At 66.6% G+C, this 55440-nt stretch carries 58 protein-coding genes, 1 pseudogene, 2 CRISPR repeat arrays and 1 riboswitch (2 of these 62 only partly in view); of the genes and pseudogenes, 35 read left to right on the top strand and 24 right to left on the bottom strand.

The window, feature by feature from the left end; genetic code table 11:
• Together AC0Z36_RS04155 and AC0Z36_RS04150 are read left to right on the top strand one after the other, a co-directional pair.
• Window positions 1-308, top strand: the 3' portion of a protein-coding gene (locus AC0Z36_RS04155; RefSeq protein ID WP_485461277.1) for a DoxX family protein. Its footprint begins 136 nt before the window's first position; the window shows 308 of its 444 coding nt (coding positions 137-444); its start codon lies beyond the left edge, outside the window; the stop codon is at window positions 306-308.
• 82 nt (window positions 309-390) lie between these two features.
• Window positions 391-804: a GNAT family N-acetyltransferase gene (locus tag AC0Z36_RS04150; RefSeq protein ID WP_485461276.1), complete on the top strand. Its 414-nt coding sequence runs from the start codon at window positions 391-393 to the stop codon at window positions 802-804.
• A gap of 10 nt (window positions 805-814) precedes the next feature.
• Here the strand turns inward: AC0Z36_RS04150 and AC0Z36_RS04145 are convergent, their stop codons facing one another.
• On the bottom strand, window positions 815-1174 hold the full coding sequence (locus AC0Z36_RS04145; RefSeq protein ID WP_485461275.1) for an FCD domain-containing protein: 360 nt from the start codon (window positions 1172-1174) through the stop codon (window positions 815-817).
• Here AC0Z36_RS04145 and AC0Z36_RS04140 point away from each other — a divergent pair.
• Together AC0Z36_RS04140 and AC0Z36_RS04135 are read left to right on the top strand one after the other, a co-directional pair.
• A complete protein-coding gene (locus tag AC0Z36_RS04140; protein WP_485461274.1) occupies window positions 1061-1594 on the top strand; it encodes a hypothetical protein in 534 nt (177 codons plus the stop codon). The two genes, AC0Z36_RS04145 and AC0Z36_RS04140, sit on opposite strands and share 114 nt — an antisense overlap.
• Before the next feature lie 8 nt (window positions 1595-1602).
• Entirely contained in the window at window positions 1603-2223 is a 621-nt protein-coding gene (locus AC0Z36_RS04135; RefSeq protein ID WP_485461273.1) for a GyrI-like domain-containing protein, read from the top strand.
• Between the two features lie 696 nt (window positions 2224-2919).
• On the opposite strand, the pseudogene AC0Z36_RS04130 reads toward AC0Z36_RS04135, so the two are convergent.
• The 6 genes and pseudogenes from AC0Z36_RS04130 to AC0Z36_RS04105 form a co-directional block, all read right to left on the bottom strand.
• Window positions 2920-3476, bottom strand: a pseudogene (locus AC0Z36_RS04130) (alpha/beta fold hydrolase); the annotation flags it as partial.
• Window positions 3477-3886: 410 nt separating this feature from the next.
• Entirely contained in the window at window positions 3887-5017 is a 1131-nt protein-coding gene (locus tag AC0Z36_RS04125; RefSeq protein WP_485461327.1) for an amidohydrolase, read from the bottom strand.
• Window positions 5018-5171: 154 nt separating this feature from the next.
• Window positions 5172-5600 carry an LppU/SCO3897 family protein gene (locus AC0Z36_RS04120; RefSeq protein ID WP_485461272.1) on the bottom strand — a complete coding sequence of 143 codons (429 nt, stop codon included), beginning with the start codon at window positions 5598-5600 and terminating at the stop codon, window positions 5172-5174.
• Between the two features lie 692 nt (window positions 5601-6292).
• The gene (locus AC0Z36_RS04115) at window positions 6293-6949 is read right to left on the bottom strand and encodes a DUF6518 family protein (protein ID WP_485461271.1); all 657 of its coding nucleotides are present in this window, start codon (window positions 6947-6949) and stop codon (window positions 6293-6295) included.
• A gap of 282 nt (window positions 6950-7231) precedes the next feature.
• Window positions 7232-7657 (bottom strand): lactococcin 972 family bacteriocin, encoded by a 426-nt coding sequence (locus AC0Z36_RS04110; RefSeq protein WP_485461270.1) that lies wholly within the window; start codon window positions 7655-7657, stop codon window positions 7232-7234.
• Between the two features lie 479 nt (window positions 7658-8136).
• Window positions 8137-8451, bottom strand: coding sequence for a dihydrofolate reductase family protein (locus tag AC0Z36_RS04105; protein ID WP_485461269.1), 315 nt, complete (start codon window positions 8449-8451; stop codon window positions 8137-8139).
• 645 nt (window positions 8452-9096) lie between these two features.
• On the opposite strand from AC0Z36_RS04105, the gene AC0Z36_RS04100 reads away from it, so the two are divergent.
• Window positions 9097-9972, top strand: a complete 876-nt coding sequence (locus tag AC0Z36_RS04100) for an esterase/lipase family protein (protein ID WP_485461268.1) — start codon at window positions 9097-9099, stop codon at window positions 9970-9972.
• A gap of 691 nt (window positions 9973-10663) precedes the next feature.
• Here AC0Z36_RS04100 and AC0Z36_RS04095 read toward each other — a convergent pair.
• Window positions 10664-10933 carry an aldo/keto reductase gene (locus AC0Z36_RS04095; protein ID WP_485461267.1) on the bottom strand — a complete coding sequence of 90 codons (270 nt, stop codon included), beginning with the start codon at window positions 10931-10933 and terminating at the stop codon, window positions 10664-10666.
• A 178-nt stretch (window positions 10934-11111) separates the two neighbouring features.
• On the opposite strand from AC0Z36_RS04095, the gene AC0Z36_RS04090 reads away from it, so the two are divergent.
• Together AC0Z36_RS04090 and AC0Z36_RS04085 are read left to right on the top strand one after the other, a co-directional pair.
• Window positions 11112-11561, top strand: a complete 450-nt coding sequence (locus AC0Z36_RS04090) for a pyridoxamine 5'-phosphate oxidase family protein (RefSeq protein ID WP_485461266.1) — start codon at window positions 11112-11114, stop codon at window positions 11559-11561.
• Window positions 11562-11723: 162 nt separating this feature from the next.
• On the top strand, window positions 11724-12326 hold the full coding sequence (locus AC0Z36_RS04085) for a CatB-related O-acetyltransferase (RefSeq protein WP_485461326.1): 603 nt from the start codon (window positions 11724-11726) through the stop codon (window positions 12324-12326).
• A gap of 102 nt (window positions 12327-12428) precedes the next feature.
• Here the strand turns inward: AC0Z36_RS04085 and AC0Z36_RS04080 are convergent, their stop codons facing one another.
• Window positions 12429-13382: a hypothetical protein gene (locus AC0Z36_RS04080; protein WP_485461265.1), complete on the bottom strand. Its 954-nt coding sequence runs from the start codon at window positions 13380-13382 to the stop codon at window positions 12429-12431.
• 287 nt (window positions 13383-13669) lie between these two features.
• Here AC0Z36_RS04080 and AC0Z36_RS04075 point away from each other — a divergent pair, with 287 nt between their 5' ends.
• The 9 genes from AC0Z36_RS04075 to AC0Z36_RS04035 all read left to right on the top strand — a co-directional run bounded on the left by AC0Z36_RS04075 (window position 13670) and on the right by AC0Z36_RS04035 (window position 20039).
• A complete protein-coding gene (locus AC0Z36_RS04075; protein WP_485461264.1) occupies window positions 13670-14377 on the top strand; it encodes an APA family fibronectin-binding glycoprotein in 708 nt (235 codons plus the stop codon).
• A gap of 247 nt (window positions 14378-14624) precedes the next feature.
• Window positions 14625-14849, top strand: a complete 225-nt coding sequence (locus AC0Z36_RS04070) for a hypothetical protein (RefSeq protein WP_485461263.1) — start codon at window positions 14625-14627, stop codon at window positions 14847-14849.
• Window positions 14818-15396, top strand: coding sequence for a hypothetical protein (locus AC0Z36_RS04065; RefSeq protein WP_485461262.1), 579 nt, complete (start codon window positions 14818-14820; stop codon window positions 15394-15396). Before AC0Z36_RS04070 ends, AC0Z36_RS04065 begins: the two co-directional genes overlap by 32 nt.
• Complete coding sequence (locus AC0Z36_RS04060; RefSeq protein WP_485461261.1) at window positions 15368-15955, top strand: hypothetical protein; 588 nt, start codon at window positions 15368-15370, stop codon at window positions 15953-15955. The genes AC0Z36_RS04065 and AC0Z36_RS04060 overlap by 29 nt, the downstream gene beginning before the upstream one ends.
• A gap of 403 nt (window positions 15956-16358) precedes the next feature.
• On the top strand, window positions 16359-17324 hold the full coding sequence (locus AC0Z36_RS04055; RefSeq protein ID WP_485461260.1) for an anti-sigma factor RsbA family regulatory protein: 966 nt from the start codon (window positions 16359-16361) through the stop codon (window positions 17322-17324).
• 157 nt (window positions 17325-17481) lie between these two features.
• Window positions 17482-17793, top strand: coding sequence for a DUF7134 domain-containing protein (locus AC0Z36_RS04050; RefSeq protein ID WP_485461259.1), 312 nt, complete (start codon window positions 17482-17484; stop codon window positions 17791-17793).
• A 105-nt stretch (window positions 17794-17898) separates the two neighbouring features.
• The gene (locus AC0Z36_RS04045; RefSeq protein ID WP_485461258.1) at window positions 17899-18735 is read left to right on the top strand and encodes a sensor histidine kinase; all 837 of its coding nucleotides are present in this window, start codon (window positions 17899-17901) and stop codon (window positions 18733-18735) included.
• Window positions 18729-19403, top strand: a complete 675-nt coding sequence (locus tag AC0Z36_RS04040; RefSeq protein ID WP_485461257.1) for a response regulator — start codon at window positions 18729-18731, stop codon at window positions 19401-19403. Before AC0Z36_RS04045 ends, AC0Z36_RS04040 begins: the two co-directional genes overlap by 7 nt.
• A 114-nt stretch (window positions 19404-19517) precedes the next feature.
• The gene (locus tag AC0Z36_RS04035; protein ID WP_485461256.1) at window positions 19518-20039 is read left to right on the top strand and encodes a hypothetical protein; all 522 of its coding nucleotides are present in this window, start codon (window positions 19518-19520) and stop codon (window positions 20037-20039) included.
• A 22-nt stretch (window positions 20040-20061) separates the two neighbouring features.
• On the opposite strand, the gene AC0Z36_RS04030 is transcribed toward AC0Z36_RS04035, so the two are convergent.
• Window positions 20062-20754, bottom strand: a complete 693-nt coding sequence (locus tag AC0Z36_RS04030; protein ID WP_485461255.1) for a nucleotidyl transferase AbiEii/AbiGii toxin family protein — start codon at window positions 20752-20754, stop codon at window positions 20062-20064.
• The gene (locus AC0Z36_RS04025; protein WP_485461254.1) at window positions 20751-21089 is read right to left on the bottom strand and encodes a hypothetical protein; all 339 of its coding nucleotides are present in this window, start codon (window positions 21087-21089) and stop codon (window positions 20751-20753) included. Before AC0Z36_RS04025 ends, AC0Z36_RS04030 begins: the two co-directional genes overlap by 4 nt.
• 284 nt (window positions 21090-21373) lie before the next feature.
• On the opposite strand from AC0Z36_RS04025, the gene AC0Z36_RS04020 reads away from it, so the two are divergent.
• Together AC0Z36_RS04020 and AC0Z36_RS04015 are read left to right on the top strand one after the other, a co-directional pair.
• The gene (locus tag AC0Z36_RS04020) at window positions 21374-21925 is read left to right on the top strand and encodes a DUF1349 domain-containing protein (protein ID WP_485461253.1); all 552 of its coding nucleotides are present in this window, start codon (window positions 21374-21376) and stop codon (window positions 21923-21925) included.
• A 271-nt stretch (window positions 21926-22196) separates the two neighbouring features.
• A complete protein-coding gene (locus tag AC0Z36_RS04015; protein WP_485461252.1) occupies window positions 22197-23684 on the top strand; it encodes a DUF2079 domain-containing protein in 1488 nt (495 codons plus the stop codon).
• Window positions 23685-24106: 422 nt separating this feature from the next.
• On the opposite strand, the gene AC0Z36_RS04010 is transcribed toward AC0Z36_RS04015, so the two are convergent.
• Complete coding sequence (locus AC0Z36_RS04010; RefSeq protein WP_485461251.1) at window positions 24107-24238, bottom strand: hypothetical protein; 132 nt, start codon at window positions 24236-24238, stop codon at window positions 24107-24109.
• 246 nt (window positions 24239-24484) lie between these two features.
• On the opposite strand from AC0Z36_RS04010, the gene AC0Z36_RS04005 reads away from it, so the two are divergent.
• Window positions 24485-25252 (top strand): alpha/beta fold hydrolase, encoded by a 768-nt coding sequence (locus AC0Z36_RS04005; protein ID WP_485461250.1) that lies wholly within the window; start codon window positions 24485-24487, stop codon window positions 25250-25252.
• Window positions 25253-25323: 71 nt separating this feature from the next.
• Here the strand turns inward: AC0Z36_RS04005 and metE are convergent, their stop codons facing one another.
• Both metE and nhaA read right to left on the bottom strand, forming a co-directional pair.
• Window positions 25324-27618: a 5-methyltetrahydropteroyltriglutamate--homocysteine S-methyltransferase gene (gene metE, locus AC0Z36_RS04000; RefSeq protein WP_485461249.1), complete on the bottom strand. Its 2295-nt coding sequence runs from the start codon at window positions 27616-27618 to the stop codon at window positions 25324-25326.
• A gap of 124 nt (window positions 27619-27742) precedes the next feature.
• A riboswitch (cobalamin riboswitch) is annotated at window positions 27743-27964 on the bottom strand.
• Window positions 27965-28114: 150 nt separating this feature from the next.
• Window positions 28115-30106, bottom strand: coding sequence for a Na+/H+ antiporter NhaA (nhaA, locus tag AC0Z36_RS03995; RefSeq protein ID WP_485461248.1), 1992 nt, complete (start codon window positions 30104-30106; stop codon window positions 28115-28117).
• Window positions 30107-30359: 253 nt separating this feature from the next.
• Here nhaA and AC0Z36_RS03990 point away from each other — a divergent pair, with 253 nt between their 5' ends.
• Together AC0Z36_RS03990 and AC0Z36_RS03985 are read left to right on the top strand one after the other, a co-directional pair.
• Entirely contained in the window at window positions 30360-30512 is a 153-nt protein-coding gene (locus tag AC0Z36_RS03990) for a transposase (RefSeq protein WP_485461325.1), read from the top strand.
• The gene (locus AC0Z36_RS03985) at window positions 30509-31285 is read left to right on the top strand and encodes an IS3 family transposase (protein WP_485461247.1); all 777 of its coding nucleotides are present in this window, start codon (window positions 30509-30511) and stop codon (window positions 31283-31285) included. Before AC0Z36_RS03990 ends, AC0Z36_RS03985 begins: the two co-directional genes overlap by 4 nt.
• 166 nt (window positions 31286-31451) lie before the next feature.
• A CRISPR array of direct repeats spans window positions 31452-32271; the repeat unit is 30 nt; unit sequence GTTGCTACCCCTCAAAGGGGCGATGACGAC.
• Window positions 32272-32381: 110 nt separating this feature from the next.
• Here AC0Z36_RS03985 and cas2 read toward each other — a convergent pair.
• Genes cas2 through AC0Z36_RS03970 form a run of 3 tightly spaced genes read right to left on the bottom strand, consistent with a single transcriptional unit; the run spans window position 32382 to window position 34145 of the window.
• A complete protein-coding gene (gene cas2 / locus AC0Z36_RS03980) occupies window positions 32382-32645 on the bottom strand; it encodes a CRISPR-associated endonuclease Cas2 (RefSeq protein ID WP_485461246.1) in 264 nt (87 codons plus the stop codon).
• Between the two features lie 4 nt (window positions 32646-32649).
• On the bottom strand, window positions 32650-33630 hold the full coding sequence (gene cas1b, locus AC0Z36_RS03975; RefSeq protein WP_485461245.1) for a type I-B CRISPR-associated endonuclease Cas1b: 981 nt from the start codon (window positions 33628-33630) through the stop codon (window positions 32650-32652).
• Complete coding sequence (locus tag AC0Z36_RS03970; RefSeq protein WP_485461244.1) at window positions 33630-34145, bottom strand: CRISPR-associated protein Cas4; 516 nt, start codon at window positions 34143-34145, stop codon at window positions 33630-33632. Before AC0Z36_RS03970 ends, cas1b begins: the two co-directional genes overlap by 1 nt.
• Before the next feature lie 386 nt (window positions 34146-34531).
• Here AC0Z36_RS03970 and AC0Z36_RS03965 point away from each other — a divergent pair, with 386 nt between their 5' ends.
• From AC0Z36_RS03965 to AC0Z36_RS03930, 8 genes are all read left to right on the top strand, one after another.
• Entirely contained in the window at window positions 34532-35260 is a 729-nt protein-coding gene (locus tag AC0Z36_RS03965) for a CRISPR-associated endoribonuclease Cas6 (RefSeq protein WP_485461243.1), read from the top strand.
• Complete coding sequence (locus AC0Z36_RS03960) at window positions 35257-36723, top strand: hypothetical protein (protein ID WP_485461242.1); 1467 nt, start codon at window positions 35257-35259, stop codon at window positions 36721-36723. Before AC0Z36_RS03965 ends, AC0Z36_RS03960 begins: the two co-directional genes overlap by 4 nt.
• Window positions 36720-37757: a type I-B CRISPR-associated protein Cas7/Cst2/DevR gene (cas7i, locus tag AC0Z36_RS03955; RefSeq protein WP_485461241.1), complete on the top strand. Its 1038-nt coding sequence runs from the start codon at window positions 36720-36722 to the stop codon at window positions 37755-37757. Before AC0Z36_RS03960 ends, cas7i begins: the two co-directional genes overlap by 4 nt.
• Window positions 37754-38410 carry a CRISPR-associated protein Cas5 gene (cas5, locus tag AC0Z36_RS03950; protein ID WP_485461240.1) on the top strand — a complete coding sequence of 219 codons (657 nt, stop codon included), beginning with the start codon at window positions 37754-37756 and terminating at the stop codon, window positions 38408-38410. Before cas7i ends, cas5 begins: the two co-directional genes overlap by 4 nt.
• A gap of 41 nt (window positions 38411-38451) precedes the next feature.
• Entirely contained in the window at window positions 38452-40836 is a 2385-nt protein-coding gene (cas3, locus tag AC0Z36_RS03945) for a CRISPR-associated helicase Cas3' (protein ID WP_485461324.1), read from the top strand.
• Between the two features lie 121 nt (window positions 40837-40957).
• A CRISPR array of direct repeats spans window positions 40958-41380; the repeat unit is 30 nt; unit sequence GTCGTCATCGCCCCTTTGAGGGGTAGCAAC.
• A 426-nt stretch (window positions 41381-41806) separates the two neighbouring features.
• A complete protein-coding gene (locus tag AC0Z36_RS03940; protein ID WP_485461239.1) occupies window positions 41807-42190 on the top strand; it encodes a transposase in 384 nt (127 codons plus the stop codon).
• 200 nt (window positions 42191-42390) lie between these two features.
• Entirely contained in the window at window positions 42391-43215 is an 825-nt protein-coding gene (locus AC0Z36_RS03935; RefSeq protein WP_485461238.1) for a transposase, read from the top strand.
• 22 nt (window positions 43216-43237) lie between these two features.
• Window positions 43238-44032 (top strand): IS5 family transposase, encoded by a 795-nt coding sequence (locus tag AC0Z36_RS03930; RefSeq protein ID WP_485461237.1) that lies wholly within the window; start codon window positions 43238-43240, stop codon window positions 44030-44032.
• Window positions 44033-44061: 29 nt separating this feature from the next.
• On the opposite strand, the gene AC0Z36_RS03925 is transcribed toward AC0Z36_RS03930, so the two are convergent.
• Entirely contained in the window at window positions 44062-45195 is a 1134-nt protein-coding gene (locus AC0Z36_RS03925) for an NAD(P)H-dependent flavin oxidoreductase (protein WP_485461236.1), read from the bottom strand.
• Between the two features lie 252 nt (window positions 45196-45447).
• Here AC0Z36_RS03925 and AC0Z36_RS03920 point away from each other — a divergent pair, with 252 nt between their 5' ends.
• Together AC0Z36_RS03920 and AC0Z36_RS03915 are read left to right on the top strand one after the other, a co-directional pair.
• Window positions 45448-46059, top strand: a complete 612-nt coding sequence (locus AC0Z36_RS03920; RefSeq protein ID WP_485461235.1) for a DUF4126 domain-containing protein — start codon at window positions 45448-45450, stop codon at window positions 46057-46059.
• A gap of 935 nt (window positions 46060-46994) precedes the next feature.
• Window positions 46995-48143, top strand: a complete 1149-nt coding sequence (locus AC0Z36_RS03915) for a PP2C family protein-serine/threonine phosphatase (RefSeq protein WP_485461234.1) — start codon at window positions 46995-46997, stop codon at window positions 48141-48143.
• A gap of 120 nt (window positions 48144-48263) precedes the next feature.
• On the opposite strand, the gene AC0Z36_RS03910 is transcribed toward AC0Z36_RS03915, so the two are convergent.
• Both AC0Z36_RS03910 and AC0Z36_RS03905 read right to left on the bottom strand, forming a co-directional pair.
• The gene (locus AC0Z36_RS03910; protein ID WP_485461233.1) at window positions 48264-48491 is read right to left on the bottom strand and encodes a hypothetical protein; all 228 of its coding nucleotides are present in this window, start codon (window positions 48489-48491) and stop codon (window positions 48264-48266) included.
• A gap of 188 nt (window positions 48492-48679) precedes the next feature.
• Window positions 48680-49123 carry a GNAT family N-acetyltransferase gene (locus AC0Z36_RS03905; protein ID WP_485461232.1) on the bottom strand — a complete coding sequence of 148 codons (444 nt, stop codon included), beginning with the start codon at window positions 49121-49123 and terminating at the stop codon, window positions 48680-48682.
• Between the two features lie 409 nt (window positions 49124-49532).
• Here AC0Z36_RS03905 and AC0Z36_RS03900 point away from each other — a divergent pair, with 409 nt between their 5' ends.
• From AC0Z36_RS03900 to AC0Z36_RS03890, 3 genes are read left to right on the top strand one after another with little or no spacing between them, the layout of a single operon-like run.
• Window positions 49533-50306 (top strand): 2OG-Fe(II) oxygenase, encoded by a 774-nt coding sequence (locus AC0Z36_RS03900; protein ID WP_485461231.1) that lies wholly within the window; start codon window positions 49533-49535, stop codon window positions 50304-50306.
• A 60-nt stretch (window positions 50307-50366) separates the two neighbouring features.
• Window positions 50367-51083, top strand: coding sequence for a hypothetical protein (locus AC0Z36_RS03895; protein ID WP_485461230.1), 717 nt, complete (start codon window positions 50367-50369; stop codon window positions 51081-51083).
• A 5-nt stretch (window positions 51084-51088) separates the two neighbouring features.
• Window positions 51089-51823: an alpha-ketoglutarate-dependent dioxygenase AlkB family protein gene (locus AC0Z36_RS03890; RefSeq protein ID WP_485461229.1), complete on the top strand. Its 735-nt coding sequence runs from the start codon at window positions 51089-51091 to the stop codon at window positions 51821-51823.
• A gap of 17 nt (window positions 51824-51840) precedes the next feature.
• Here AC0Z36_RS03890 and AC0Z36_RS03885 read toward each other — a convergent pair whose 3' ends face one another.
• The 4 genes from AC0Z36_RS03885 to AC0Z36_RS03870 form a co-directional block, all read right to left on the bottom strand.
• Complete coding sequence (locus AC0Z36_RS03885) at window positions 51841-52149, bottom strand: hypothetical protein (protein WP_485461228.1); 309 nt, start codon at window positions 52147-52149, stop codon at window positions 51841-51843.
• A 246-nt stretch (window positions 52150-52395) separates the two neighbouring features.
• A complete protein-coding gene (locus AC0Z36_RS03880; protein ID WP_485461227.1) occupies window positions 52396-53181 on the bottom strand; it encodes an N-formylglutamate amidohydrolase in 786 nt (261 codons plus the stop codon).
• Window positions 53182-53432: 251 nt separating this feature from the next.
• Complete coding sequence (locus AC0Z36_RS03875; protein WP_485461323.1) at window positions 53433-53876, bottom strand: MepB family protein; 444 nt, start codon at window positions 53874-53876, stop codon at window positions 53433-53435.
• A 260-nt stretch (window positions 53877-54136) separates the two neighbouring features.
• Window positions 54137-55099, bottom strand: a complete 963-nt coding sequence (locus AC0Z36_RS03870) for a SecDF P1 head subdomain-containing protein (protein WP_485461226.1) — start codon at window positions 55097-55099, stop codon at window positions 54137-54139.
• 101 nt (window positions 55100-55200) lie between these two features.
• Here AC0Z36_RS03870 and AC0Z36_RS03865 point away from each other — a divergent pair, with 101 nt between their 5' ends.
• A protein-coding gene (locus tag AC0Z36_RS03865; protein WP_485461225.1) for an NAD(P)/FAD-dependent oxidoreductase crosses the window boundary here: on the top strand, window positions 55201-55440 show its start. It continues 1221 nt past the right edge of the window; only the first 240 of its 1461 coding nucleotides appear in the window; the start codon lies at window positions 55201-55203; its stop codon lies off the right edge, out of view.

Raw genomic sequence — 55440 nt, 5'->3', positions numbered from 1 at the left:
CCCACCCGTCGGCCGTGGAGGTCTTCGACAAGATCGGGTACGGCGACTGGTTCATGTACTTCACCGGCGCCCTCGAACTTGCCGGTGCCATCGCGCTGTTGATCCCGCGACTCGTCGGCGTCGCCTCGGTCGCGTTCATCGGGCTGATGGTCGGTGTATTCATCACCCAGCTGGTCTTCCTCGACAGTGAGAACCTGGCCACCCCGGTGATCCTCATGGTCCCGTTCGCCCTGCTGGCATGGGCCCGTCGGGCCAGGACCGCGCAGTTCATGAGTGAGCTGCGGGCGCTGCCGCGGCGTGCTGCCTGAACGGGGGCACCTTGCGGCCGGGCACCACTCGCTCGACCACTAAGCAGCAGCTGTGTCGGAGCTGGCAGTTAGGGTGCCCGGCATGGAGCAGAACAACTACGCGGTCCGCGCGGCCATCCCGTCCGTCGACACTTACCGCCACCTGCGCGGGGCCGCCGGTCTGGGGGCCAAGCCGGTCGAGGCCGCCGCCATCGGGCTGCCGAACAGCTGGTTCGGCGTCACCGTCCACCACGGTGATGAAACGGTCGGCATGGGTCGCGTCATCGGCGACGGCGGCTGCTTCTTCCAGGTCGTGGACATCTGCGTCCTCCCGGAGCACCAGGGCCGGGGCCTCGGCAGGCGGATCATGACGGAGCTCACCGCGGAGCTTGAACGCCGGGCCCCGGCCGGCGCGTACGTCTCGCTCATCGCCGACGGTGACGCCAAGTTCCTCTACGAGAAGTTCGGATTCGTCGAGACTGCCCCGGCGTCGGTGGGGATGCACCGGCTGGTCTGACAGCGGGAGTTCACGGTTTTTGCAGTCGCACCAAGGTTCCCTTGGTTTCCGCGGTCAGGATCCGGGCCGTCGCGTCGGCGTCGCCCCGCCGCACCGCCTCCACGAGCGTCGCGTGCGACTCGTCGCCGTGCCGGGGGTCCTCCGTACGCAATCCCAGCAACTCGACCAGGTCGATGGGCCCCTGCCGCAGCACGGGCGCGAACTTGGCGAAACGATCAGCGAGTACGGGAGTGTGCGCGGCGGCGACCACGGCCCCGTGCAGGGCGATGTCCGCGTCGACGAATGCTGCGTCGTCGTTTCCGTCAGCGGCCTTACGGCGGCACTCAAGCGCGGCGTCCAGCATCGCGATGTCCGCAAGGGCCCGGCCCACCGCGCGAACCGCGCGGCTGAGTCGGGCGTACGGGATTGTGATGCGTCGTGGGCCGTCCCTTACCTGCCCATCGACCCCGCCGACCTGGGCCGCGACTGCGAGGCGGTCAGCCGCGTCAACAACCAGTCGGGCAGGGCGGGATCGCCTACCTCCTGCAGACGCAGCACGGCCTGGCCCTCACAAGAGGCCGGACGCGGGAAGCCGGGCACAAGAGGCCGGGCGCGGGAAGCCGGGCACAAGAGGCCGGGCGCGGGAAGCCGGGCACAAGAGGCCGGGCGCGGGAAGCCGGGCCGTCAGCGGTGTTCAGTTTTGGCCGGTGCACAAGACACGGCCGTCAAGGATGGGGAAGACTTGCCCGCCCGGGGCGGGTCAGCCCCGAATCCCTGCCGATGGCGGCGTGCCTTTGGCCGAGACAGCTGAGGAGCTTCATGAGCAGCCTCAAGATGGACCTCAAGAAGACCAATAAGCAACTCTTCACCGCCACGGTGGCGCCGGCCCTGGTCGAAGAGCCCGAGCTGCCGTTCCTCATGATCGACGGTACGGGAGACCCCGCCGAGGAGGCCTACCGGGAAGCGGTCGAGGCGCTGCACACCGTGGCGTACACGGTCCGTGCCACCTTGAAGAAGACCGAAATCGTGGAGTTCTCCGTACCGCCGATGCAGGGCCTCTGGTGGACGGCCGCGGACCACGGTTTCACCTACGGCACCGACCGCGCGCGGTGGAACTGGACGATGATGCTGCTCCAGCCTCCGCACGCCGACACTGGTGTGGTCGATGACGCTCTTACCACTGCGGGCAAGAAGAATCCGGGCCTGCCGGTTGACCGCGTACGGCTGGAGACCTTCGGTGAAGGACGGAGCGCCCAGATCCTGCATGTCGGACCGTGCGACACCGAACTCGCCACGATTGAAAGGTTGCGCGAATTCCTGAAGGCCGAAGGTCTCGCGGTGGCCGGTCGGCACCATGAGATTTATCTGTCGAACCCGAATCGTACGGAGCCGGAGAAGATGAAGACCATCATTCGGTATCCGGTGCAGGCGATCGGCTGAAGGGCCACACACTTTCCTTGCCGCGCGAAGATCGGTGTAGCTGGACCAGCAGCGGATTGAACCGTCGCTTGCCAGATCGCCCAGGTGCCCATCTTCGTCACCGATGGCTTCTACCAGGCACAGGTTGTGGAACCCCAGCACGGTTTTGGGGCGCATCACCTTGGTGCCACTGCCCTGTACGCGCTCAACGCGCTGGAATTGAACGGGCCGATGACCTCCGGCCAGTTGTCAGTGCGCACCGGGCTGACCACCGGATCGCCGACCTCATCCAGAGCCGCTCACCCGACGAACTCGCCGTGCTTCTGGAATACTTCGCGCAAGCCGCCACTGCTTTTGCGGAGGCCACCGAAGAGATCCGGGCCGTACGGAAGAACTAATGCGATCGTCCAGCTCCGGCGTGCCCACCACCGGCGGCCGGCTTCAGGCGTTCCTCACCGCTGATCGGGGCTGCGTTAAGTGGTTGCTACAGCAGAAGCCTGCCTGCTGAACTCCGTACATGATCGTGAAGGTGAAACGGCTGCCGATCACCGAACGGTGTTCACGGCACTTGGCCCCGATCGTTGCCTCGTGCGCTGTGGAGACCGGTCCGTGGTGAGCCTTGATGTGCCATCCGGCGCATTCGGCTGGTTCTTCGGTCATGACGCCGTGCTCTACCGCCTGAGTTCCGATGGCCGGGTTGTGGTGAAATCCTCCTTGGCTGGCAGCCAGGTGCCGACGCTGGACCTGGGCGGACATGTCACGGTCGCCGATTGTGTTGTACGGACCGGCATGTACCGCCAACCATGCCGGGGTGTACATCAATTCGAGCAGGGCCCGCCTGGCAGCGGCCGGCTCTGTCTGGGCCAGCGACCTGCGCACAGCGTTGCCACGTTCGATACCGTGCCGACCCCGGGTGAGGTGCAGCCGAGCACCAGGCCGCGAACCCGCTGCGGGTGACGGGCCGCGAGCCACTGGGCGATGCGTCCGCCCATGGATGTCCCGTAGACGTCGGTTTGGTCGATGCCGAGATCGTCCAGTACCGCGATCACATCCTCAGCGAACCCTTCAGTGCTGTACGGCTCGTCGGGTTTGTCACTCGCGCCGAGGCCCCGGTAGTCGAGCGTGATGGTGCGGTGGGAGACGTGGAAGTCCTTGCGGACGTGATCCCACCAGTGGTGATTGTTCGCCTGACCCGCGAGCAGGATGAGCGGGGCACCGTCGCCCTGCGTCTGGTAGGCGATATGGACTCCGTCGGCGGTCTTGGCGTACGGCACGGGGGTGTCCTCTCCCTTTTGCTGGTGGTGAGTCAGTCGGACCGGGGTCGTGGGTGCCCCGTACCGGAATCGAAAACCTTGGCACCGGACGGTGCGGAGCCGACGGACACCCTTATTTCAGAAGGTGCGGATCAGCCGGCGGATAAGGGCCTGGCGCTGGTGTGACCGGAACCGCGTGCGACGTCCGCGCCGCGTCAACCGGTGGACGGCGCTATTCGGAGCGCCGAGATGGGCTGGGACCTGGTGGGTCGCTGGTATCCGCGGTGGGTTCCGCTTTCTGGAGTCTTCGCCCGACAGACCCACCGCGACCGGTGAACCCCGTCGCGCGCACCATCCGACGATCCTGGACCTTGAGCGGGATTTTGCGGAAATCCGTGACACTCCACTCAAGATCTAACCTGTCGTACGGGTCACCGCACCGCTCCGGCCGCGAAGTCCGCCGCCGTCCACGCCATCCCCACCGCGCCGTCGATCACGGCCTGTTCGGCCAGTGGCCCGACCGCCGCGTCCGCGAACGCCGCTTCGTGCGGCCCGCACGCGCCGCCGCTGATGTCCAGGACCGGATGGATCGACGGCACGACGTGCGACACGTTCCCCATGTCCGTACACGCGAACGGGCCCCGTCGCACCGGCGCGGGGCGGCCGAGCGTACGCGCGTTCGCCTCCCACAGCGCCACCAGCCCCGGGTCGCCACGGAAGTCGAGATAGTCAGGCTCGGGGCGGACGAGTGCCACCTCGCAACCAGTCGCCACAGCACCCGCCAGGAAGCACGCTTCAACGCGTTCCCGCAGCTCGACCAAGTCCTCGGCGGCCAACGCGCGGATCTCGTACTCCGCCGTGGCGCGATCCGGGATGACATTCGGCGACGTGCCCGCGCCGGTCGTCACACCGTGCACCTTCCACTGCGGCGGGAGTTGCTGCCGCAGCAGGCCGAGCGCGACCTGCGCGACCGTCAACGCATCAGCCGCGTTGCGGCCCTCGTGCGGATTGAGACTCGGATGTGCGGCCTTACCGGTATAGGTGACGGACAGGGTTCCGAGCGCGAACGACGTGAAGTCAGACATCTCGAACGGGCACGGATGCACCATCATCGCCGCGTCCACCCCGTCGAACGCTCCGTCCGCGAGCAGCAACGCCTTCCCGGCACCCCGCTCCTCCGCGGGGGTACCCAGGACCAGCACGGTCAGCCCGAGTTCACCGGCGAACGCGGCCAGCCCGAGCGCCGCCCCGATCCCGGCCGCCGCGATGAGGTTGTGCCCGCACGCGTGCCCGAGTCCGGGCAGCGCGTCGTACTCACACACGATCGCAACCGTGACCGGCCCGCTGCCGATGGTCGCGCGGACCGCGGTGTCGAGACCGTGCGCCGGAGCGGTCACCGCGAATCCCCGCGCCGCAAGGATCTCGGCGCACCAAGCCGCGGCCCGGTGCTCCTCGAAGGCGGTCTCGGGATGCGCGTGGATGCGCCGGCTGAGATGGAGCAGGTCGGCCCGCCGCGCGGTGATGTGCTCGCGGATCGCGGTCTTCAGCAGGTCGGTCGCCACTACATCGGTCACGGTGCTCCTGTTCGGCCGGCCCGGCGGGCGGGGTTCCTGAGTCACCGAAAGATAGCTTAGCCTTACCTAACTTAGAAATCAGAGGGTCGCGTACGGTCCGCAGGCACGCGAGCGGGCCACCGGTCGGTTCCCGCCGAGCTGATCAGCGGATTTCGACCCCGTCCGCGACCAGATTCTGCTTCAGCGCCAGGAACCCCGCCTCATCCATGTCTCCCCTGCCGGATTTCATTCTGTTGATGTCCTCAAGAGTCGCCTTCGACGTGATCGTCAGGCACAGGACACCGTCGAAGGTGCCGCCCCAGTAGTAACTGGCAAGCACACCCTGCTCCCTGGGGACGCTGCCGCACTTGTTCGCATCGTGTGTGTCGTCGAACTTCTCCACGACCCGCCACCGGGCGCGCTGGCCGTCACAGGAGCCGACGCCCAGGAATTGATTGCGCTCTGTCTTGCGCAGGGAGCTGAGACAGCCGCCGCGACTGGCCTTGGCGGTGTCGTCCGGGGAAAGCCAGTCTTTTGCCAGGACGACCACAGTCGCGAACACGATGAACAGTGACAGGAATCCGACCTTCACCAGTCACTCGGGTACCCGGTGTCTACGCCGGGGTGCGGGGGCCTGCTGGTCAAAGGGGTTGCTCACAGCACTACCTCGTCTTCGCCGCCGGGGGTGCGCAGGGCACAGCGAACCGCCGGTGTGGGAAGGAAACGGGCGGCTGCTGCGAGCGCAATTAGTTGATCAAGCGCGCACAGTAGTGGCGCCTGGTCTTCGGCGGAAAAGTGAACTTCTGTCGGGTTGTTGGGGGCACCGGTCCGTTCGGGATCGGCGTGCTCGAAGGAACTCGGCGGGGTCGCCGTCCGACATCGCAATTAGCCCTCAGGCGACTGGGAACCTCCTACTCAATACTTGACAAAACGGGTGCGCTTTTCAGCCCGCCTGCATGAACATCCACCGGTGCCCTTCAACATCGGCCGTACGGTAACGCTGTCCGCCGGGGCCCTCCTCAAGGCTGGAGAGCATCGTCGCCCCGGCGGCACGGGCGCCGCCGGTGGTCGCGGATCGACGCCACCTCGCCCTGGGCTGAGGCGTGCGTCCGCTGCCAGCAGCCGGCTCACCCAGCTTCCGGCCGTCCTCTGACGGCCGGCCCGCACACCGTCATCACGTTGTGACCAGCACATCTACTTGATCATCCGGACTTTGAAACCGCCCTGGACTCTGTTGCGCAATTCCCAGGCCGGCCTGGTCGAATCAGGAGGAAATAAATAGACTCAGTCCGCAGTGTCCGAGGAAGAGGATTTAATCCTCGCTGATTCGCGACTGAGGGAGATCGCCGCATGTCCAGTCAGGACGACGATGGCGGCGATTGCGATAATACGGACGGACACCCACGTCGCGGTAATAATAGATTCCTGCAGTGGAGGTACGTTCTTTAGCTTTTCTGTTGCGTCAACGACGGCTACCAGCGGAATCGCCAACCGGAACGGAAGGCCGCGAAGTCCGTGGTTCCTGCCCAAGGTTCCGGCCAAACCCAAAAGAGAGCCGAAGATGCACGCGGCCAGAGACCAGGCGACTGTCATGGAGAAAAAAGCAGCCCAGGAGGTGTGTGTAGATTTCCCGGATGGGTCGTTCAAGTTCGATTCCTGGAAATCGCCCATCGCCAGTTGTGACAGATAGTAGGAGATCACAGTCACGATCAAAGAAGCAGCTGCCAGGGCGGCCGACCTCATTTTGATGGTCTGCGTGAGACCTACAATGAACGCCAAGGCGGCCCACAGCCATCCGGAACTCAGGAGGAGATGCGCCACATGGCCGACCGGACCGTCGGAATCACGAAGAAATGGTCCGGAGATCCCGAGTATTACACCAGTCGTCAGTGCCGCGACGAGCACCTGGGCTTGACGAAATGAAGGGGGCGAGGTGCGCACAGGATTCCTCTCCGATTTTCGGCGGAAGTGAATCAAAAGTTTTCGGAAACCCTGAAATTTACTCTACCAACCCCTGGCGTTCCGGTTCGGACATTGCATGAAGTCGCAGTTCAGCGTGCTGGCCGCGCGGGCATGGCAGGGAACGCACAGCTCGCGTCACAGGCCCGCCGGAAGGCCGGCCGGAGGACGGATCCTCCGGTCGGCCTTCCGGCGGACTGCACAGTCATTTGTTCAAGAACGCCGCACTGCGCGGTCCGTCATGAACCCGTGTGGATTGAACGCCTAGTAGGTGGCCCAGTAGGCACTGCACGAGTAGGCCCATCCGCCGTTGGCCCCGCTGTACGACCAGCTATTTGCGTTTGCGTAGTGCTTGTCGTTCACCGAGCCCATAATGGTCGTTGAGGAGTGGTACTTCGACGGGTGGACGTAGTTGGACCAGCAGCCTTTGAGGGCGCCGGACGGCCCGCTGCCGTAGTTCCAGGTGCCGCCACCCACGCTCTTGACGGTCCGCGCGGACACCGAGCCGTTGAGGGGAATCTCGACAACTCCCCACGCCTTGGGCATTTCTCCGTTCGCGCCACGCAGGAAGCCCGGGGCGTTCTGGCTGGAGGAAACGGGGGCGGCTGTGGCGTACGACGCGGTTCCGGCGAGAATCAGAGCGGCGGAACCGACCGCGACGGCAGCGCGGCCAAGCTTGTTCAGAGACACTGAAATTCCAATCGTGTGAAGGAATTCGTAAGTGCACTTGATTAAGCCGTCCGGACGCAGCAGATCCACTGAGGTGAAGTGCCGCTCGGAGTGAATCGAAGGTATCTCTGCCATTACCGATGGTCAATGGTGAGTTTTCACAACACAAAACGGCAAAAGAGGGACAGTGATACTCAAATCGCCACATCTGCCGGCGATGTCCTGGGCAGATTTGGTCGAATATTAGGCATTTCAGCTTACGTATTCTTTGCTTAACTGACTCCGCTTTTTCCATTTCGATCATTCTTTTCCGGCTATTCGTGATCTCCATCGCCTTGATCCGTTGGTGGACGATCAGCTGCTGCACGGTCTGCCGTGGCGGGAGGTGGACAGGTTCCGCGATCGGGACAATGACCATGGCCGCCTGGACACCTGGGTGATGCGGCGAAACCGGTACTTCCCTCGTTTCATTCGACATGCGGCGCGCCGCCTCCAACCGTTTAGCGAACCCGGTAGTACAGATGCGTAACCCCGACTCCCTCGATGACCGTCGGATCACGCAGCTCGATCGGTGTTCCCTTCAAGCTGTCGAAGAAGCGGATTCCGTCGCCCAGCAGCACCGGCACCAGATTCACCCGTACTTCATCGAGCAGGCCCGCGTTCAGGCACTGCTGCGCGATGTCCGCCCCGCCGACGCCGATCCAGCCGTCGCCCGCGATGGCTTTCGCCTGGGCTACCGCGCTTTCGACTCCGTCGCTGACAAAAGTGAAAGGCGCATCGTCGCGCGGCCAGCCGGCGGGCACATCGTGGGTCAACGACCAGGACCGGCGCGCCCAGCGGGTGGTTGCCGCCCCAGCCATCGGTGAGGTCGAACATCCGGCGGCCCGAGACGATCGCGCAGATGTTGGCGAGGGTCTCGCGCAAGTGTCGCGCGCTCGCTTCGGACGTACGGAAGGTCATGTCGGGCCGGGCCGTGGGAGTTTCGACGTCGCCGTTGTCGTACCAGTCGAAGAGGTGGTCAACCCCGTCGGACGGGTCGGCGATGAAGCCGTCCAGAGACATCGTCATTTCGGCAAAAACCTTGGCCATCGGTCTGCTCCTTTTGGGTCCGGAAACCAGTCGCCTGGAGTTCGCTACCGCAAAACAGGGAACCTGATGCGTTCCTTGTCCGGGTGAGGGCTTTTTCGATCACCGGTGACCTACGGGAGTCGGTCGGAGGTGAGCGGCGGTCACTGGAGGGACGTGGAGGTGGGGAGGCACGGACGGGGGTGGCGCGATCCTCTGCGGGCAGTTCCGCCCACCGGGTGCCGCGAGGGTTCCGACTCCGATCAGCGAATTCTTTACCGCTCTGTGGCTGGCAAGCTTTGTTACTCACCCGTACTTTGATGTGCGCGCAACAAGCTCGTGATCCGCAGCACAGGCCGTTCCGGTGTAAATCGACTGACCTGCGAGGAGATCATATGAAGCTGTCCTGGAGACGAATGCTCGCCGCTCTCGCGCTGACGGTGGCGGTGATCGCGACGCCGACTGTGGCCAATGCCAACACCAACGCCGCTGCCCAAATCGCAGCAGCCCCGAGCAGCGGGTGGAACAACTACTCCTGCAAACCGTCGGCCGCCCATCCCCGCCCCGTCGTGCTTGTGCACGGCACCTTCGGCAACTCGATCGACAACTGGCTGGGCTTCGCCCCGTACCTGGTGCAGCGCGGCTACTGCGTCTTCTCCCTCGACTACGGCCAGTTGCCCGGCGTTCCGTTCTTCAACGGTCTCGGCCCGATCGCCGACTCGGCCCAGCAGTTGTCCGGCTTCACCGACCGGGTGCTGGCGAGCACCGGAGCCGCCAAGGTCGATATGGTCGGCCACTCCCAGGGCGGCATGATGCCGCGTTACTACCTGAAATTCTTCGGTGGTGCGGCGAAGGTGAACGCGCTGGTCGGCCTGGCACCGGACAACCACGGCACCACACTGCTCGGTCTGACCAAGCTTCTGCCCTACTTCCCGGGCGCGGCCGAGGCCATCCACGGTGTCACTCCGGGCCTGGCGGACCAGATTGCCGGATCGGAGTTCCAGCGCCGCCTCAACGAGGGCGGTGACACCGTCCCCGGCGTGCGCTACACGGTGATCGCGACCAAGTACGACGAGGTCGTGACCCCTTACACCTCGCAGTTCCTGTCCGGCTCCAACGTGCGCAACGTCAAGCTCCAGGACCTGTGTGCCGTCGACATCTCCGAGCACGTGGCGATCGGCCTGACCGACCGCATCGGCTGGCATGAGGCCGCCAACGCCCTCGACCCGGCCCACGCCACCACGACGAACTGCCTGTCCGCGTTCAGCTAGCAGGCCACTGAAAATCCAGGCCGGGCTCGCGACGCCCGGCACGCCCCCCGCCGCACCGCGCAGCGGCTCCGGCGGCGACTTGACCGTTGTGCGCGGGAGGCACCGCTGGGGCCGCCCGCACACAACGGTCAAGTCGCCCCGGAGCGTGGCCCAACCAACGGACTTCGACAGGCCAGCGCTTCAGGAAATTTGTGGCTGATCCCACCCACTCAGGGGCGAGTCCCTGCTGCACGTTCACCAGGCCAGCGGCGATGCCGTGACTGTGAGCGCCACGCTCTCCAGCCACGAACGACGACCTACGTTTAGCGACGAGGGAATGGGCAGTCTTTACGCAGGACGCGGTAACGGGTCGGCACTTCCGGTGTCGGCTCGAACTCGCCACAGAGAAGAGGGAAACTGATGTACATAGGTATCGGTACGGTCGTCCTGATCATCATTGTTGTGCTTGTCGTCATGTTCATCCGGCGCCGCTGAACCACCGGTCTCCGGTGCGGTGACAGCGCCGTCCCCGCAGCGCATCTCAGCAGGGCATTCCCCGCTGGCCGGGTTTTCGACGGCCGCCCCAAGGGCGGTGACCGGCCAGGGGGCACCCCTGATTGCGGCAGTGGCCTCCGCGGCCCGTACCGCGGGCAACGCCGCAGGGTGCCAAGGTGCACCCGGTCCCTGCGGCGTACGGAGCCGCATCGCAAGGTCACTGTTGGCCGACGGCCTCCAGTTCCGCGAGATCCTCAGCGTTGAGTCGCAGCCCGGCCGCCGCCACGTTCTCCTCCAGGTGCGCCACCGAGGAAGTGCTGGGAATCGCCAGCACAGTTGGTGACACCGCCAGGATCCACGCCAGTGTGACCTGGACCGGCGTGGCGGCGTGCCGGTCGGCGATGCGCTTGAGCTTTTCAACCCACGGGATCCTGGGGTTGCTCAGCGCCGGGCACACTGACGAGACGTCAGCGCGCCAGCTCGGCATGTCACTTCGCGCTTACCGTCGGCGCGTCGCCGAGCTGATGACGAAGCTCGATGCCGCATCGTGTTTCCAGGCCGGCATCCGGGCCCACGAGTTCGACAACGCGATTTCCTGTACTCCGTACGGCCGTTCCTTGATTTTGAGACGCTGCCCCCCGGACCTCGACTCTGGGAGGCAGCACATGAAACATCCGGTATCCGAGCTCGACGCCCGCTACAGCATGCCTGACGTGCCGGCGACGGACTGGGCCGTGGCACGCGAACTACTGCGCGCATCCGAGGTGTTCTGGCTGACGACGGTCCGGCCCGACGGCCGTCCGCACGTCACCCCGCTGCTGTCGGTTCTCCTGGCGGACGTGCGCTACTTCTCCACCGGGCCCCAGGAGCGAAAAGCTGAGAATCTCGTACGGAATCCGCACTGCGTCCTGACGACTGGCTGCAACACCCCCGGTGCGGGCCTCGACCTGGTCGTCGAAGGCGATGCCGTACGGGTGGACGACGATGCGCAGCTCCTGTCACGGCCTTCGGCTTCGGCAAGGGGCAGTTCAGTCAGACGCGGTGGAGTTTCAGGTCGTGAGCAGGATTGTGGTGACTCGAGCAGGATTGTGGTGACTCGAGCAGGATTGTGGTGACTCGAGCAGGCTTGTGGTGACTCGAGCAGGCTTGAGAAGGGTCGAACATGCTTGAGTAGGGTTGAGCTGAACCGGGCAGTTTTTGCGCAAGTGTTCTGAACGACCTTCTGGAGTGGTGCCGCCGTGAGTCCCCTTCCCCCTGACCCCACGGTGCTCCACCCGATGCCGGAGCAGCCGCGGGTGGTGTTGCTCACGCCGCTGGTGAAATCTCCGCTGATCGAGGTGGGGGAGTTCACCTACTACGACGATCCGGACGACCCGGCCGCGTTCGAGACCCGCAACGTGCTCTACCACTATGGGCCGGAGAAACTGGTCATCGGGAAGTTCTGCGCGCTGGGCGAAGGGGTGCGCTTCATCATGAACGGCGCCAACCACCGCATGGACGGCCCGTCGACGTTCCCGTTCCCCATCATGGGTGGCTCGTGGGCGGCGGACTTCGACCTCATCACTGGTCTGCCGGGCCGTGGTGACACGGTCGTCGGCAATGATGTGTGGTTCGGCTACCAGGCGATGGTGATGCCGGGGGTCCGGATCGGGCACGGCGCGATCATCGCCTCCGGCGCGGTGGTCACCGACGATGTGCCGGACTACGGCATCGTGGGTGGCAATCCGGCCAAACTCATCCGCACCCGCTTCACCGCACCGGACGTCGCCCGGCTCCTGGCCGTGGCCTGGTGGGACTGGCCGACCGAGCACCTCACCCGGAACCTGCGCACCGTCATGTCCGGCGGCATCGACGAACTTGAAGCCGCACAGCCGGTGTAGTGCAGCCGGTGTAGTGCACCTGGTGTAGCGGGTTCGTTGTAGCGCGTTCACGCGTGATCGGGGGGTGTTGGGTGTCGGAATCCGACACAACACACCCTTCCATTATTGGTTCCTGCGGTAGGTCAGGCCCAGCGACGGACGGTTCGCGTACTGCTGGAGGATCTGCCGCACCGTATCGACTACCTCGGACCCCCGCGTGCGGATCTGTACCGGCGTCACCGGGACCACCACAAGCCCGGCCACCTGCATCCGCTGCGCCTGGTCGGCGGCGTCCTCCCGGTCCGGGCCGACCTTGTCGAACTCCACGACCACACCCTCCCGGGCCCACAGTGCGTCGGTGCGGCACAGGAACACATCGCCCGTGGTGAAGAGGTCGACGTTCCACAGCGGTTCGGGCAGCCCGGAGGCCAGGACCAGCCGGCGGAAGTCCGCCGCCGGCAGCGACCGGATACCCGCGCCCAGCTCGTCAAGGACGAGGTTCACCAGCGCCCGGCCGCCGCGTGGCCCGGCGCGGACTTCGGCGACGAGTTCCTCGACCGGGCAGCGACCGCGCTGCACGGCTTCTACGACGGTCGCCCGCACCTTGTCCTCCTGGGACAGCCGACGGCAGGCGTCCACGACCGATCGGGCGTACGGGGCCAGGGGAAACCCATCGTGCTGCCACGCCTGCGGCAGCCGGGCGGTCCGCTCCCACACCACCCCGGGCAAGCCCTGATTGTTGCGCTCCCTGGGCACCAGGAGATGCACGTCAGGGCTGCGCGGGGTGTACTGCAGCCCGGCGAACTCCAGCGCTGTCAGCCCCGTCAGCATCGCCGCAGGACCGGCGTGCAGCAGTGCGGCACGCACCAGTTGACGCCGCGTCGGCGCGCCGGACGACGGCAGGACCACCGTCGGGGCCAGGCGCTGCCATGTGCCGCTCCGCAGTCGGCGGCTGCGCAGGCTGGGGGTGATGCCTGCCTGTTTCTGGTCGGCGACCGTGAGCAGACCGTCCTGTGCGGCGGCCTGCTTCTCCAGCCAGAGTCTGCGGTCGGCTTCGTCCGATGGTTCGCCCGTCATGGTGGCGACGATAGGGGGCGTACGGTGCGGTGGTCGACCATCCAGGGAAGTCCACCCGTACGGATGGGCCGGTTGGCGTCCTGAATCGCCGCCGCGCCGGTCATAGCAAAACCTATTTTGATCAAGGGGTGTCAGAAGTCGGAATCCGGCAATTGTCACTCCATCATCACCGGCGGGGTGGTGCCGCAGCCTCGCCGGTGCGGTAGCCGTCGGCGGCGCCAGCGGATCCTCCAGGCCCGGTTACTGTTGGCAGGCGATCCACCGTCGGCCCCTTGGAGTGACCTGTCATGCGTCGTACCGTGCCCGCCCGCCGCCAGTTCCGACGTACCTCTGTCGCGGTGTTCGGTGCCGTCGTCGCAGCGGTCCTGGCCACGTCGTGCGGAGGGTCCGCGCAGGACAAGGCTTCCCCCGCGGCGTCAGCTCCGCCCGCGGTGACCCCTTCGGTGACCCCTTCGGTGACCCCTTCGGTGACGTCTACGGTGCTCCCGCCAGTCAAGGCCTCCACCGTCACCGACGCCAAGGCCAAGGTCGCCTACGACCTGCCCGTCGGCTGGAGCGCCCAGGACCAGGACAAACTGCTCGGCTTCTTCACCTCAGTCGCCGGCGTGGAGAAGAAACCGGGGGCTCCGAAGAACGCGCCGACGGCGATGTACACCGTCGGCCTCCTGGACGCCAAGCTGTTCGCCGCGCAGCAGACCGACCTGAAGGGTGCCACCGAGCAACTGGTCAAGCAGTTCGCTGAGTTCTTCTACCCGGCCGAGGGCACGGACGTCGTCGTGGGCGACGCCGCGGTGAAGGTGGACGGCCGCGCGGCCTGGACGACGGCCATCCGCGTGGAACCGAAGAACCCGGCCGACCCGAAGATGCTCATGCGCGGCACGGTCATCACCGACGGCGACCGGCGTGTCTACACCTTCACGGTGGCCCAGCCCGCGGATACCAATCCGTACCTGACCGATCTCGACGCGATCGCCCGGTCCGTGCGGTTCAGCTGACCGGCCGACTGGTTTGATCTTGAGTGGGGAGTGACGTCACAGCGTCACTCCCCACTCAAGTCATCGCGCCGGCAGCGTGGGTCCCGGCTTCCTGAAGCAGGTGCCGTATAGAAAATCATGTCCGTCGCTACGCCTCCAACTTGCCGCCAAGACCGCAGAGTGACCGAACATTTCTCATACGTGAGAAAAATTCGATCGCGACCGGTACGTTGCCGGATCAGTAACTGAATCCGCACAGTAGGTGGCCATGACCGAGGACCTCACCTCGGGCCGACCCGGGGAAGACACCCGTACGCGCACACCGATCCTCGAAGAAGTCGTCCTGAAACCGGGCGAACCGGTGCCGCCGGCCAGCGTACGGATCGAAGCGACGGCGCTGGCACTCCTGCGGTACGCCCCCGGAGACCGCGCCCCTCGGCCCCGTCCGGCTCTGGTCGGAGGTGCTGCACCCGGGTGTCGGCGGCAGCAGTGACGCGGTTGCCGACGTCTACCACGCCGACCTGATCAGCATCCACCCCGACAGCGACCTGGCGGCGTTCAGCTCGAAACCCGCCACTTTCGACCAGGCGCTGGCGGTCGGCAACGGTGACTTCGGCAGCGTCAAGGACGCCGTACTGACCAACGGCTACTACCCGATCAGGGCGATGCACTACGTCCCGTTCGGAGCGAGCTTCGCGGACGCCGCCGCGCACCTGGACCGGCATCTGACCGCGCGACTCGACATCGGGCAGATGGACGAACAGCGGCGGACCGAGCTCCTCGACCTCCTCACCAGCCTTGTGGTGGACGAAACGCTGCGCTACTTCACCGACCGGCTCACCATGAACGGCCTGCCCGAAGTCCCGGGGAACCACCGACCACGACTGCGGGACGCAGCGGAGAAAGCCGCACAGGTGCGGCTCATCGGCGAGCTCTACAACGTCTGCTGGCAGGCGGGTGAAGACGGGGGCCTCCTGGGCGCAGAAGCACCCCCACTCGCCGCTCAGCAACATGACCGTCTTCGCGGTCAGCAGTTTTGAGGAACTCACCCAGAAGGCCGTGGACGACCCGGCCTGGGAGATCAAGTCGTTCAGCGGCGTCCAGCGGATCAGCATCAGCGCGCTCACCCGGATCGTGTTCTACGCGCTGCTCGAGGCGGATCCGTTCAGCGCGAGCCGGGCGGATATCGCCCGGAGACTCGCGGAGACACCCCTGCCCCTGGCGGCGGGCGGTACGCCCGGCTACGCCGTCTCGAAGGCGAAGCAGGCGACCCGGGTGGATGCGACCGAACGCTTTGAATTCATGTGCGAGAACACCGACCTGTGGGACCCGACTACCTTCCGCAAGGAGCAGGGGCAGCTGGAAGTGTCCTTCTTCGAAGACGAAAACGACGCCTTCGCCGAACTGTGTCGGGCCGCCGCGCACCGGCTCGCAGTCATGTACGACGAACTGGAAGGGGCGATCGGCGGGCGTTCGGCCGCACTGGCCGTCCTGTCCGGGGCCTCGCTGCTCGATCCGGTGGCCGAAGAGGGCCCCGGTGTTCTGGTGGCCGAGCTGCTGGTGGACCACGTGGACGCAGGACGGCTGTTACGAAGCTGACGGGTTGTTACGAAGCTGACGGGTTGTTACGAAGCTGACGGGTTGTTACGAAGCTGACGGGTTGATACGAAGCCGACCGGTTGATACGAAGCTGACGGATTGATACGAAGCCGACCGGTTGATACGAAGCTGACGGATTGATACGAAGCCGACCGGTTGATACGAAGCCGACCGGTTGATACGAAGCTGACGGATTGATACGAAGCCGACCGGTTGAAACGACATTTGCCGGCCGGTTGGTTTGTCCGGAGGCAGCCGGCCACACCGGCAATCCTTCCGGTGCCCGGGGATCAGTGTGCATCCATGGCAACTGGGCAGCGATTGACCGATGCCCGGATATGGTCCACTGCTGCTCGGACCTGCCCGGCTACGCCGTCACGCAGACTGCCGTGGAGCTGACCTGATGAACGATCGCACCGTAGTCGCCGCAGAGGAGGGGGCCGGTTTCCGGCACGAGCTCTACGCGTACGACGGCGACGCTCAATTCCGGACCGGCGTTCTGTCCTTCATCGATGACGCGCTGGCGGGCGGCGAAGTGGTGCTGGTGGCGGTCGCCGAACCCAAGGCGCGGATGCTCCGTGCCGGACTCGCGGGACTTTCCGATAGTGACGCGGCGGCCGGCGTCGTGTTCCTGGACACCAGCGCGATCGACCGCTACCCCGGTCGGCTGATCCCCGCCTGGCAGGACTGGATCACCAAACGCGCCGGCACGGGTCAGCCCGTACGCGGAATCGGTGAATCGCAGTGGAGCGGTCGCAACGCGGTGGAGACCGCCGAGTTGCGCTATCACGATTGGCTGCTCAACCAGGCGTTCGCGAACTCGCCCGCCTGGTGGCTGCTTTGCCCGTACGACACGGCAACGGTCGACCCGGCGGTGCTCACCGCCGCCAGGGGATGCCATCCGCTGAGATTCGCCGACGGGACCCACGGACCGAACGCCGGATATGCGGAGGAACCCTTCGTCTTCGATGATTTGACCTCGCGGTGTGATCCGTACGAGGAACTGGCTTATAGATCAGGCCAGATCGCGGCGGTCCGGGCCAAGGTGACCCGGTGCGCGACCGGACACGGGATCGTCGGCCCACGCCTCCGGGAACTCCTGGTGGCCGTCACCGAGGTCGCGGCCAACAGTGTGAAGCACGGCGGCGGGCGTGGCACGCTGCGCACCTGGGTGCAGGACTCGGTGTTCATCTGCGAGCTCCGTGACCAGGGATATATCGCGGACCCGATGGTGGGTCGCGTACGGCCGACGCTGGACCAGGTCGGCGGGCGGGGGATGTGGCTGGTGCACCAGTTGTGCGACCTGGTCCAGATCCGGTCCAGTGTGCGGGACGGGACGACGATCCGGTTGCACACGATTCTGACCTGAGGACCACGCCCGGTGGAGGGACTGAGTGCCCCGCTCGCTGGAGGGACTGAGTGCCCCGCTCGCTGGAGGGACTGTCGAGATCCCCCGTGCGGGCGAGGTCAGGAGCCCCGGCCGGTTGGCATACTGACGTGATTCCGCGTGTTGGGGGTTTCTCGTCATGCTTGTTCCATCCGCCCTCATAGCCGCCTATTCGCGTGTGTACAAAGCCGCAGGCGATGCGACACAACGGATCGTGGACTGGCCCCGGCACGCTTCGCCGTACCTCGTCGACGGCATCGTCGCCGGGTTCGTCCAGGTGCTTGTGTCGATCCCGTTCATCGTCTGGCAGCCGAACATCACGTGGATCGGCTTTGTCCTGCTCACCGGCACTGCGGTCCCGCTGGTCTGGCGGCGGCGCTTTCCACTCGCCGTGACGCTCGCGATCACGGTGTTCTCCATACCCGCGTCGTTGTGGCACCGGCCCGGGTAGCCGTTCCAGTTCGGGCTGGCGATCGCCTTCTACACGCTGTTCTTCCTGGGGGCGCGCTGGCAACGGGTCTGGCTGACGCTGTCCTTCCTGCCGATCACGATCAGCGTGGACTACGCCAAGCACCAGACTCCGCAACAGGCCGCGTTCGACGCGATCTCGCTGGCAGCCGTGGCCGCGTTCGGGACGGTCGCCCGCAACCGCCAGCAGCGCATCGCCGACATGGAGGAACTGGCCCTCCGCCTGGTGCGCGAGCGGGCCCTGGAGACGAGCCGGACGGCCGCGGAGATCCAACGGGCAGCCGTACGGGAAAGGGCCCGCATCGCGCGCGACATGCACGACATCCTCGCGCACGCGGTCAGCCTGATGACCGTGCAGGCCGAGGCCGGCCCTGTGGTGGTGCGCAGCGATCCGGACCGGGCCGAGGCGGTGTTCGACGCGATCGCCGAGGCAGGGCGGGACGCGATGGTCCAACTGCGGCGGATCCTCGGGACTTTGAAGGAGGACCGCGGTGTGGTCGCGCGGGAGCCGCAGCCCACGGTGGCGAGTATCGAGGAACTGGTGGTGCGGGTTTCGCTGGCGGGGTTGCCGGTGGCGTACGCGGTGCGCGGGGTTTCGCAGTTGTTGCCGTCCGACGCGGAGATCGCGGCTTACCGGATCGTGCAGGAGGCGCTGACGAACACGGTGAAGCACGCGGGTGCGCGGGCGGCGTCGGTGGAACTCGCTTGGGGTGACGAGGAGTTGGTGGTTCGGGTCGTCGACGACGGGGGTGGGTCCGGGCGGGTGCAGCCCGCCGCACCCGGCTACGGGCTGGTCGGAATCCGCGAACGCGCGACGGCCTGCGGGGGAACGATGACGGCCGGGCCGCGGACGGATGAGCCCGGCTTCGAGGTCACCGTACGACTGCCTTTTGACGCTGTGTCCCGGAATGTGACGGCATGGTGATCCGGGTGGCGGTCGCCGACGATCAGGAGTTGGTGCGGAGCGGCTTCGCCATGATCCTGGACGCGCAGCCGGACATCGAGGTTGTGGTGGAGGCCGGGGACGGCCTGGAGGCCGTCGAGGCGGTGCGGGTCCACAAGCCGGATGTGCTCCTGCTGGACATCCGCATGCCGCGCATGGACGGCATCGAAGCGGCGCGGCTCGTGACCGCAGGGGGGAGCGGCTGCCGGATCGTCATGCTGACGACTTTCGACGTCGACGAGTACGTCTACGACGCGCTTTATGCGGGGGCGAGCGGGTTCCTGCTCAAGGACGTCCGGCGTGACGACCTCGTCCACGCGGTGCGGGTGGTCGCGCGCGGCGACGCGCTGCTCGCACCGTCGGTGACGCGGCGTCTGGTCGCCGACTACACCCGGCGGCTGCCCCGTGCCGACCCGCACCCGGTGCCCGTCGGCGGACGCCTCGCGGCTTTGACCGTACGGGAGTTGGAGACACTGAGGTGCCTCGCCCAGGGCATGTCCAACGCGGAGATCGCCGGGTCGCTGGTGGTCAGCGAGCATACGGTCAAGACCCACGTGAGCAACGTGCTGTCCAAGCTTGGGCTGCGGGACCGGGTGCACGCGGTGATCTGTGCCTACGAGTCAGGCTTGATCATTCCCGGAGATCTATAAGGGTTATCCCCTAGATGGGCGAGGCGCGGAGTTGGGCCACACGGGCGATGTCCGCAGCGGCGTGACTGACGAGGATTGAGTTCAGCCCACTGATCCGCGTCTCGGGAGTCGCTCATGAATCACGCTGCCCTGTCTCTTCCCGGTGCCGCCGTTGCCGACTCCGACTCCGACTCCGACTTCGAGGCCGAGGCCGAGGCCGACTCCGACTTCGAGGCCGTGACTGACGCCATGACTCCGGACGAGGATTACGAGTCGCCGCTCGCTGGCTGCCGGGTCAGAGTTGGCCGGGCCACCCTGGACCGGGTCGCCTATGAAGTCCACGTGGGCGGGCAACTGCTCGACGTGGCCGTCGCCGGAGGCGACCTCGGCCCGACGCTGCTGTGCGGCACTCTGCGCGGCCCGAGCTGGTCCGTCGCCTGGGGGCTGGTGCCGGTGGGGGTGGAGCCGACCGGGATCGTGGTCGTGTTCCGGTCCTACGGCAGGGGGTGTGCGGTGACTCCCGTGCTGGTGACGGAAGGCTTCTGGATTGCGGAGACTCCCGGCCGGTTCCGCTCGATGACCGTGACTGCGGGCGGGGTGTGGACGGACGAGTCACGCATCCGCACCTCAGTCATACGCCGCAGCTCGCGGGCCTGACCGGGCAGCGACCCGGCGGCTGTCACCAGTCGTCGGCGTCCGACTCCTCAGCCAAACGCTCGGCCAGGTCGTCGGACCAGCGCGTCGACCACTGGTGCAGGCCCGCGATGTCGTCCTCGGACAGCCCGTACACGGCGTAGGACTCGTCGGGGAAGAACGACACGAACTCGAGGTGGTCGAGGACTTCGCGAGGGTCGAAGTCCGGTTCGTGACGGCGGCCCAGATCCTCCAGCTCGATGAAGGAATACCGGTCCCGCAGGGCGTACAAATCCACCGCGTCCCTGGGCGTCGACCGATCGTGTAGCGCGCGCACCTTCAGACCGACGGCGTCTTCGAACGCAAGAGCTTTTACGGATTTTCCCGCCGCAGTGGTTACCGTCAGGTAGCCCGGGATCAGTGCTTCCTTCAACAGGTCGAGTTCCAGTTCGCCACCGCCACCGGGGAGGGTGAGCACCAGCCGCGCCGAACGGGGCGAGGACTCCAGGAGCCGCACGCCGTAGCCGAGCATCGTGTAGTGCGCCGCGACGTCGTCGGCGACCGTCGCCAGCGGAGCTGCGGCGCTGGTGGCGAAGTCGAGATCCTGCGAAGGCCGGGTGAGGACCTCGTGCGCGCGGAACGCGTAGCCGCCGGCGAGGACCAGCGCGTGCCTGGCGAAGACCGGCTGCCCGTCGTCGAGGACCTGGGCGTGGTCGGGCGGCAGGTCGTGCAGACTCACCGGGTGACCGCGGGCAGCGGCATCGGGAACTGCGACTCCCAGGCCTGCCGGATGTGCCGCCCGAGCATGCGGCGGATGCCGGGCCACAGCTCCACGAGCAGCGTGGGGTTGAGGAGACGCTCCAGATCCGCGCGCTGGCCTTCGGTGAGGACCTGGACGTACAACATGATCCGCTGCCGGTCGTCGCCGAGGTCGAAGGACCGCAGACCTGACCAGCAGACGTCGACTGGCAGATCGACCGTCCCGGAACCGGGGCCGTGCAGGGCGTCCAGGGACGCGGGCAGCCGATCGCTGATGTGCGCGAAGCGCGCCGGGAGCCCGGACTGGACGGTCATGCTGCCCATTATCGCGGACGGGGCCTGGGGGTGGTTGTGGGGTTCGGGGTTTTCGCGGTGCGGTGCCGCGGAAACGCACGGGCCGCTTCCCGGGGTTCTTGCGCCGAATGCGCGACGACTGGCACGGCCCCTGAGCTGGACGGCAACGTGAACGCCTGCGACCTGCGATTACTACACTGAGCGATATTGAAGCTGCTGTGCGAAAACAGACATCTCTGCTGCATCCGCAGCGCCTTCCCTGGACAAGCGGCGCCTTCCCTGGACAAGCCGCACCTTGCAGTGCCTTGTTCGATGAGCTCTACGACCAGGCCGGACTCCTGGTCCGGGTGGATGAGCAGACCTGGATCAAAGCCGACATCGAGATGACCGACGGTGTGCCGCACCACCCGGGCACTGTGGGGGAGTTCGACGCTTCAGCCCCGCCCAACTCCGGCATTGGGCATAGTGGCCCTGGTGTTGGTATCTGCTGGTCCAGCACCACACGAGTGGAGATGACCATGACTGAGCAGCTTCCCGCACCCACTGTTGTCGAGGTAACAGACGGGTGGCTTGATCCTGCGGATCTGACGAAGGGGACCCCGGTCAGCATCGCCCACTACCCGGACATGAAGGCTGAGGACACCATCGTGCTGTCCTGGGGTGGGCGGTCCGTAACCCACACCGTGACACCAAAGGAGAACAAGGCGGTCGAGCCCCTCACGATCGTGGTTCCCGAAAGCGTGATCCGGGAGGTCGGAGACTCCGACGGGCTCGTGATCAGGTACGAGATCAGAGACGTCGCGGGCAATAGGTCCCGTTCCGAAGCGGCGACGGTGACCGTCGTCGTGTACGGGTGACAGCGCCCGAAACCAGCAAGACGTCACGTACCTGACCGCACGGCCCGGCGCGGGGTGGAACTTTTCTCCAGCCCGTCGGGGGCGAAGCTGCGCAGCGTCGGGCCCCGCCCGCGAGCGCCGCGCCGGGCAGCGGCGTGGCCGCCGGTGCCGGCGCGGCGCTCGGAAAGTGGTCGACGCGGTCGCCGGATCTGGTCGAGGGCGCATTCCGGATTCGTGTCGGATGCCACACGCTACGCAAGCGGTCAGGTCGGATAGAGCATGATATTGGTCAATGTCTAGCTCCCAAACACTCATCCATGAACACGTCCCGGTCCAGTGGACCGGAGGCAGCGAAACTGCCGGGGACGATGACCGGCCGGCCGGCCGGTTCCCCATCCCGCCGTGGGTGCTGGCCAGCGCCTTCTTCTCGGTCTACGCGGTGTACGCGCTGCTGAGGCACCGCCGCATGGAGACCCACGCGTACGACCTCGGCCTGTTCGAACAGGTGGTGCGCGGTTATGCGCACTTCCAGGCCCCAGTGTCGGACATCCGCGGTCCGGGCTTCAACGTCCTGGGTGAGCACTTCAGCCCGGTCCTGGCCCTGCTCGCCCCGCTGTACCGGGTCTTCCCCGGCGCGGGGACGCTACTGGTCGCCCAGGCGTTCCTGCTCGCACTGTCCGTCGTGCCGATGACCCGGATCGGCCGCCGGGTCATGGGCCATCTCGGCGGCACGGCCTTCGGTGTCGCCTACGGGCTCGGCTGGGGCATCCAGAGCGCGGCCTCCTTCGAGTTCCACGAGGTGTGTTTCGCGGTGCCGATGCTGGCCTTCGGCCTGGAACAGCTCCTGAAAAACCGTTACACCACAGGGTTCCTCTGGCTACTGCCACTCGTCTTCGTCAAAGAGGACCTGGGACTGACACTGGCCGCTGCCGCGGTGTTCCTGTACATGCGCGAACAGCGACCCCTCGCACTCGCCGCCGTCCTCACCGGGTTCAGCGCATTCCTTCTCACCGTCTTTGTCCTCATCCCGGCGATGAACGCCGACAATACATATGCGTTCTGGGGAAACTTCGACGGCACCACACGGTCGGGCAACGCCCAAACCGGCCAGAGCCTGGCGTCGGTGCCTTTTGTCGACAGGCTGATCGGGCTGCCGCGCGAACTGTTCTTCCCCGGGCAGAAGTGGATGACGCTGTTCACCCTGCTGCTCCCTACCGGGTTCATCGCCCTGCGGTCACCGCTTGTCCTGATGGCCGTGCCTACGCTGCTGTGGCGGCTCAGCTCCAGCAACCAGTACTACTGGGGTACGTCGTTCCACTACAGCGCGGTCCTGATGCCCATTGTCTTCGCCGCGTTCGCCGACGCGCTGCCGCGCCTCAAGGTCTCGAAGCGCGACCTCCTGCGCAGGTACGCCGCCAAAGCGGTGATCATCCCGCTCGCCGTGTCTGTCACGCTGAGCCGGGACTTCCCGCTGATGGACCTGCTGCACCGGCCCATCTGGCGGGTGAACCAGAACATCAACACCGCACAGGCCCTGCTCAACCGCATCCCCGACGGAGCAAAGGTGAGCGCCACCGAACGCCTCGCCCCGCAACTGACCGCACGCACCCAGGTCACCCGCACGCCCGAAACGCTGTCGGGCCCCGGCTGGGCGATCGTCGACAACTGGGACGGCAAGGAAGCGTGGGCCGACTACTGGATCGAGGGGCTGGAGACCGCGGGCTTCCGGGAGGTGGACCGGGGCGGCGGGGTCGTGCTGCTGCGCCGGGAAGCCGGCTGACCAGTAGATGTATTCGCCGGAGAAACTCAACGCCGGAATGACAACCCAGACGAGCAGCCAGCAGGCCAAGATTCCGGTGGTGACCCCGCCGAGTACGCAAAGAGCGCAGCCTGCGCTTTCAACCGGGAGTGGGGGAGTTCCCCCGTGGAGTAGGCCCGTACGGCCTGCTCGAAGATTCCCATGTCGATGCCGGTGTGGAGCGTCCGGTGCTCGGCGACACTGTAGAGCGTGTAGATGAGGAGACCGGAACCCTGGACTGAGGAGACCGGAACCCTGGACTGAGCAGACCAGAACCCTGGACTGAGCAGACCGAAGCGACTGTAGGACCGGACTTCGCTGTACGGCGGCACGGGAAAACAGGACCCGCGGCACGGATATACGTGGCCCTCCGCTCCCGGAAATTGAGAGCGGAGCGCCCGCCCTCAGACGGTGCGGTCGATTCCCCGCACAGTGCGCGCCAACGCGAGCATCTCCTGCTGCACCGCGACGGCTTCCTCCTTGCGGTCAAGCAGCACAAGTGCCTCGCGATACGTCTTCAGGATTTTGTAGAGCACAGCCGGCCGGTTCGGGTGCCGCCGCAGGTCCGCCTGCCGGCAGACGTGTGCGGCCCTGGGGGTAGTCGCTTCAAGGTTTGAGAAGGGTGCCCTGCGTCCTACCGGCGACGGATCTGAACAGGCATGATGGGGTCACACAACCTCCGCGTCGGCCCGAGTTCGGTCTCAAGTGCCCGGTTGGGGGTGCTTATAGGACGAACCCGTTGAACAATCCGGCAGCGAAGTCCGCGGGTTAGAGTCCCCGGTATGACGCTTTCTCATGATGCGGCTGGGAACGGTCCCACAGTGGTCCTGCTCCACTCCTCAGTGTGTGACCGCCGGATGTGGGAGCCACAGTGGCACGCGCTGCTCGCCGCTGGTTACGGCGTAGTGCGCTGCGATTTCCGCGGGTTCGGGGCGACCCCGGTCGCGGATCGCCCGTACAGCGATGCGGAGGATGTCCTGGATCTCCTCGACGCACTGGGTATCGGGCAGGCTGCGCTTGTCGGTTCCTCGTACGGCGGCGCGATCGCCCTTGAGGTGGCGGCCCGTTGGCCCGACCGGGTGCGCGCACTGGCCCTGTTGTGCGCCGACATGCCTGGTCACGCGCCGACCGATGCGCTGACAGCGTTCAGCGCGCGCGAGGAGGCGCTGATCGAATCCGGCGATATCGCCGGGGCGGTGGAACTCAACGTTGACACCTGGTCAGGTCCAGACGCCGATGCGCCGACCCGGGGCGCAGTGCGGCGGATGCAGCGGCACGCGTTCGACGTGCAACTGGCCGCTCTTGAGGACTTCGCCCGGCTCGAAGCCGATGTGGACCTGACTGCGATCGCAGTTCCTGTTGTCGCGGTCTCCGGGGCGCACGATCTGCCGGATTTCCGGCAGATCGCGGCGCTGCTGTCGGACCTCCTGGCCGACGCCCAGCACTTCGAGCTCCCCTGGGCCGGGCATCTGCCCAGTCTGGAGCGGCCCGAGGAGACGACGGCGTTGCTCACCGGGTTCCTGCACGCAGTGACCGCAGGGCCGAATTGATCATGGGGATCCGGTGATTTCGACGCCCGGGACGGGCGTATTGTTCTGCGGGATCCCCATGATCAACAACGTCAGGCCAGTTCCGCCCGGACCTGCCGCGCCGCCTCAACCAGGTGCTCCAGCGAGCTGCGGGTCTCCGCCCAGCCCCTGGTCTTCAGCCCGCAGTCCGGGTTCACCCAGAGGCGTTCGGCGGGGATCGCGACCAGACCCGCGCGCAGCAGCGACACCGACTCGCTGACGCTGGGGACCCGCGGCGAGTGGATGTCGTACACGCCCGGTCCGACCTCGCGCGGGTAGCCCGATCCGGACAGTTCGTACGCGACCTCCATATGCGAGCGGGCCGCTTCCAAGCTGATCACGTCCGCGTCCAACTCGTCGATCGCGGACAGGATTTCACCGAACTCGGCGTAGCACATGTGCGTGTGGATCTGCGTGTCCGCACGGACACCCGACGTGCTCAGCCGGAACGCCTCAGTTGCCCATTCCAGGTAAGCCGGACGGTCGGCCGCGCGCAGCGGTAGCGTCTCACGCAGCGCCGGCTCGTCCACCTGGATGACAGCGGCACCCGCCGTCTCCAGATCGGCGACCTCGTCGCGCAGCGCCAGCGCGACCTGGCGGGCGGTCTCAGCCAGCGGCTGGTCGTCGCGCACGAACGACCACGCGAGCATGGTGACCGGCCCGGTGAGCATGCCCTTGACGGGACGGTCCGTCAGCCCCTGCGCGAAGAGGAACCAGTCGACCGTCATCGGCGCAGGCCGCGAGATGTCACCCGCGAGCACCGGCGGGCGGACGTAGCGCGTGCCGTACGACTGCACCCAGCCGTGCCGCGTCGCCAGGTAGCCGCCCAGTTGCTCAGCGAAGTACTGCACCATGTCGTTGCGTTCGGGCTCACCGTGCACCAGGACGTCCAGGCCGGTCTTCTCCTGGAAGGCGATGACCGCACGGACCTCCGCCTCCATCCGCTTCCGGTACGTCGTCATGTCGATGTGTCCGTTGCGCAACTCCGCGCGGGCGGACCGCAGTTCGGTGGTCTGCGGGAACGAGCCGATGGTGGTGGTCGGCAGGAGGGGGAGGTTCAGCCGGGTGCGCTGGGCCGGAGCGCGTTCCGGGTAGGGCTGGGCGCGACGGGTGTCCTGGTCGGTGACGGCGGCGGCACGCGCGCGCACCGCGGGGTCGGATCCCGTACGGGAGAGGAGGTCCGCGCGGTTTGCGGCCAGTTCGGCGGCCACCGCGTGGACGCCCTCGCGCAGGCCGCGGGCGAGCAGACTGGTCTCCCCAGTCTTCTGCCGGGCGAATGCCAGCCAGCGGGCGACCTGCGGGTCGAGCTCACGCTCGACGGCGGCGTCCAGCGGGACGTGCAGCAGCGAGCACGACGGCGCGACATCGACCCGCTCGGCCAAGCCCAGCAGGGTCGCCAGGGTGGTCAGCGACTGTTCGAGGTTGTTGATCCACACGTTGCGGCCGTCCACCACACCGGCGATCAGGCGCTTGCCCGGCAGTCCGCCGACCGCGGCCAGACCGGCGAGGTTCGCTTTCGCCGCCGGGCCGGTGAAGTCCAGGCCCAGACCCTCGATCGGGGCCTTGGCCAAGACCGGCAGCGCCTCCCCGGCGCGGTCGAAGTAGGTCGCGACGAGGATCTTCGGCCGGTCGGTGAGGTTGCCCAGTTCGCGGTAGATCCGGGTGGCGGCGTTCAGCTCGGCCGGGGTGCGGTCCTGGACCAGGGCGGGTTCGTCCAGTTGGACCCAGGTGGCACCGGCGGCGCGCAGGTCCGCGAGGATCCCGGCGTAGACCGGGAGCAGCCGGTCGAGCAGGGTGATCGGCTGGAAGTCGGCGGCCACGCCTGGAGCGGGCTTGGCCAGCAGCAGGTAGGTGAGCGGGCCGACCAGCACGGGGCGGGCTGTGTGGCCCAGGGCGAGCGCTTCGCGCAGCTCCCCGACGGGCTTGGCCGGGTTCGCGGTGAAGACCGTGTCAGGACCCAGTTCGGGTACGAGGTAGTGGTAGTTGGTGTCGAACCACTTGGTCATCTCCAGCGGTGCGACGTCCTGGGTGCCGCGCGCCATGGCGAAGTAGCCGGCCAGCGGGTCCGCGGCCACGGCCGCGCGGTGGCGGTCGGGGATCGCGCCGACCATGACGCTGGTGTCCAGGACATGGTCGTAGAGCGAGAAGTCGCCAGTGGGGACTTCCTGGACCCCGGCGTCGGCCAGTTGCCGCCAGGCGTCCCGCCGCAGACCGGCGGCGGTGGAGTGCAGAGCGGCTGCGTCGGTCCTGCCGGCCCAGTAGCCCTCGACCGCCCGCTTCAGTTCGCGGTCGGGGCCTTGGCGGGGGTAGCCGTACACGGTGCTGACGGTTGCTGCGTTGGTTGCCACGGAACTCTCCTGCGCGAGTCTGAGGGAAGACCCCGGGACTGTACAAAGGCGTGCGACGACAACGGTGATGACCAACCGCTCCGCCGACCCGCCCTCGAGGTCACCGAGAATCACCGCGGGCGAAGAACGCCTGCGGGCAGAGGCAGGTCTTCGGACTCGCGGGCACGCCGGGCCGGCTGGCCTGGCACCTAGTGGCCGTCGCTTCCCGGGCCCTGATCAGGGCTCAGTGCATGTGACGGCGTTCGTTCCCACTCACCGCTGCGGGGCAGTCCCGGAATCACACCGGGTTCCCTCTTACGACGCCCCGGCTGGCTGACGGGGCGAACCTACTGCGGGCAAAAGCCTAGACGGAGTGTCAAGCGGGTGCTGGCGGGTGTCCGCATCGCGGACGGGTGGAGGCGGAAGGGCGGGGTAGGTATCGGGGCGGGGAACCGGGTTGCCGGCACGTAGGGGAAATCCGTACGCGATCCTTCTAAGGATTCTTCTAAGGATTCTTCTAAGGATTCTTCTGAAGATTCTTCTCAAGCCGGTCGCGCCGGAACCAGCTGACAACCCGGCGGATGTGTGACGCCCCGTCAGTGGTTGTCGGTTTGGTCATCGGCAAGGAGTCGATGAACGCGCGCTCCTTGGCTGTGTGGACGGCGGCGGAGAGCGTCGTGATGTCGAAAGCCCCGTGATGGCGGCGGCCGTTGATGAAGAACGTCGGTGTGCCGGACACGCCGCTGAGGTCTGCGGACTCCTCGTCCGCCGTGACCCGGGCCGCGCCCCGGTGGGAGTGCAGTGCTTCGCGGAACCGCTCGACGTCGAGCCCCAAGTGCGCGGCGTGATCGAGTAGATGACGGGGCTTCAGGGTGTCCTGCTGGACCAGGAGCCGGTCGAGCATGGTCCAGAAAGCGCCCTGTTCGGCGGCGGCCTCGGCGGCCTCCGCCGCCAGGCGGGCGTTGGGGTGCACATCGGTGAGTGGCAGGTGCCGCCAGACGTAGCGGACCTCACCGTGGTCGGCGAGCAGCTCACGGATGACCGGTTCGGCCTGACCGCAGTACGGGCATTCGAAGTCCCCGTACTCGACCAGCGTCACCGGGGCGTCGACGGGACCGCGGATGTGGTCGCGCTCCGGGTCGACCGGGACCGCCAGGTCGATGACGCTCTGGGCGGTGCCCAGGAGCACCCGCGACCGCAGCGGCTGCGGGAGTACGGCCGTCACGACGGAGACCAGCCAGGTCAGGATGAAGGAGCACAGCACGGCGCTGAGGATGCCGGTCTTCGCTTCGTCGAGTTCGGCACCTTCGAAGGCCAGCGTCGCGATCAGCAGCGACACGGTGAACCCCACACCGGCTATCGTGCCGCCGCCGAACACGGCACCCCAGCCGACCGGCGGACGCAGTCGGCCACGGCTGAACAGGGTGGTCAGCGCGGCGGTGCCGATGATTCCCACCGGTTTGCCCACGACGTAGGCGAACAGGATGCCGAGCGTGATGGGGGAGGTGAAGGCCCGCGACAGCAGGCCTCCGTCGATGGTGATGCCCGCGTTGGCCAAGGCGAACAACGGGACGATCGCGTACGCGGTCCACTGCTCGTACATCCGCTGGAGGCGGGCGTTCGGCGACAGGGCCGCCGCCATGCCGAGGCGGGCGGAGCGCTCCAACTCCGGGGTCGGCTGCTCACGGAACTCGCGGAACAGATCGCTGGCACGCTCCAGATCGCCGCGGGACGCCGGATAGGCGTACGTCAGCAGCCCCATCAGCAACCCGACCACAACCGGATCCACCCCGGACTTCAGTACGGCCACCCAAGTGGCGGTGCCCAGCAGCGCGTACACCGAGCCGCGCCGTACTTTGCCGGCCCGGACGAGCACGATGGCCGCGATCAGGCCCACGGCCACGAGCAGCGCCGGCACATCGATGTGTTCGCTGTAGACGACGGCGATGACAACCAGGGCCACGAAGTCGTCGACGACGGCGACAGTGAGGATGAAGGTGTGCAGGCGACTGGGGAACCGGGCGCCGAGCAGCGCGAGCATGCCCAGGGCGAAGGCCGTGTCCGTGGACATGGCCGCGCCCCAGCCGTGCGCGGAGGACTGCCCCGCGTTGATGCTCAGGTAGATCAGTACGGGTACAGCCATCCCGCCGAGGCCCGCCAGCAGGGGCAGTGTGAGCCGCCGTCGCTCACGGAGCTCACCCATGTCGAACTCGCGGCGCGCTTCGAGCCCGACGACAAAGAAGAACAGGGTCATCAGGCCGCTGTTGACCCATTCGCGGAGATCCAGGGAGACCCCGGAGTCACCGAGCCGGAGGGAGAGATGGGTGCCCCACATCGACTCGTAGGACTCGGCACCGATGTTCGCCCAGGCCAACGCCGCGAACGCGGCGGCCAGGAGGACCGCGGCGGCACCGCTCTCAGTACGGATGAACGCCCAGCGGTCCGTGGGGACCTCAGGGCTGAATCCGGTCTGTCCGGACAGGGGGGATGGATCACTCGGCTGCGTCATACGTGTGACTCCCTGGTTTTCGCATCGAGCTGCCGAAGTGAAACGGCGGCCGTCTCCGCGCGGTGGTGACGGCCGTCGATGCTCTCAGTCTCGCGCAACCGGGGTTCGGCGCCCCCACTCTTCGACGGTGAGTTGGGCGGGGGGATACTGGCTGTGACCTTCCCCTCGTAGTGTGGAGCCGTGACTGCAGGGGAAGTTGAGAGTCAGGGCGGAGAAGCGACGGAAGTTCGACGCGGAGTTTCGTGAGGGGGCTGTGCGGATCGTGGCCGAGACGGGTCGGCCGATCGCGCAGGTCGCGCTGGAGCTCGGGATCAATGAGACGACGCTGGCGAACTGGGTGTCGCGGGCCAGGAGGGCCGGCGGGGACGGGGTACTGAGGGGGACCCGGCGTTGCTCGTCGGGGTGATCAGCGACCAGAGGACCGGGTACGACATCCCGCACACCGTTGCCTGCCGCGCGCTGGGCGTGTCGCAGGCGTGGTTCTACAAATGGCGCCGCCGACCGGCCGAGCCGACGAAACGCGAGGTCAGGAGGATGCGGCTGGAAGAGAGGATCACGCACTTCTTCCGCGAGTCAGGCGACACCTACGGCTCGCCGAGGATCACCTTGGATTTGTGGGCCGAGGGCTGGCAGGTCTCGGTGAACACGGTCGCCGAGATCATGGCCGACCTCGGGCTCCAGGGCCGCAAGCCGCCGCGCCGACGCCGCTCGCTGACCCGTCAGGGCAAGCGCCGCGCCTCCCCTGACCTGGTGCGTCGCAGATTCGACGCGGTCGCGCCTGACGTGTTGTGGGCCGGCGACATGACCGAGATCGAAACCGGTGAGGGCAAGCTGTACCTCGCCACCGTCCTGGACCTGTTCTCGCGACGCCTGCTCGGCTACGCGATGGGCGCCCACCATGACGCTGCCCTGGTCGGGGCCTCGCTCAAAATGGCGGCCGCCACCCGGGGCGGCGACGTGGAAGGCGTGATCTTTCACAGTGACCGCGGCAGCGAATACACCAGCGAGGCGTACAACAGCCTGTGCGACAGGCTCGGAGTGGTCCAGTCCATGGGACGTGTCGGATCAGCCCTGGACAACGCCGCCGCCGAGTCGTTCAACTCACTGATCAAGGTCGAGCACATCCACCGGCACCACTTCGCCACCCGCACCGAGGCCCGGCTGAAGATCGCCACCTGAATCACCGACTTCTACAACCCGCGCCGACGCCGGCCTGGCACCCATCGAATTCGAACGAACCATCAGCGAAGCACGTGCCCGGCACCATCAGAAGGACCAAGCCGCATAAGGAAGGTCTCTACGCTTCCAGGGGATTGACAGGGGACGTAGGCGCTGGCCCAGACATGTTGCTACCCCTCAAAGGGGCGATGACGACCCCCTTACCGCCCGTGCCGCTGGTCGGACCGAACTTGTTGCTACCCCTCAAAGGGGCGATGACGACGTACAAGGCGATCGACACGATTGCTTCGGATGCTTGTTGCTACCCCTCAAAGGGGCGATGACGACAGCGACGGCACGCGCGGCAGCGGACGTCCAGGACGTGTTGCTACCCCTCAAAGGGGCGATGACGACCAGGACCGTCGGCCTGCTTTCGACGTCCACTCCGACGTTGCTACCCCTCAAAGGGGCGATGACGACTGAGGCCCAGAAGAGTTCGGCGACGGGCCAGCGGTGTTGCTACCCCTCAAAGGGGCGATGACGACAGCTGATACTCGCCCGGAACCCCCATGACCAGTCCGGGTTGCTACCCCTCAAAGGGGCGATGACGACGTGACTACTTCGTCGGCGACCTTGTCACAGTTTCCGTGTTGCTACCCCTCAAAGGGGCGATGACGACTACGAGGGCCTTGGACGTAGTCATGTAGTCAGTGGGTTGCTACCCCTCAAAGGGGCGATGACGACTCCATGCAAAAGCCGTCTGCGACGTACTGTCCGCGTGTTGCTACCCCTCAAAGGGGCGATGACGACGGTGATGCGGCACGTTTGCACGCAGTCCGAAGCGGAGTTGCTACCCCTCAAAGGGGCGATGACGACCCAGGGTGACGGTAGCGGAGTGGGTGGGGTACCGCAGTTGCTACCCCTCAAAGGGGCGATGACGACGTCCAAACCCAAGGGGACCGCACGGCGGACATCTAGTTGCTACCCCTCAAAGGGGCGATGACGACCCGAGGGTAAAGCCCCAGGTCAGAGCAGTGCTTTAAGCCCGCGCTCAGGCCCTTTTTGCAGCAGTCCGCCGGTAGTGTAGCGCCGCAGGTCAGAGCGTTGCAGATGCTGCTCACAGGACGGTGTCCTGGTTTCCCATCTCCACGCCCATCCACGTTGATTCGATCAAGGCCTGAGACGCCGTGCGATAGATCCGGATGCTGTCGTAGCCGAGGTCTAGGTGCACTTCCAGGGCGGCAGTCAGCGATCTGTACTGTGCTGAGGACAATTCTCCTTGGAAGACGCTGCGCTGCACCCAGTGCAAGTACTTTCGGCAGGTTCGCAAAACCTTGGGGTTGCGTTCCACAGCGGTGTCGTAGACCAGGATCACGAACATCGCCTCACCACCACGGTTGGAAGGGTTTGTACGGCACGTCCTCAAGGCACAACCGGACGACCTTCAGCGCCTCCAGATGGATCAGTTCCTCGTACGACACCTTCCGCTTCAGTCGACGATGGTGAACCGTCGTCCCGAGTTCCTCGCGCAGCATCACGGCTACCTTCTTGCGACCAGCCACGCTCAGGCTGGCCTGGCTCACGTCGGTCTCGAAGTCGGAAGGCTGCAAGGTCTTCTGCGCGGCAGCGCGTTTCAGGAGCCGTTCAGCGAACAGCGGTTTGAACGGTTCGGCAAGGTCGAGCGCGAGGGTGTTGCGACGTCGGTCGGTGTCGGCATGGAGAAAACCGATGGCCGGATGGAGTGGAGTGGCCCGCAGAGCAGTCAGCACTCGCGTGTAGACAAGGGAGTTCGCGTAGCTGATGAAGGCATTCCCAGCATTTGTCGGGGGTCGCCGCGTCCGTCCGTCCATCCGTAGCCAGGCGGGCAGGATGGTGTCGAGAACTTCCCAGGACGTGCGCCGGAAGTTGCCTTCCTGGCCCATGAGTTGATCGGTGTCCGTGCAGTGGGGGATCTGTGCGTCGAGCGCCGCGAGGGCACTGTCAAGGAGCTCGGTATCCAGCGCCCATTTGATGTTGGTGGCCGTAGAGCCCACGAGGGATCGGGCGACTTCCAAGCGCCGGGCCGGGTCGGCGGTCAGTTCGACTTGTCTGCGTACTACGGTGGCCGAAGCCATGTCTTCAGCCGGAGTGATGGCGCCGGCGTAGTTGCCGTAAAAATCCAGGATATGAACGGTGACGCCGTTGCGGCTGAGCAGCGAAATCACGGAGGTGTTGAGATCCACGTGGTCGAACAGGACAAGGTCCTTGATATCCGTGACCGGGAGACGGATGGGCGTGCCGTTGGGTTTCTCAATCCGGATGCTGTTGTCTTCCCGCCGGATGCGGCAGGGTTCGGTGAGGTAGTACGTACGTCCCGCAGCGGGCATCAGACATCCCCCCAGCAGTAGTCACGATAGGAACAGCCCTTGCAAGCGGACCGCGGCAGCCGTCCAGGTGATGTTTGTGCGTTGATCACCGTGAGTGCCTGGCGTTCAGCAGCTTCAGCCTGGGTGCGGGGTCCAGCAGCCCATGGGACTTCGACGGTGCGGCGGATGAGCGGGTAATGGATCCGCCCGCCACGTACGTGCACGCCTCTGCGTTCCAGGAGCAGACAGTAGTGCCGTACCTGCATTTCGTGGGCTGGGTCCGGCGCTCGCGACGACTTGGTCTCGTGGACGACAGCCCCTGTCGTGACCCAGTCGATCTTCGCTTCCCCGAGATCCACGTCCCTGCGACGGGTGAAGGTGGTCTCGTCCACGACCTCACCGAAGGCGACTGCGTCACTGCCGGCCTCCGGGCGGAAACCCTTGGCGTAGAGCCAGAGTTGGCGGGGGCAGTGGGCCAGGTACTTGATGTGGACGCCGCCCAGCGAAGGGGGAGGCTCGGAGTTGTCCTCAGGCATGGTTGGTCCTGCCTTGTCGATAGAAGAATTCGACCTTGCTGGTTCTCGCCGATGAGGTGGCATCCAGCCCGTACGATGCGGAGCGGACTGGTGCATTCCGGTCTTCAGCTCTCCCTGAGAGGGGTCGCAATGGAGGAAGTTGCGCGGATTCATCCCGGCGCCTGAGCGAGTTATCGGCCCTGTGAGGGGCAAGCACGGCTGCATGTCAGAGGGGCTCTGTACCGTCCACGACGGTACAGGGTCCTTCTTGGCGTCAGGGTATCCACGGTTGCTGGACTGTCCTGTAGTTTGTGGCAAATTTCCGCGCAACTTCCTCCCGAGGGTTGTGCGGCATGTAGCTTCCTCTTCAAGTGCCTGAACTCCAACGCGCAGAAGGGTGGTTCGGTATGAGGCTGAGTTTTCGCATCAGTACCTCTGCCTCGGAGATCCCGTGGTCGGAAGTGCTGCGGCCGGGACGGAACCTGGCGTATGAACTGCTGGGTGAGCAGGCGCCGGAACTAGGCGAGACGCTTCACCACCAGGGCTGGGGGCCGCACGGCATGGTGCCGTTCGGACACGGTGCGCCGACCTTTACCAGCGCCCCCCGCCGCCGGGGCCACTACGCAACCGGCGGTGGCGGTTTCGTCGAGTTCGGCTCCCCGCTCCTGGGGGTGGTCCAGAGCTGGGCCATGGCGCTCGCGTCCCGCAAGGTCCTGGACTGGGGCGGCGTGGCGCTCAAGATTCAGAAAATCGAACTACTGCCGGCGCCGGAGTTCTCCTCAGGACAGGCGATCATGCGTACAGCGACGCCGGTGGTGATGAAGGGCTCGGGGCGTGACGATGACGGCGTACGGACGACCCGGCAGGCCTGGGTCCTCCCCACAGAGCCGGAGTTCCCGGCCTACTTCGCCGGAAGTCTGCGGCGCAAGGCCGAGACGTTAGGCCTCGATCCTGATGTGACCTTGGAGGAAATCCGCTGGGTCGGGCCCAAACGGTCCTTCGCTGTCAAGAGCGGACTCAAGGTCGGGGCGCCGGTCGAAGTCGCCTTGCGCGGCGCTCCGGAGACCCTGCAGGCGCTGTGGTCCTGGGGGCTGGGGCAGGCAAATTCCGCCGGCTTCGGCTGGGTGTCCGCATGACCAGCGAGCAGCGGGCCAGGGAGGCCGAACAATGCCGACTCGTCCTGACACCACATCCATTACAGCGGGTGGGCGCGTTCGCCCTCGCGAACGTCGCGCAGTGCGGCCATCCGGACGAAGTCACCGAGCACGCTTTCTCAAAGGCCGTGACGGAGATAGCGGACGAGGCCTTCAAAGCCGCCAGGATCGCTTCGACCAAAGATGACGGCGCCTTCTGGCTGAAGACCAGTTTCGGTTTCTTCCCCAACTCGAAGATGAACCACCCGTCGCGGCTCAAGCAGCCGAAGACCGGAACACGGGACCTCGCGGCGGACATCACCGAGTGGCGCACCCGCCCCGAGCCCGAAAAATGGCCCGGCGTTCCCTGTGTGCTGTGCGGACGATCTGCCGTCGACTTCTACGGCAAGACCGATGTACCCCTCGCCGAGGGACGGAAGTACCGCAACACCACGCCCCGAGGACACGCAGGCATGGCGCTTTGCTGGCCGTGCGTCTGTTCCTTCCACGCGTTGCCCTACGGATGCCGGTTGACCGGCGGCCCGAGCACCGCGCTGCACTCCTGGGACGAGAACCTGATGAGGCAGAGCACGAGCCGGCAGGTGCGTGCCACACGACCACTGATCACCGTGGGCTCAACTCCCACACCGGAGTTCACCGGAGCCCGCGATGCTCTGGCCCTGTCCAGACTGCGCGCGTACGACAAGCGGGTCACCGCTGGCGTCGACCTGTACGTCTTCAGCAACGACAACCGGGGCTCCTCCCTGGAGACCTACACCGTGGACCAGCCACTGGCCGAATGGCTGCGCGGCATTGCACGCTCAGACTCCGGCCCGACCGGCTATCGAGCACTGATCGCCGCACACCGGAACACCTACCACCCGGGCATCACCGGACTGGCGCGCAACGCACTGCGTTCCCCCCACCGAATCGTCCCCGCCGCCGCCCGCTACGCCTTCGGACGGCTCGCCCGTACCGGCATCCCGCCGGAGCACTCCCAGGAACTGGCCGCAGTGTGCCGGTCTTACGCAACCGAGGTGATGCAGATGGAACCGCACGACATCGATGCGATTCGAGGATTGTCCCGCAACCTCGCAGTGATGCTGGAACCGGAAACCTCCCCGGGCAAACTGCGGCAAATGCGCAACGTGTTCAAGGACAACCGGGCGCTGCGCCGCTGGCTGGAAGCTACAAACGTGGACCGTCTGCTCGACCCGAAAGCCCCGTCCGAACCCATGTACGGAGTCCAGCAGGCGGAGCTGCTGTTCGCGCCGGACGGCAACGGCTGGTTCTTCAAACACCTGCTGCTGGTCGGGGTGGTGGAGGAACTCGGCAGACTCGGCTGGAAGCTGCCTGACTCGCCCGAAGTGCAACAGGAGCGCGAAGAGCTGGCCGAAGCGGTCAAGACGGCGGCGGAGAACGCCGAAATCGACGACCGCCACATCGAAGGGAACGATGAACAGTGAGCCACCTGGTCGGAAAGATCGCCCTGGACATCAACGCGGGTGCGCCCAACAACGGCAAGAGCGACGACAACGTCGCAAGGATCAAGAAGCTCACCGTCGGCCGGGAGGAATACCCGTACGTCTCCGCTCAGGCGTTCCGGCGCTGGTTGCGGGACTCCATCCCCGTGCAGGAACCGCGCTCTCCGGTGACCCGGGTCGGTGACAAGAAGAAGCAGCAGGCTTACACCGGAGGCCGACCGGACCTCTACCTGGACGACGACATCTTCGGGTACATGGTGGCGCTCAAGGGCGCGTCCATCCAGCGGGACACCGTACTGGCCACCGGCACCCTCGTCTCGGTTCTCCCCCAGAAGCCGACGCAGGACTACGGCACGATGACCCGCGGCTTCGCACCTGGCGAGAACCCCGTACTGCATGAACACGAGCTCTACACCGCTGACCTCGCCGGCGACATCTTGCTGGACCTGCCACGGGTCGGGGTTTTCGAGGCGGACGGCGCCGGTCTGAAGGTCGCGCTCTCTGCCCAGGCCGCCGAGGAGGCAAAGGCCGCCGGTGCCGAGGAGACGAGCTTCCGCGGAGTCCGGTCGGTGCGGTTGCCGCTGGCCGAACGTCGCCGTCGGGCCGCGCTGATCCTCCGTACGCTGTCCGCGGTCCAGGGTGGCGCCAAGCAGTCGCTCCACTACGGGGACCGGGCCCCCGCGCTGCTGTTGCTCGCCCCGATGAAGGGCGGCGTCAACCCCTTCACCCGGGTCCTGACCGGCCGCAAGGAGCAGGGAGCGATCCGTACCGTCTTCGCCGACAAAGTGTTCCGTGAGGAACTGGACGCGTGGGCCGATGAGTTGGACGGTCCGGTCTTCCTCGGCTGGGCGCCCGGGTTCCTCGGCGAAGAGCGGGAGCGGGTGACCGACGCACTGACTGATCTCGTCAAGGCCGAGCGCGTTGTCATCGCCCATCCCCGCGTCATCCTGCGGGACTTGGCCGCCGACATTGAACAGGGCAGGCGCGACGACTGGTTCGAGGACGCGAAAGCATGACCGCAGCGCTGGAGGTCACCGTCACCGCCGAGGTCGCATCCTTTCGCGACCCGCTGTACGCGGCCGTCCAGGTCGGCTTGCCCTGCCCGACCCCCGCGACCGTCGGCGGGATGCTCGCTGCCGCGGCCGGCGGCTGGGATCGCGTTGACCCCGCGTTCCGGGTAGCGATGGCTTTCCGTGCCGAAGGGAGCGGCGTCGACCTGGAGACCTACCACCCGCTGGACGGCGGCGGGGGGGCCAGCGACCCGGTGCCGCGGGACAGGGAGTTCCTGGCCCGGGTCACGTTGACCGTGTGGATCCTCGACGAGCCTGGAGTGTGGCGACAGCGTCTGAGACGGCCGGTGTGGCCGCTGCGGCTCGGCCGCAGTCAGGATCTCATCGGACTGAGCCTGCGCGATGTCGAACTCGGTGCAGGACCGGCGACTCAGGGGCACGCGCTGGTCCCTGCGGAGAACACCCCCAGCGGCGCCCTGCTGCAGCTGCCCACCGCGGTGGCCCGGGACCGGTCGCGGACCTGTTGGGATCCATACCGGTACGCCCGCACTGGAAGCCCTACGCAGATCGCTGCGGATGCGGCGGACGACCAGGGGCGAGCTGTCGTACTCCTGAAATCCTTCCACCCCATCCGAGCGGAGAACGGGTCGGCGCCGTGACGTCCTTGACCGAATACCAGGCTAAGAGCTCTGTGTTCGGTATGCCGGCCGAGCGGCTTGTCGATCACCTCTTGGCGACGCTCGCCGCCGCCCGGCTCCTGCGGCGGCGGATCGGTGAACTGGGCTGTGTCCCAGCACGGATGGGGGTGAGCTTCTGGGACGCGGTTGAGCTGGCGGCCCTCCTGCACGACGCCGGCAAGATCCCCCAGGGTTTCCAGGACATGGTCACCGGAGTGAAACGCCGCTGGGGGCACCGGCATGAGGTGGTGTCCCTGGGCTTCGTCAACGAGCTGCTCACCGATCCGGCGCTGCGGATGTGGGTGGCTTCGGCGGTGGCCACCCATCACCGGACGCTGACGGGGGAGAACCGCCCTGGCAAGGAATCGCTGGCACAACTGTACGGGGCATGTACAGAAAGCCGGTTCGTCCAGGAGATCGGACAGGTTGATAGCAAGGTCGCCGCTGAGCTGCTGTCCCGGTTGGCTGGCGCGGCCGGCCTGGTGGCCGATCCGGACCTGCGGCTGCGTGTCGGCTCAGGTGACGATGTGGTGCCACAGGCACATCGCCTGCTCGATGAACTGTTCGAGCGCTGGGAGGGCGAGGTTGACCGGGAAACCGGTCTGGTCGCGGTACTGCTGCAGGGCGCGGTCACGTTGGCGGACCACCTGTCCTCGGCCCACGGAGTCTTGCATTCCCGGCAGCCGATCGGGCCGGAACTGTGTGAGCGGGTGGAGAAGCGCTGGCCTCTCCATCCCCATCAGCGCGCAGCCGCTGCTGTCAGCGGCCATCTGATCCTGCGCGGGCCCACCGGAAGCGGAAAGACCGAGTCCGGTCTGTTGTGGGCTGCGGCCCAGGTCGGCGAGTTGATTGCGCTGACCGGAGGAACACCCCGGTTGTTCTTCACACTTCCGTACCTGGCGTCGATCAACGCGATGACCGGTCGGCTCGGGCAGCTGGTGGAAGACACCGATGCCATCGGTGTCAGCCACTCCAAGGCCGCGTCCTACCATCTGTCCGCTGCGGTCTGCCCGGAGGACGGTACGGATGAGGAGCACGGGGGTGACCACCGGGCCGATGCTGCCCGCAAAGCCGTGGCCAGGCAGAACGCGACGCGACTGTTCCGCGAGACGGTCCGGGTCGGCACGCCGTACCAACTTCTTCGCGGGGCACTCGCCGGCCCCGCGCACAGCAGCATCCTGATCGACTCGGCCAACTCGGTCTTCATCCTGGATGAGCTGCACGCGTACGACACCCGGCGGCTCGGCTTCATCCTCGCGGCGATGCAACTGTGGGAGTCCCTGGGCGGGCGCATCGCCATCCTGTCGGCCACGTTGCCGGGGAGGCTCACCAGAACCGCCTCGACCCCAGGAAGCGGCAGCGGCAGCGGCCAAGGGCTCATTCCGCGCACACTCAAACACAATGTGACCTTGGTGGACGGCTACCAGCGCAACGCAAAAGCCCGCCACCGGCTGCGCATCGATCCAGCGCACCTGACCGACCCGGCTTCGTTGGCTCAGATCGAGACCCGCATCCGGGCCGGCCAGTCCGTGCTCGTCGTAGCCAACAACATCCGTGATGCCCAGACGGTGTTCCGTACGCTCGGGCCGTTGGCTCAGCAACTGCACGGACAGCAGGCGGCGATGTTGCTGCATGGCCGGTTCCGCCGTGGCGACCGCTCACGGATCGAACAGCGAATTCATACGCGGTACGGCTCGGGAAAACTACGCGTGCCGGGTCTGCTCGTCGCTACACAGGTGGTCGAGGTCTCGCTGGACATTGACATGGATGTCTTGCACACCTCGGCCGCCACGCTGGAAGCGCTGCTCCAACGGTTCGGCCGGGTCAACCGGCTGGGACTGCGAGAGGCAGCCGATGTCTGTCTCCACCCGCCGGCCTACGCCGTACGGCGTGGAGGAGGTGGCGAGCACGCTGACGGGGTTTACCCACGTCACCCTGTCGAAGCGGCCTGGAAGATCCTCGAACAGCAGGACGGAAGACTAATCGACGAGGCGGCTGCGAACCAGTGGTTGGACGAGATCTACGACAGTGTGTGGGGCGACGCGTGGGAGCGGGAGGTGATGGATCATCAGGAGGCGTTCACTCGCGACCTGCTGACCTTCCGTGCGCCGTTTGAAGACCGTGAACCGCTGGCCGAAGCTTTCGACAAACTCTTCGACGGCAGCGAGGGGATTTTGCAGGAGGATGTGGATGCCTATCGCGCGGCCTTACTGTCCGCGCCGGGCAAAGCGGGGCGGCTCCTGGCGGAGGACTACCTGATCCCGCTGCCCTGGTACGCCTTCGGAGCATGGAACAAGAAGCTCAAGGTCAATGTGATCGACGGTGACTACTCCGAGACGGAAGGGCTTACTGCCGTACGGAATTCCCGTCCGGGGGGCCGGGGCTACCAGATGGGGGAGGTGATCTGACGGATCATGCGGCGCTTGGGGCAAGGCTCTGACCTGCGGCGTTACACTACCGGCGGACTGCTGCAAAAAGGGTCCGGATGCGTGCTTAGAGATGTGCTCTGGCCTGGGGTTTTACCCTCGGGTCGTCATCGCCCCTTTGAGGGGTAGCAACTGCGGTACCCCACCCACTCCGCTACCGTCACCCTGCGTCGTCATCGCCCCTTTGAGGGGTAGCAACATGTACGGAACGTCAGCTCTGATGCCTTTGCGGACGTCGTCATCGCCCCTTTGAGGGGTAGCAACCTCCACTGCGACACCTTGACCACATCGCCGGGTTTCGTCGTCATCGCCCCTTTGAGGGGTAGCAACTCGGCAGCCTGCTGCGCCGACGGAGTCAACGCCTCGGTCGTCATCGCCCCTTTGAGGGGTAGCAACATGAGAACGGCGTGCCCCTGTGGGCGCCGGAGGAGGTCGTCATCGCCCCTTTGAGGGGTAGCAACCAGTGCTCCGGGGTGTGGTCGAGGTGGGCGGTGGTGTCGTCATCGCCCCTTTGAGGGGTAGCAACACGCATACGAGCTGCGCGACCCAACCGTATTCCGGGTCGTCATCGCCCCTTTGAGAGGACGTTCACACCGTCTTTGTGCCGCTATACACAGATCTACACCCTGCCGGAAATCGGCAGATATAAGGGTCTTTGAGAAGAAAGTCGCGGCTGTTCAAGCCTGCCCAGTCGGGCAGTTCGCTGTTGTTCATCCCGGTAGCTCCTGTCCGGTTCGAGGATGCCCGGAACGCGGATTTCGTCTCACCCGAACGAGCGATATCCCCGCCAAGCGCACGGTGAGTCAGTGGACTTATGACCCCACAGTCGCAGCGCCCTACCTACCGTAGCGACCTCACCGACGCCCGTTCGGACTCCCTCTCTGTCAGCCTTGGGTGAGACGTCCCGCTTTGTCGGGTTAGCCTGAGAGGGCACGACAGGAGCCCCCACCCCATGACCGTCACCGCGCCCACCGGGTCCGACCCCGCGCCCCGCGCCAAACGCCGAACGTTCACCGCGGAGTACAAACTGCGGATCGTCGCCGAGTACGACGCCGCCCCGAAGAACGAGAAGGGCGCGGTTCTGCGCCGCGAACGGCTCTACCACTCACACGTCCAGGAATGGCGGGCCGCCCGGGACGCCGGAGCACTGGAGAACCTGGTCGACCGCCGCACCGGCCCGGCCCGGCCCAAAAAGCCGACCGCCGAGGCGGAGAACGACAAACTGCGCCGCCGGGTCGAACGGCTGGAGAAGGAACTGGCCCGCAACAAGGCCGCACTGGAGATCCTGGGAAAAGCTTCGGCGCTCTTGGAAATGATCTCCGAGAGCGCGGACTGACGAGCACCGCGGACCCCGTCCTCGATGAGGCGTTCACCGGTGTCGAGGGCGAACTGGGCACCACCGCGGCCTGCCGCCTGACCGGCCGCTCCCGCGCCACCCACTACCGAAGACTCCAACCCGCCCCGCCCCCCAAACCCCGCGAACCACAGGACCAGCCCTCCGCCCTGACCGGCCAAGAACGCTCCGCGATACTGGAGTTGCTCAACAGCGACGAGTACGCCGAACCCGCACCGGCCCAGATCTGGGCCCGCGAACTGGACGCCGGCCGCTACCACTGCTCCGTCTCGACGATGTACTGGATCCTGCGCGCACACGGCCAGGCCGGTGAACGCCGCAGACAGGCCGTACATCCCGCCAAGACGGTGCCCGAACCCGTGGCCACCGGCCCGTCCCAGGTCTTCAACTGGGACATCACCAAAGCCGCCGGACCGGTCAAAGGCGTCTGGTACCACACCTACGTCATCCTCGACATCTACTCCCGGTACATCGTCGGCCACACCGTCGAGGCCGCCGAATCCGCGGACCGCGCCGAGGAGTTGATCCGCGAAACCATCGAACGCAACGGCGTCGTCCCCCAGACCGTGCACGCCGACCGGGGCACCTCGATGACGTCGAAGAAGGTCTCCCAGCTGTTGATCGATCTCGGAGTGACCCGGTCACACTCACGGCCGAAGGTCTCCAACGACAACCCCTTCAGCGAAGCCCAGTTCAAGACCACGAAGTACATGTCCGACTACCCCCAACGCTTCGACTCCCTGGCCCACGCCCGGGAATGGTTCGACGCGTTCATCGCCTACTACAACCACGAACACCGGCACTCGGGGATCGGCCTCCACACTCCGGCCTCCGTCCACTTCGGGACGGCCGACCAGGTCCGCGACCAGCGGGCGGTCACCCTCTCCCAGGCGTACGCCCGCCACCCCGAACGCTTCGGACGCAGACCCCGGCCACCCGCGATACCCGCTACAGCGTGGATCAACGATCCGGCCAAGCGCCGGGATACCGCACCACAAACTTCATAGATCCGTCACCGTCTCACTGGACTTGAAATCCTCCGACTTGATAGAACCGGCCCTGACGGAGTGGAGGGCTGAGCGTCAGAAGACCTCGCTCGGACTCGGCGGCCGGGTCACCGACCTGCGCGAAGTCATGAACACGATCCTCTACGTGAACCACACCGGCGTCCCCTGGCGCTACCTGCCGCACGACTTCCCCCCGCCCAGCACCGTCTTCTCCTACTTCAGCGCCTGGACCGCCGACGGCACGATCGAGAACCTCGGCGTCCGACTGCGCAGGACGGTCCGTGAGCAGGTGGGACGCACCGCGGAACCGACCGCCTGCGTCATCGACGCCCAAAGCGTCAAGACCGCCCACACCGTGCCCGACAGCACGCAAGGCACCGACGCGAACAAGAAGATCGTGGGCAGAAAGCGGAGCATCGTCGTCGACACGCTCGGACTGTTGCCGCTGGTCACCGTCACCGCGGCCAGCGTTTCGGACAACGACGCCGGCAAGCGACTCCTCACCCGCGTCGCCGCCGACCACCCCACGATCACCAAAGCCTGGGTCGACACCGGCTACAAGAACCAAGCCGTCGAACACGGCGCCGCCCTCGGCATCGACGTCGTCCCGCGAAACACGCAGGTCAAGGGCTTCTCCGTAGTCCCGCGCCGCTGGGTCGTGGAACGGACCTTCGGCTGGATCATGATGCACCGCCGCCTCGCACGGGACTACGAGACCAAACCCGCACACTCCGAAAGCATGATCCGCCTCGCGATGATCTCCAACCTCCTGAAGCGGGCCACCGGCGAAAGCACCATAACCTGGCACAACTCATGAAATACCGCTCACGCAACCAGAACGTCCTCTCAGTCCGCGATCGCCCGGTCAAGGCGCTCCACCGCGGCGAGGAAGTCCTCCGCCATTTCATACACGACCTCACGAACCGGCCGGACGCGGTTCAGCAGGCCGACGCCCTGCCCCACCCAGTAAGTAGCCAGTTCACGGGCACCTGCATCACCCTTCTCGGCGGACCTGTCCACGCGGCGCAATGCGGGTTCGCTCAGCATTGACTGGAGCGGCATCGGCAGCGCGCCGGGGTTTCCGGGGCCTTCCCACGCGTCCGTCCAACCGGACCGCAGCTGCCGGGACGGCTTGCCCGTCCGCCCCCGGGAGCGCACGGTGTCCCGCGACGAAGCGGCCACCAGCTTCTGCTTGGTCCACGGGGCGGTCTCAGCCTCCTCGGTGGTCAGCCACACTGAACCAGTCCACGCCCCAGCTGCGCCGAGTGCGATGGCCGCCGCCATCTGACGTCCTGTCACGATGCCACCGGCGGCCAGCACCGGGACGGCGCGGACCGACGCGATCGCCTCGACGACCTCGGGCACGAGCACCATCGTGGAGACCTCGCCGCAGTGCCCGCCCGCCTCGGTGCCCTGGGCGACGAGGATGTCCACTCCCGCCTGAACCTGCTTGACCGCGTGCTCCTTGGCTCCGACCAGGGCGGCGACCGGGACGCCTGCGGCGTGCGCGCGATCGATCATGTACTGCGGCGGAACCCCGAGGGCGTTGGCGACGAGCCGCACCGGATGGCGGAAAACCACGTCGAGCAACTGCTCGCCGAGTCCGTCGCCGACCAGGGCGGGGTGCGCGGCCGTGGCGGCCCGCCCGCGCGGGACCGGGTCCACGCCGTGCCGGGTGAGCAGATCGTCGACGAAGTCCCGGTGTCCGCCGGGGATTCGCGCTTCGAGATCCCCGCGCCGGAGCCCTTCGCCTTTGCCCTCATACCGCTCCGGCACGATCAGATCGACGCCGTACGGTTTTCCCGCGACCTGCTCGTCGATCCACGTCAGGTCCAGCTCCAGCTCGTCGGCGGGGTGCGACGACGCGCCGAGCACGCCGAAGCCGCCCGCGTTCGTGACCGCGGCTACGACGTCGCGGCAGTGGCTGAACGCGAGCAACGGCAGGTCGATGCTGAGGAGTTCGCAGATCCTGGTCTTCATGAATCGCCTTCCGCAGTGGCTGAAGGTGGAGCGGCTCCGGCCCGGCCGCCGAGCAACTCGGTTGTTTTGTCGGCGAGTTGCTCCAGGCCGCCCAGCATGGCGGGGTCCGGGCCAGAGTGCCAGGCCGGAGCTACCGCAACTGGCAGTGTCACCAGTCCACCGACCGGTTCTGGATGTTTCAGTGCAGGGCGGAGCAGCACTGATGGAACAGTTCGCCAAGCCTGATCGTCCTGCTTGTGCTCCACTGAACACGTGTCCGTGGTTCCGATGATCTTCGCAAACGGCTGGGCCAGCGGCATCAGCTCCTACGCCGTCGTCCTGCTCCTGGGGCAGCTCGGCCGCTTCGGCGGTATCGACAGCGTGCCCACCGCCCTGGAGCGCACCGATGTGCTCGCGGTTGCGGCGGTGCTGTTCCTGTGCGAGTCGGTCGCCGACAAGATCCCCTATGTGGACACCGTCTGGGACATCGTCCACACCGTGATCCGGCCCGTCGCCGGAGTGGCGATCGCTGTCCTGATCGCGGGCCACGACCCCGGGTCCGTCGATGACGTCACAGCCGGCGCGGTCGGCGGCACGACCTCCCTGTCCAGCCATCTGGTCAAAATGGGCCTGCGGATGGGCATCAACACCTCCCCTGAACCGTTCAGCAACATCGCCATGAGCGTGGCGGAGGAATCATCACTGGCCGGGGTCGTCTCCCTTGCGGTGTTCCACCCCGTCGCCGCAGCGGCGATCGCCGCCGCGCTGCTGGTGATCGGCGTGATCCTGGTCTGGTTTGTCTACTCCCGCATCCGCCGGTTCCTGATCCGTACGCGCAAGCGATGGGACAAGGAGCCGGCGGCGTCCTCCCCAGCGGGCGGATAGCGTGGACAGTAGGGAGGATCGATCCGCCTCAGTCGCGTCGGCACTCTCTGCGCCTGCTCAAGCGTTCGCGGCCCGGTACTGCTTTCGGCGGTGCGATGGCTCATGACAGGGATGCTCCGGTTCGCTGCTGGGTGGCGTGGAGCCTCAGCCAATTTCAGTGGTGGTCCGTCAGATTTGGCCAGGCGTACGGAAGCTCTCGCAGCTTAATCAGACTCGGTCGCTCGGTCGGACCCCGGACCCCGGACCCCGGACCCCGGTCAGATCCTGTTCCAGTAGAGGGCCACACCGAGCGCGCCGAGCAGCAGGCACATGCCGATGTTGACGACCTTGTACCTCAGGAAGATCGCCACGAACTCGCGGATCATCGCGTTCGATCAGGTAGTCGGCCATCGCGCGGGCCTCCGGCACCTTTTTGTCACTGCCCGTGCCACCGGACGTGACCAGGACCAGGGGTTTACCCCGGGCCGTCTGTGCCTCGTACACGGCCCGGCCGCGGTTCAGCAGCGAGGCCGAGGTAGACGGCTTTGCTGAACCCGCGGTGGTCACGGCGGACGCCGACGCAGAAGAGGAGAAAGAACAAGCCGACGGCGATTTGGACGAACATGTCCAGAGCTTATTCATGATCCTTATATATTCATGAACACCCAGTAGCCGATGGGCTGAGCGGCCGGTTCCTGCTGGATGTACGCACGCATGATTACGCCCCTCGCGTTCACGAACGGGCTAACGCGAGCACCGTAAAAGGTCAGGTGCAGTTGAGGTCAAGGGCCGCGCTTCCGTACGGGAATTCCCATGCATCCCCCAAATGCCAGGTGTGTCGCTCCCGCGGCCACCCGCTCGGCGCAGCGGAATCGGTCGCCCGCGTGCGGGTTGCCGGATCGTTGGCCACGATGGATCATGCCGGGCGACTGTCCGGCCCGATTGAGGAGCGGCCGATGAGCATGCCGGACCTGGTGGCACAGAAAGTGACCAGTTCTGCGACCGGTTCGCTGTTCCGGCAGATTCGGCTCCCGGCTGCGATCGTCATCTTCATCGTCGTCACCGACCTGATCACCAGTCGCGAGACCATCGTCTACCCGTTCCTGATCCTCGCCCCGGCGCTGGGCGCGGTGACCGCGGGACCCTGGGTTGTCCTGGCGATCGGGCTGATCGCCCTGCCGCTGCGGTATGCGCTCGCCACCTACGACAACCTGACCCCCTCGGTGACCGATCACACGTTTGTCATCTACACGCTGGTCTTCCTGACTGCGGTGATCACCAGTGCGGTCCTGGCCGCGGTCCGGGTACGCCGCGAGCGTGCGCTCGCGGTGATGTCGGAGGTGGCGTCGGCCGCACAGCGCGCGATCCTGCTCCCGCCGCCGTCGAGGGTCGGCGGCATCAGTCTCGCGGTGCGCTACTTCGCCCTCGCCGACGAGGCCGAGCTCGGCGGCGACCTGTACGAGGTGGCCGACACCCCGTTCGGCGTACGCATCATCATCGGCGACGTACAGGGCAAAGGGCTCGCCGCGGTCCGGACGGCCGCGGTGACCCTGGGCGCGTTCCGCGAGTCCGCGTACGACGAACCCGAGCTCGGCGCGGTCGCCCAGCGGATCGAGCGCAGCCTCAACTGGCACACGCGGGACGAGGAGTTCGTCACCGCACTGTTCGTGGAGGTACGTGCCGACCATCTCGCAATGGTCCACCGCGGACACGAACAGCCCCTGCTGATCAGGGCGGACGGAACCGTGCAGGTGCTTGAGCCGCCGGACCCGGGTGTCCCGCTCGGACTCGGCGAACTTGCCCTGTGCTCCCCGGGGTTGTGGCTGCCGCCCTTCGCCGACGGCGACCTGCTGGTCCTCGTGACGGATGGCGTCCCAGACGCTCGGGACGCGGCCGGCCGGCCCTATCCCCTGGTGGAGAGGGCGACGGCGTTGTTGGCGAAGTCTCCAGGTGGCGTGGACCCGGCCGCGGCGGTCAACCGGCTCGGCGCGGATCTGCTGGGCTACACCCGTGGGCTCGGGCTCACCGACGATGCGGTGATCTTCGCCTTGGCGCGTGACCCAGGCGGGCGGGGACCTGTTGCGCACAACGTCGCCGGGGAGTGACGCTTTCACACTTTGACCGTACCGAGCCCGGCTTCTATCCAGTTGGACCGGCTCTCCGGACCTGCCCCGGGCGGGGAGTCCGCGGTCGTGGGCGCTATAGCCGCCTGGGACTTCGAATGGTTAAACGGCAGGTTCGTAGTACGCGTCAGCCTTGGCTGTGCCCGGCTCGCCCGACGGTGGCGCCTTGATCACCCGGAACGTCACGCCGTTATGGTTCACCTTGTCGTCGACCTTGTACTCCGACGCTTCATCGAATCGCCAGTACGGTACGGCCGGATCGAATGGCAGGCCTATACCGCCCATCCACTCTCCTACTGGCACCGGGGCGCGCTGGTAGTCGTCAGGCATTGATTCCTCTCGGCTGCTCGGGCATCGACGCCCCCGTTGTAGTGAGCGCTGATGTGTTGTCATATCCGGTTGCCCGACCCTCGTCGGCCCACACCGCGGGGACGCTGATCCGCTGAGGCATGCAGCACGGTGCCCAGCCCGTCATCTCCGCAGACAAGCATATTGCGGAGTACGGACCCCAGTGGGTCCTACTGACCGACTGGCCGACTTGCTTGCTTACTCACTGTCCAGTTGGCCCGTGCGGCCCGTGCGGCCCGTGCGGCCCGTGCGGCCCGTGCGGCCCGTGCGGCCCGTGCGGCCCGTACGGCTTCGGTGGCGTACCCGTGCCCGTGTCGGTCCGCGGCGAGGGTGAAGCCCAACTCAGCCTGCATCTGGTTCTCGTGCAGGTTCACACCCACATCGCCGATCAGCGGGCCAGTGTCTTTGAGCTCGACCGCGTACTGGAACCAGCCGGATTTCCTGGGGTCACCAGTAGCGAAGTTCGCGACCAGGTCGGCTGCGGAGGCAAGTGAAACGGGCGCGGTCCAGCTTTGGTAGCGGGCGACACTGGGGTCCGAGCGGTAAGCCGCGAGCGCAGGGGCGTCATCCAGCTGAAAGCGGCGCAGGATCAGTCGGGGAGTGTCGAGAAGCATCCCGTGAGCATCTCACGGGGGAAAGCCGTGTTGATCATGGGAATCCTGCGGCGCGAATCGGGCCGTTCCAAGCACAGGAGTCGCGAGATGCCGATGATCAACAAGGTGGCTGGGGTGATACGGGAAACAGCTCGCCAGTCGCCTGGCCGTGATCCTCCGGTCGACTGAGGGAGGGGCGGCTTCAGCAATCCGGAACGCTACGTCCGAATCCCGCCAGCTGTCTCAGCTTGCGCGCCGCACAGTAGGAAGCGAGAACACGGACCGCGCCGAGGCTGCCTGCAGTGACCGAACAGCGACCGAACAGCGACCGAACAGCGACCGAACAGCGACCAACCAACGACCGGCAGCGACCGAACAGGGACCGAACAGGGACCGACGGCGACCGATGGACCGAGAACCGGGATTGACCATGACTCTGCACGCGAGCATCGACAAGCCGCGCAACGGGCCGCTGTTCGTCGGTGGAGAGCAACCGACAAGCTTGCGCGAGCGGGTGGACGGCGCCGACTGGGCGGGGCTCAGCAGCGAAGTCAATGCGTACGGGTGTGCTCTGACTGGGCCCCTGCTCACCCAGGCGGAGTGTCGGGGTATCGCGGAACTGTACGACCAGGAACACCTGTTCCGCGCCACGATCGACATGGCGCGCTACCGCTTCGGGGCAGGGCAGTACCGCTACTTCGCCAATCCGGTTCCAGGGCCCGTCCAGGACCTCCGCGCGGCGTTCTATCCGCGGTTGCTGCCGATCGCCCGTGACTGGGCGCAGAAACTCGGCAGACCGGCACCGTGGCCGGACACGTTGGACGAGTGGCTCGCCCAATGCCACGAAGCCGGGCAGACCCGGCCGACGCCGATCCTGCTCCGCTACGGGCCGGACGACTGGAACGCACTCCACCGTGACCTGTACGGGGATTTGGTCTTCCCACTTCAGGTGGTGATCGGGCTCGATGAATACGGTACGGATTACACCGGCGGCGAATTCCTGCTCGTCGAGCAACGGCCCCGTGCACAGTCGCGGGGCACGGCACGGGGCCTCACCCGGGGTCATGGACTGGTCTTCACCACCCGCGACCGCCCGGTGCCGTCCAAACGGGGCTGGTCGACCGCACCGGTCCGGCACGGCGTGAGTACGGTCCGCTCAGGGTCCCGCCGGACCCTCGGCCTCGTCTTCCATGACGCGGCATGACGTCGTATGACCTCGTATGCCGTCGCATGACGCAGCCTGATGCCAAAGGAAACGACGAGTATGCACAGCGCATCATCAAAAATCCCTGACGGGTTCCAGGCGTCGGCCCCCGGGCTGTCGGCCGGTGCCCCGGGCCGCCGGATCGACGCTCGCACGGGGCGGGGCGACCGGGCTGGTCCGCAGCAGACCCGGGCAACGAACCCCGGTGTCGGCCCGGGTCCGCCCCCGTACACCCAGTCCGAATTCGCCACCGTCCTTGACCTTCTCGACCGCGCTTGGACAGTCACCGTCGGCCACAGTCGCGACGACGCCTCGTGCGCTGCGGCACGGGGCTTCATCGCGGCCTGGGAGGCAGCGGGAAAAGATGTCCTCGCAGTCGTCGACTGGCCCGAGGAGGCGGCCTCCTGGCTGCGTCCCGCGCGGCGGTTCGCCGCAGGGGACCCGGACGCCTGGGTAGTGGCCGCGACCCCGCTCGGCTGGACGCAGATGAGTCGGCGGCTGCGACGCAGCACAGGATGGGATCCGGAACGGACGTACGGATTCGCATCCCTCGAAGACCCATCCCTCGAAGACCCATCCCTCGAAGACCCGTCCCTCGAAGACCCGTCCCTCGAAGACCCGCAGGTCACGACACTGGCCGGGGCGGAGAGGGCCCCAGGTGTGCGCGGTGCGCGGGTGGAAGGCGAAACTTGGGGTGTGGAACGCCGACAACCTCCCAGCGGCGACTGGAGCGCCCGGTTTCCGACCCGGGCCCACAATGATCGAGCAGAAGGCTGACTCCGTTGTTCTTGTTCGACCAAGCGGACCGGGCCCGTGCGGAAATCACCCCGGGGGCCGTGCACGTACCCGGCTGGCTGACGTTGCCGCAACAACAACAGCTGGTCGGGGCGTGCCGGGGCTGGGCGCGGGGCCCGGTGCCGATCCGGCACACGACGCTGCCACGCGGCGGCGTGATGTCCGTGCAATCGGTGGGTATCGGCTGGCACTGGCGTCCGTACGAGTACAGCCGTACGGCAGATGATGTGAACGGCGCACGGGTCGCGGAGTTCCCGGACTGGCTGGTGGATCTGGGGCGCGCGGCGCTCACCGCGGCGTACGGCACGGACAACCCGGAGGCCAGGCCGGGGCAGGGCGAGCCGGCCGGAGACGATCCGCTCACCAACGACCAGCTCAAGGACAGTGCCGCCGACTACACGCCGGACACCGCGCTCATCAACTTCTACGACGGCGAAGCCAGACTCGGTATGCACCAGGACAAGGACGAGAAGTCCAGTGCCCCGGTGGTCTCACTCAGCATCGGTGACGCGTGTGTCTTCCGGTTCGGCAACCCTGAGAACCGCAACAAGCCCTACACCGATGTGGAGTTGCGTTCCGGCGATCTGTTCGTCTTCGGCGGGCCGTCGCGCTTCGCGTATCACGGTGTCCCGAAGGTGTATCCGGGCACCGGTGACCCGGCCACGGGGCTGAGTGGCGGGCGACTGAACATCACCATGCGGGTCACCGGGCTGCCGGGCTGACTAACCCGTACCGGCTGTCATGTCCCGTGGCGCGGATCCGGCGCAGTCGGCAGCGTGGCGACCGGCGGAGCCCAAGATTGTGTGTTCCCGGGGACAAGGATGTCGCCCGCCTGAACCACATAACTTCCGTCAGCCCGGTGAATCACGGTCACGCCGGACTTCTTCTCCGCTGCGTGGGCGGCCGTGGAAACCTGACCCTCGGTGTCGCCGTCCGTACCGGCGGCGCGCGCCGACGTCGCGCCGGTGGACAGGCCGACCGTTGCGACGACGAGGGCCAGGACGGACGCGGCCGCGCGTCCCATGCGCCGTGTGAACTTAAGTTTCATGCTGTTGTTCCCCTGAGCTGCGTACGGGATGGAAAACGTCCCGCCGAACGGGGAACGCGTACGCACAAGATCACAATTGGCGAGGCCCGTCTGCGCTTTCAGCCCATACTCACTCGAACGTGTGGCCCGGCCGCGAGCAGGCTTCGAACCTGGGACCGGAAGACCGGAAGACCGGAAGACCGGAAGACCGGAAGACGGGAAGACGGGAAGACGGGAAGACGGGAAGACGGGCCGCCCGGCCGGGACTCACGTGAACGAAACCGCGTCGATCAGACTCGCCAAGGCCCGCACGAGGTCGGCGAATCCGTCGTGGACCGGACCGCCGGGCTCCGTTACATACACGTCACGCCGGATCTCCACCATGACCCCGGACACGCGACAGTCCTGCTGATAGTGCTTCAGCGGGATGTAGCAGCCGGAGAAGGGCGTGTTCAGCCCGCAGTCGCCGAATGCAGTCCGGGCCGCGTCCGTCAACGACGGCGGCGTGTGGAACTCGTCGGTCCCCAGGCAGACGGCCGGTCGGGGCGTGCCGCTGTGCAACTCGTACGGCAGCGGCTCGCGTGGATAGGAGTGCACGTCGATGATCACCGCACGCCCGACGGCCGCCAGGCGCTCGTCCACCAGGTCTGTCAGCGCTGCGGCATACGGACGGTAGTGCGCGGCCAGCAACTCCTCGGCGTGTACGGGGTCGTCCCCGCGCAGTCGGAGACCGTGGGACGTCCGGGTGTAGACCGCGCCCATCCCGACCGCCGCCATCTCCTCCCGCGCGTCGGGGAACCGCTCGGGGTCGACGACAAGGCGAGAGTACGTGTTGGTGAACACCCACGGTGCGAACTGTGCTTTGCCTGCTGCCTGTTCGGCCAGTTCGGCGGTATGCGCGTCGGTCATGTGGTCGAGTTCGCCGCGCAGCGCCTGGTCGTTCAGCAGGATGTGACGACGGGCGGCGTCGGTGATCCGGCGGGAGCTGTGGGGGGCGTGGAGGATGACGGGGGAGCCGGCTGCGCCGACAACGGTGGCGAAGGGGACCGGCACAGGTTCTCCTCTGCATCGCGTCGATGATGATGTCGGGTTGGGGCCGCGAACGGTCCGGGGGCGTCCGGCTTTGTCCGATTGCGGGCCTGCGGGCGTCTTCTGGGAGAATTAGTCAGGAAGCGACTGATGCCGGCTGAACAGTTCGGCAGCAGTAATTGGCCGTCTTCTGGTGGCTGCGAGGTTGTCCTTCGCCTCCCGTGTGCAGCGGAAGGGGATGATGGAGAGCCCATGATCGATCCGGAGCCTGCGCCTCACCGGTGGTACAGCTCCCGGGCCCGTCCCAAGTCAATCGCCCCGTCCGAACCCAGGTCCAGGAAGTACTCCACCTGCCACGCCTGCGTACTCCCGGCCTGCCGGTTCGTCGTCGTCACCCACGGTGGATAGACACGGAACCCGCGCTTCCCGCCCACCCCGTTCCTCGAAACGATGTCCCGTGCGCAGAGCACCTCCCGCGGAAAGACGAACTGTCCGAAATGACCGCCGTCCCGGCTACTGATGACAAAGAGGTGGACGGGGTCCGCGGCGTCGAAAGGTGCGATCGGGCCGGATTCCGACCTTTTCCACATCGTGACGAACTGCCCGACCTTCGTCGGGGTCGTCTTAGCCGCCCGGAATCTGACGGAACAGCCGTTCAGAGTGAATTCGTACGCCGCGTATTCAGCGCTCTCCGCTTCGGCGACCGGCGGGGAGCACATGAATTCGACCGGGTCGTACACCAGCGCCTTCGCGGCGCGGAGATCGTCATGGACCAGTCCCGCAGCGGACCGGGACCCGAAGTCTGCGGCGGCGGACGCTGACAAGCCCGCGCGGTTGATCGTCATTCCGCCATCCTGCCATCGCCGACCGCGTGGGGGATGAGCCGCACGCAACAAACGCCACACCTGCGGATCACCTCCGCAGCGCATGGCCCTGCCCAGGCCCAAGGGATTCTCCGCCTTGCGCGGGAAGCTGAAACTCAGCCCCCGACCGTCACCGAAAACTCCCCGGGCAGCGGGCCCGCCGCGATGATCCCGGCGAGTTCTTCCGCCGAAGTCTTGGTGAACTTGCCGCTGATGACCACCTGACCGCCAGGGATCGGAGTCGCCACGGCAGGTGCGGAAATCACCCGACCCTGACTGACGATCGCAATGCGATTGGCCGGGTCAGGCTGTACGGAGAGGCGGCCGGTCAAGTCGGTGAAGCGCGCGGCAGCGGACTGCGTGAGGGTGACCCTGATCTGCCAGCCCAAGCCGGAGTCGGACATCGACGGCACCGCCGAGGCCACCTCGCCACCCGCGATCTCCACCGGTCCGAGGGCGAACTTCTCCGCCGGGTCGCCCTGGTCGGCGGCCTGGCATCCGACGGTCGGCGCGTCAGCGGCGGCGACCTCGTCCGCCGGAGGCTTTGTGCAGTCGAGCGCGGCGAACTTTTCCTGCAACGCGGCGGGGACGGTCCCTTGCAACGCGCCGGGCATGGTCCCTGGCAACGTGCCGGGCATGGTCCCGGCGGTGTCGACCGCACTCACCGTACGGAGTTCAACGGTCCCCATCCGCCCCAAGGACTGCACCCTGTCAGCGGGAACGCCATCCTCGACGACCTTCAGGAAGACCTTCGGCCCTTCCGTACGGAGCATCTTGACGTGCAGTCCGAGAGCCTCGGCGCGCTGACGGACTGACTTCTGCGCGGCCGCCGCCTCGGCTCCGGCCAGCGGCCTGACCCCGGTCAGCGTTATCGCGGTGCCGCCGGGGGAGTCGACGGTCGGAACCGCGCTGGGAGTCCTGTTCGTACTCGCACTCGCACTCGCACCCGCACCCGGCCCCGGCGAAGTGCTCGCGCCGAGCACATCGGTGATCTTCTTCTTCCCGCTGCCATCACTGCACCCGGCCAGGGCGATCACCAACCCGCAGACGGCAGCCAACCCGGCAACACGATCTCCCATGATTCGCATCCCAGCACCCTGCCAGAAGCCGACACTCTGTGAACGGCGTACGGGCCAACCGGTATACGGTCGATCCGCCCCACGACGTGAAGGAGCACACGGTGACACGCGTTGCGATAATCGGCGGCGGGATCGGCGGCTTGGCCGTCGCACTGTTCCTTGGACGCCGGGGCCACCCGGTGACCCTGTTCGAACGCGACAGCCGCAGCGCGGGCCACGACCTCGACCGTGACTTCTTCGCCTGGCACCGCCCCACCACCCCGCAGGCGGTCCAGCCGCACGGAATCCTCGGGCCCGTACGGCGGGTACTGCTCGACGAAGCCCCCGACGTCTACACCGCG

It is taken from the genome of Kitasatospora sp. UYEF31 (assembly GCF_057291755.1).
This window is presented reverse-complemented; position numbering and strand designations above follow the sequence as displayed.

Coding starts and splice junctions, on each gene's coding strand:
- AC0Z36_RS04150 (WP_485461276.1), top strand. CDS start 391: ATGGAGCAGAACAACTACGCGGTCCGCGCGGCCATCCCGTCCGTCGAC.
- AC0Z36_RS04135 (WP_485461273.1), top strand. CDS start 1,603: ATGAGCAGCCTCAAGATGGACCTCAAGAAGACCAATAAGCAACTCTTC.
- AC0Z36_RS04100 (WP_485461268.1), top strand. CDS start 9,097: ATGAAGCTGTCCTGGAGACGAATGCTCGCCGCTCTCGCGCTGACGGTG.
- AC0Z36_RS04095 (WP_485461267.1), bottom strand. CDS start 10,933: ATGCCGAGCTGGCGCGCTGACGTCTCGTCAGTGTGCCCGGCGCTGAGC.
- AC0Z36_RS04090 (WP_485461266.1), top strand. CDS start 11,112: ATGAAACATCCGGTATCCGAGCTCGACGCCCGCTACAGCATGCCTGAC.
- AC0Z36_RS04085 (WP_485461326.1), top strand. CDS start 11,724: ATGCCGGAGCAGCCGCGGGTGGTGTTGCTCACGCCGCTGGTGAAATCT.
- AC0Z36_RS04080 (WP_485461265.1), bottom strand. CDS start 13,382: ATGACGGGCGAACCATCGGACGAAGCCGACCGCAGACTCTGGCTGGAG.
- AC0Z36_RS04075 (WP_485461264.1), top strand. CDS start 13,670: ATGCGTCGTACCGTGCCCGCCCGCCGCCAGTTCCGACGTACCTCTGTC.
- AC0Z36_RS04070 (WP_485461263.1), top strand. CDS start 14,625: ATGACCGAGGACCTCACCTCGGGCCGACCCGGGGAAGACACCCGTACG.
- AC0Z36_RS04060 (WP_485461261.1), top strand. CDS start 15,368: ATGACCGTCTTCGCGGTCAGCAGTTTTGAGGAACTCACCCAGAAGGCC.
- AC0Z36_RS04055 (WP_485461260.1), top strand. CDS start 16,359: ATGAACGATCGCACCGTAGTCGCCGCAGAGGAGGGGGCCGGTTTCCGG.
- AC0Z36_RS04050 (WP_485461259.1), top strand. CDS start 17,482: ATGCTTGTTCCATCCGCCCTCATAGCCGCCTATTCGCGTGTGTACAAA.
- AC0Z36_RS04040 (WP_485461257.1), top strand. CDS start 18,729: ATGGTGATCCGGGTGGCGGTCGCCGACGATCAGGAGTTGGTGCGGAGC.
- AC0Z36_RS04035 (WP_485461256.1), top strand. CDS start 19,518: ATGAATCACGCTGCCCTGTCTCTTCCCGGTGCCGCCGTTGCCGACTCC.
- AC0Z36_RS04025 (WP_485461254.1), bottom strand. CDS start 21,089: ATGACCGTCCAGTCCGGGCTCCCGGCGCGCTTCGCGCACATCAGCGAT.
- AC0Z36_RS04015 (WP_485461252.1), top strand. CDS start 22,197: ATGTCTAGCTCCCAAACACTCATCCATGAACACGTCCCGGTCCAGTGG.
- AC0Z36_RS04005 (WP_485461250.1), top strand. CDS start 24,485: ATGACGCTTTCTCATGATGCGGCTGGGAACGGTCCCACAGTGGTCCTG.
- nhaA (WP_485461248.1), bottom strand. CDS start 30,106: ATGACGCAGCCGAGTGATCCATCCCCCCTGTCCGGACAGACCGGATTC.
- cas2 (WP_485461246.1), bottom strand. CDS start 32,645: ATGTTCGTGATCCTGGTCTACGACACCGCTGTGGAACGCAACCCCAAG.
- cas1b (WP_485461245.1), bottom strand. CDS start 33,630: ATGCCCGCTGCGGGACGTACGTACTACCTCACCGAACCCTGCCGCATC.
- AC0Z36_RS03970 (WP_485461244.1), bottom strand. CDS start 34,145: ATGCCTGAGGACAACTCCGAGCCTCCCCCTTCGCTGGGCGGCGTCCAC.
- AC0Z36_RS03965 (WP_485461243.1), top strand. CDS start 34,532: ATGAGGCTGAGTTTTCGCATCAGTACCTCTGCCTCGGAGATCCCGTGG.
- AC0Z36_RS03960 (WP_485461242.1), top strand. CDS start 35,257: ATGACCAGCGAGCAGCGGGCCAGGGAGGCCGAACAATGCCGACTCGTC.
- cas5 (WP_485461240.1), top strand. CDS start 37,754: ATGACCGCAGCGCTGGAGGTCACCGTCACCGCCGAGGTCGCATCCTTT.
- cas3 (WP_485461324.1), top strand. CDS start 38,452: ATGCCGGCCGAGCGGCTTGTCGATCACCTCTTGGCGACGCTCGCCGCC.
- AC0Z36_RS03940 (WP_485461239.1), top strand. CDS start 41,807: ATGACCGTCACCGCGCCCACCGGGTCCGACCCCGCGCCCCGCGCCAAA.
- AC0Z36_RS03925 (WP_485461236.1), bottom strand. CDS start 45,195: ATGAAGACCAGGATCTGCGAACTCCTCAGCATCGACCTGCCGTTGCTC.
- AC0Z36_RS03915 (WP_485461234.1), top strand. CDS start 46,995: ATGAGCATGCCGGACCTGGTGGCACAGAAAGTGACCAGTTCTGCGACC.
- AC0Z36_RS03910 (WP_485461233.1), bottom strand. CDS start 48,491: ATGCCTGACGACTACCAGCGCGCCCCGGTGCCAGTAGGAGAGTGGATG.
- AC0Z36_RS03905 (WP_485461232.1), bottom strand. CDS start 49,123: ATGCTTCTCGACACTCCCCGACTGATCCTGCGCCGCTTTCAGCTGGAT.
- AC0Z36_RS03900 (WP_485461231.1), top strand. CDS start 49,533: ATGACTCTGCACGCGAGCATCGACAAGCCGCGCAACGGGCCGCTGTTC.
- AC0Z36_RS03895 (WP_485461230.1), top strand. CDS start 50,367: ATGCACAGCGCATCATCAAAAATCCCTGACGGGTTCCAGGCGTCGGCC.
- AC0Z36_RS03885 (WP_485461228.1), bottom strand. CDS start 52,149: ATGAAACTTAAGTTCACACGGCGCATGGGACGCGCGGCCGCGTCCGTC.
- AC0Z36_RS03875 (WP_485461323.1), bottom strand. CDS start 53,876: ATGTGCTCCCCGCCGGTCGCCGAAGCGGAGAGCGCTGAATACGCGGCG.
- AC0Z36_RS03870 (WP_485461226.1), bottom strand. CDS start 55,099: ATGGGAGATCGTGTTGCCGGGTTGGCTGCCGTCTGCGGGTTGGTGATC.